The sequence below is a fragment of the Gracilibacillus sp. D59 genome (assembly GCF_052246695.1).
In the GTDB taxonomy this organism is placed as follows: domain Bacteria; phylum Bacillota; class Bacilli; order Bacillales; family Amphibacillaceae; genus Gracilibacillus.
This window is the reverse complement of the sequence record NZ_JBQQCK010000015.1, coordinates 57,672-105,542: the sequence shown is the minus strand read 5'-3', so window position 1 is coordinate 105,542 and position 47,871 is coordinate 57,672. Positions and strand designations below refer to the sequence as shown.

The window sequence follows — 47,871 nt, the reverse complement described above, 5'->3', positions numbered from 1 at the left end:
AATCTCTAGTCTACAGCACTATAGAAAGGTGCATGCCTAAATAAGTTGGAACCGCCGTATACGGATCCGTACGTACGGTGGTGTGAGAGGTCGGATAATCAATTAATGATTATCCTCCTACTCGATAGGTATATAAATGTTGGTATCACAGCTTATGCACTTTCATAACCCAAGTTGCTAGGTCTGACTCGAAAAAGTTAGCTGAAGGGCAACCCCCATGGAAAGGGGAGTGGGCAGCCGGAGTGTTGGTTCAAACTGTCGATATATATATCATAATGGCTTTTCTAATGTTCTTTCCATTCGCCTAAGAAAATATGATATTATGGAAGTGCATACATAATTTACTATCCAAATACTATCAACTTTCACAAACTTATTAATGACAAGTGTATAGGAGACCAGATACTAAAAACAGACGACTGATTCGTATAAATCAGTCGTTTTTTATCTCATCCTCAAAAAATTGCCGGTCATTTAGTTTTTTCTGCAACTGATGTATCGATGTCTCAAAAAAATAAAAATGTATTGCATAATACAATTGGGGGAGGAATTATGAAAATTAAAATCGATATTGACTCAAAATATGATGATTGTTACGTGACGATTCAGGCAAAGGAATGGACAAATGAAGTTGATGAGCTGGTTCAATTATTAAAAAAGAAGCAACCTAAGAGGATTGTGGCTGTTCAAGAAGATCGATCCATTTTATTAAAACCAGAAGAAATAGATTTTGTGTTTGCTAGGGATCGGAAAGTATTTGCTGCGATCAATGGAGAGTTTATGGAGTTAAAAATGAAATTGTATGAAGTAGAAGAAATGCTTAAGAAATGTGGATTTATCCGCTTTTCTAAATCTGTTGTAGGTAATGTCAATCAGATCGACCGCTTTGAACTATCTTTTAATGGAACTTTATGTGTCTATTTTATATCTGGAAGTAAGGAATATGTGAGCAGAAAATATGTTCATGATTTAAAGGCACAGATTATGGAAGGGGGCGAATCTCTTGATCGCTGAGGGATTTAAAAGAAGTTTGATAGGTATTGCTGTAGGTAGTCTAATAACCTTCGCAGTAGTATCTTTCATGATTATGCTATCCGTCGAATCCTCCATACAAGAAATTTGGAAGCATTGGGTTGCGAGCATGCTGATCGGTATTTATTATAGTTTTGCTTCTGGCATTTTTGAACTAGAACATTGGAGTTTATTGAAGCAAACAATTGTGCATTTAACACTAACATTGTTCATTCTGTTCCCGATTATCATTATCGTCGGGTGGCTTCCTTTTGATCCAATGTCGCTAACAATTGGTTTAGGGATTTTTATTGTTACCTATTCTATTATGTGGTTAAGTATGTATTTCTATTTTAAAAGATTGGAAAGATCGATGAATAACTGTATAGATAAAAAGAAGTAATCTAGAGGAGGCATTGTTATGATAGATGTGCAAGGTGTTAGTAAATCATATGGTTCCACTCAAGCATTAGCTGACTTGCATTTTAAAATTAATGAAGGTAATTGTTTTGGGCTTGTTGGCCCAAATGGTGCAGGTAAATCTACTTTTATGAAAATATTGGTCGGTGTGTTGCAACGCTTTGATGGAGATATAAAAGTTTTTGATCATTCGTTAACAAAAGATCGATCAGCGGTAAAGGACTTTATTGGATATGTTCCACAAGATATCTGTCTGGAAGAATTATTAACAGCTAAGGATAATTTAATGTATTTTGGAAAGTTGTACGGCTTATCTGGTGAACATTTGCGTAAAAGAATCCGAACAGTCTTGGACCAAATAGGGTTAAGTGAGAAGGCAAATCATAGATTAACAGAGTTCTCTGGAGGGATGAAACGTCGTTTGAATATTGGCTGTGCCATACTTCATGAGCCTTCATTGATTGTGTTAGATGAACCTACTGTGGGAATCGATCCCCAATCACGGCATTCCATTTTTTCGCTTATTGAGGAATTAAAAGAGTTAGGAAGTACAGTTGTGTACTCTAGTCACTATATGGAAGAAGTGGAGCAACTCTGCGATAGTGTTGGGTTTATCGATAAAGGAGAGCTCGTCGAACATGGAACAATGAAACAGGTATTGGATAAACATCGTAGTGCTTCTATTTTTGTCTCTGCCGATGGGATCAACGAAGAAGAACTGTCGTCACATGGGATGACAATCAAGAAGAAAACTGGATTTACGGTTAATTGTGATGATCCCCTTTTGACAATGGGCAAAATGATTGAGCAATTCCGTAACAATGGGATTCATCCAGAGCGGTTGGAATTAAGTCAGTCAAGACTGGAAGATATTTTCTTTAATTTAACAGGAACCCAATTAAGGGATAATGGATAGGAGTTGATTGGAAATGTGGGCGATTACTACGGTCGAATTAAAAAAGAAGCTTCAGGATAAAGGCCTTTGGTTTTGGACGTTTATATTACCGATTATTTTTATCATCGGTTTTATTACGATATTCTCTGGCGTAAACAATATGGAACCAAAGCAATTAGTTACACAGATTGTCCCAGGTTATACCGTTATGTTTTCATTCTTTATCATGATTTCGATGGTCATTACATTTATCAAAGATCGAGATAGCGGAATGGTTGCTCGGGTAGCAAGTACACCTTTACCATTAAATCAGTTTCTTATCGGTAAATGGCTACCATTTATGATCGTGGTTATTATTCAGATTACCGTGTTATTAACATTCGGTGTTGTCGTCTATGACTTACCTCTAGGCGATCCACTTGCTTTGGTTGTTTTATCTCTAACACTGGCATTTATATCTACCAGCTGGGGGTTAGCAATGTCGTTATTAGTGAATACGGAAAATATGGGAATCGCTTTGACACAAGTTATTGCTTTAGGTGGTGCAATGTTAGGTGGGTTATGGATGCCATTAGAACTCATGCCGGAATATATGCAAACGATAGCTAAGTTCTTTCCACAATATTGGGGATTGGAAGGCTATAAACTCATTTTAGTGGAAAACGGTCAAATCATTGATATTTGGTTACCAATATTGGTATTACTGTCGTTTGGTGTTGCTGGAGGTTTAATTGCTTTCTTTGCTTATCCTCGTTTTTTACGGCAATCGAGAAGTTAACTAGTGGCTTCACATATGTTCAACATTTTGTGATATTTTCTTGTATGGACTCATAAAACAAGTACCTGCTTATTGTAGAAATAGATAGTAAAAGATACAATAGATAGGAAAGGTAAGGTGTTGGATATATGACAAATGAAAACAGTATGCCATTACCACCGAAAACTTGCAGTATTGACCGTTTGGTTACAATTCCAGCTGATGTGGATAAAGTGTTAAAGGGTATTAAAAGCGCAACAAGACGTAATGGCCGCTATGCAGATATCGGTGAAATGATGGAACTAAAAGATAAAAAATTCCGAATTGATAATGTGTATAAGCAAAAACTAGGCGAATTAACGGATGAAGACGCCAATCGAGAAGGATACGAAAGTTTAGAGGCATATAAACAAGCCATACTGTCGATTCATCCGAACATGCCATGGCTGCCTGAAATGGAAGTATGGGTACATGAATTCAGTGCTTTAGAATAAGGGATTTCCTAAATTGTTCAGACTAAATCTTATTTTTAAAAAGACTTCAAATAATTGGAGTCTTTTTCTGTTTAATTTTTCATATAAATGGTTAGTGTCTCTATAGTGAATTTGTAGCGGAAAAATATGATCGAATATGATTAAATAAAAAGAAAAGGACATTATATAAAGGATCAAAAGAAAAGTGTTGAGGAGAGAATGTAATGGATTTTTATTTCTATCTATTTTTTACACTATCTTATCTTATTTTACTAATAGTGGGGTTTGTTAAAAGAAGAGAGAAAAATATTATGAGGCTTACTTTCTTTTTGTACTTAGTCATAGTTGGTTTAATCGTTGACAATGCTATTATCGCTTTTGGAAAATTTATCGGAACCGGCTCCCTTTTGGAAAATCTCCATCTGTTTCGTTATTGGACACATGCGGTTATAACACCGACACTTATTCTGTTCTGTTTAGGTGTGTTGCAAAAGTCTGGTAAAAATTATTTTTGTACAACTAGAGCAATTTGGATTACTTTTACTTGTACCTTTGTGTTAATACTTATCGAAATTATTACAGTGGTAACGGTAATAGAGTTAAAGCCAGTTTTGGAATATGGTATACTCCATTATGTTCCTATAAGAGAGATAGCTGGATCTGTACTAATGATTATCATTGTTAGTTTAATCCTTCTTGTTACAGGTTTGCTTCTTTATATCTTTACGAGCTGGAAATGGATGCTTGCAGGTGCTATCATAATGGGAATAGGTAGTGCTCTACCAATCAAGGTCGAAAGTACAGCTTTTACAAATGCATTGGAGTTGGTGCTGATGATTAGTTTAGTTGCAACCGATATTACGTTTTCTTATAAGGAACAATAAGCAAAAACGTCTTATCCACCTCTACATGTGAAGAAGACGTTCCTTATTAGTCTACAAAAACCTGTAAAACAATGCTGTTATTACTGAGTTACCTTAGAAGTCATCTAAGTGCAAGGTTTATAGCTTCCTTGAACTGCAAGACTTCATGATGTTTCTCCATAATTAAGCCCCAATTCATAGGCTTTTTTTAGCCACTGTTCCATATGTCCAGGTTGTTCTTTAATGGTCTCATACAATAATTCGAATTTGGACGAGCCTATCCCACAATAATCCGCTAACCCAACATTAAAATAGTGCGTCATCATCTGATCATATTTTCTTTTTGTAAATCTTTCTATAGGTGCTCCTGCCAGGCTTAGCCATAAAACATGTTGATGTGGTAATCTGCCTGGTCCATAGGCAAAGCTATAATTCCAGACTCTGTCAATATATCCTTTTAACAATGCAGGCATGCTCCACCACCACAATGGAAAGACAAACGCTAAACCGTCGTACTGTTTCAATCTTTTCATTTCTCGATGTACTCTTGCAGAGAATTGCTGTTGATCAGCTCCCCAGTCTGGTTCATCTGCTTCTTTTAAGACAGGATCAAAATCACTGCGGTATAAATCGAGAATATCTACATCATGGCCAGCATCCTGCAGACCTTTTATCATGCGATTAGCAATTGTAAAAGTTAACGAATCTTGGCGGGGGTGTGTCACTACCGTTAAAATTTTCATATGATCTCTCCTTTGTCTGTTGTTTTTATCTTCATTTCATTATATAGTGGTTTTAATAATCAGTAAAATTGAAGTTTTTGATTGAATTAATCAGTAAAAATGATAATAGGAGGGAGAAAGCGTGGAGCTTAGACATCTCATTACATTTAAAACGATCGTGGAGGTAGGTGGTTTTAAAAAAGCTGCAGACCAATTAGGCTATGCACAATCCTCTGTAACGGCACACATAAAGGAATTAGAAGAAGAATTAGAAAAACCCCTCTTTGATCGGCTGGGAAGAAGAACGATCTTAACGCAAGCAGGTCGTGACTTTTACCCGTATGCGATAGAAATTATTGAACTCTATGCGAAATCGATATCCGTCGTCAGTGAAGGAGAAGAACCATCAGGATCATTAACAATTGGTGCTAGTGAATCTTTAATGGTTCATTGGCTTCCGGAATTGATTATGGAATTTACGCAGATATATCCTAACGTTGAATTAACGTTAAAGTCTCTTCAGTATGAAAATCTAACTTCACAGTTAAAAAATGGAGACATCGACATTGCTATGCTTGTTGAGATGCCCCATTGGCAAGTAAGTGAACTGCAAATTAATCAAATAAGCGAAGAAAGGCTATGTTATATCAAGAGTAAACGGAAGGAAGATAAGAACGAGCGGATGCTAGTAACTGAATATCAATGCAGCTGGCGACCGATTATTGATGATTATATAAAAAAAACTGATCATGTTATTTCTAAACTAGAATTACCTAGTTTGGAGGCTATCAAAAAATCGGTAATGTGTGGTCTAGGTGTGTCGATACTACCTTATTTTGTAGTAAAAGATGAACTTATTAACCAAGAACTAGAGGAAATAAACCAGACGATCAGTCAGTTAGGAATCTATACAGCTATTCATAAAGATAAATGGTTATCGAAGAATATGAAAGCTATTCTTCATGTAATAAATAGCACTAGATAAGTGCTCGCACGTTTAAACCTGAGGCTGTTGGCAAGAGGTAGGTCTTGCCAACACCCCCACGAAAGATAAACAAAATTCTTCCAAATTGGGACTTTACAGTTCCATTTTTTCATGTTTAAATGTAAGTGAGTAATCACTCATTTTGTGGATGGGAGGAATTCATGGATGTCTAAAATACTTGAAATGAACGAGATAGCTGTTTCATTTGGTAAAGAAAGAATATTAAAGGATATTAATTTATCTGTAGAAAGTGGAGAGATATTCGGCTTGCTAGGTCCTTCAGGGGCAGGGAAAACGACATTAGTGAAAGTTGTTGCAGGTATAATTGAAGCTGAAAAGGGTTCAGTGTTGTTAGCGGGAAAAAAGATGCCAACACTGAATTTAATGAAATCAATTGGTTATATGGCGCAATCAGATGCTTTGTACCATGAGTTATCGGCAAAAGAGAATTTAGCTTTTTTTGCAACCTTATATGGTTTGAAAAAGAAAGAGCGAGAGAAAGTTATTAACAAAGTCGCTGATATTGTTAATCTGTCCGAAGAATTAAATAAAGAAGTACGTCATTATTCTGGCGGAATGAAAAGAAGGTTGTCTTTAGCTGCTGCCCTTATGCATTCTCCCGACTTGTTGATTTTGGATGAACCAACAGTAGGAATCGATCCATTACTGAGACAGTCGATTTGGGAGGAATTTCACAAATTAAAAGAAAGCGGAGTGACGATTATTGTTACGACACATGTAATGGATGAAGCAGACAAATGCGATCGGCTCGCAATGTTACGTGAAGGTTCAATCATTGCTTGTGACACTCCTGATAATCTAAAAAGGGAACAGAAAGCTACAACGATTGAAGAAGCCTTTTTAGCATATGGAGGTGGTGTACAATGAATGTCATGGCAGTAGTGAAACGAATTATGCAACAATTTATGCGCGATAAACGGTCATTAGCTCTATTGGTCATAGCACCTGTGTTAGTAATCACCCTTATTTGGCTTGTGCTGGATGGTAATGACTATGAGCCTGAAGTAGCAATTGATGATGTACCAGCACCTATGGAAGAGGTATTACAAGAGGAATTTGACAAGGATCTTAAGGAAATGTCTGAAGAAGAAGCTAAGGAACAGTTGCAGGAAAGTAGTATCGATGCATTTTTAACCATTAAGGAAAATCAGGTATTTATCCTGTTAGAAGGTAGTGATGCAACCGCCAATAGTGCTACATTAAGAACGATACAGGAAGCAATGCAGTCAATGAATGCTAGTTCAAATGCAGAGCCTGTCATCGAATACTATTACGGATCTGACCAGCTTAACCTATTTGATCAGGTTGGTTCTGTACTAATCGGCTTTTTCATCTTCTTTTTTGTATTTATTATCGGTGGTATTTCCTTTTTAAGAGAACGCACTCAAGGGACCCTGGAAAAATTACTATCTACGCCTATTAAACGGTGGGAAATTGTTTTAGGTTATCTAATTGGGTTTGGGATCTTTACGATTCTTCAGGCACTTATCATTGTCAGTTATTCTGTGTTTGTACTAGATATTTGGATGGCAGGAGACTTTTGGCAGCTTTTACTTGTCACCTTCTTATTAGCCATTACAGCGTTGAGTCTAGCGACATTACTATCGTCCTATGCAAATAATGAATTTCAAATGATGCAGTTTATTCCTTTAGTAATCATTCCACAAGTCTTCTTTTCAGGAATTTTTCCAATAGAGTCTTTGGCTGAGTGGTTACAGCTTCTCAGTAAATTAATGCCATTAACCTATGGAGCGAATGCAATGCAAGCAATTATGATCAAAGGATTGGACATTTGGGATGTATGGCAAGATGTACTAATCATTATTGGTTTTGCGACGGTATTTGTTGTTCTTAATATCTTTGCATTAAAGAAGCATCGTAGGTTATAACTGTAGTAGAAGAAAAAGGTAGAGGTGAGAACAATGGGACAGCTTGATAATGAACTACTACAAGAATTATTAGACGTATCAGAAAAAGAATTTACACCAAAACAGGCAAAAATCGTGCAAGCCGCCATTGAAATTTTTTCGGAAAAAGGTTTTTCTGCTGCTTCCACTAGCGAAATAGCTAAAAGAGCTGGTGTAGCTGAAGGGACGATTTTTCGCCATTATAAAACGAAAAAAGATTTGCTTATCTCGATTGTATTACCAGTTATTTCAAAATTTGCTGTTCCATTTTTGGCGGAGCAATTTCTTAATGAAATTTTTGATGAAGAAGAGTATGAAGAAATGGATCAGTTTCTTCGTAAATTGATTCATAATCGATATGAATTTGTCCGAAAAAATACAGCCTTACTGAAAATATTACTTCAAGAAATGTTTTATCATACCGAAATTCAAGAAACCTTTAAAGAAATATATGTGGAAAAGATTGCACCAAAGTATCGAAACTTAATGAAGCAATTTTTAACAAAGGACCAATTAGAATCTATTCCAATAGAAACAATCTTCCGTTTAACCATTAGTACGGTTTTAGGCTTTTTATTAACTCGTTTCATTATTGTACCGAATTATGATTGGGATGATGAAAAAGAAATAGAGTATACCATTCAATTTATCAGAAATGGGATTAAAGGGTTGTCTTAAACTTGGAATGAATAAGAAAAGAGAATGCAACTAATATTATTACAAGAACTACTTGTGTTATGATAGGTCTAGCATTTTTTGTCTCATGAAAGGAGATAGTATGACGGTAACAACGAATGAAGGTTGGAATTTAGATAATAGTTATCAACGTTTACCAGGCATCTTTTATTCTCGTGTCCAGCCGACACCAGTAGAAGATCCGGAAGTCGTGATGTTTAATCATGCTTTAGCAACAGAGCTTGGTTTGGATGCTTCGAACTTGGAAGATAGTGCAGATATTTTTTCTGGAAATCGACTACCTGAAGCTGGGCTTCCAATTGCACAAGCATATGCTGGCCATCAATTTGGTCATTTTACCATGCTTGGTGATGGTCGAGCGGTTTTACTTGGTGAACATATTACCCCTACTGGCCGAAGAGTTGATATTCAGTTAAAAGGTTCAGGAAAGACACCATATTCCCGTGGAGGAGATGGTCGAGCGGCTTTAGGACCGATGCTTCGTGAGTATTTGATAAGTGAGGCAATGTATGGATTGAAGATCCCGACAAACAGGAGCTTAGCGGTAGTAACAACGGGAGAGTCTGTCGAACGTGAAGTTGTCTTTCCTGGTGCTGTTTTAACGAGAGTAGCAAACAGCCACCTTCGTGTCGGGACATTTCAATATGCGCGACAATGGGGAGAGAAAGATGATCTTCAGAAGTTAGCTGATTACGCAATTGACCGTCACTACCCGGAACTCAAAACCGATGATAATAAATATATATCTTTTCTAAAAGAAGTGATCAGGAAGCAGGCTGCGTTGATTGCGAAATGGCAATTAGTCGGTTTTATTCATGGTGTGATGAATACGGACAATGTGACAATTAGTGGTGAAACGATCGATTATGGTCCATGTGCTTTTATGGATACGTATGATAAAAGAACGGTATTTAGTTCGATTGATGTTCGAGGACGTTATGCTTACGGAAACCAGCCGGATATTGGTGGTTGGGATTTATCTCGTTTTGCAGAAGCGATCTTATTATTAATTGATGATGATGAAGAAAAAGCATTGGAATCAGCTAAGGAAGCCATTCAAGAATACTTGCATTTATATGATCAATACTGGTTATCAGGAATGAGAAAGAAATTAGGTTTGTTTGGTGAGGAAGAGGAAGACGACGGTCTTGTTCATCGATTGTTAGATTTGATGGAACAACATCAGGCAGATTTTACGAATACATTCCGTTCGCTAACATTAGGCCAGTTTGATGAAAAGGTGAGACTTTTCCAAGCGAACGCATTTAAACAGTGGTACGAAAAATGGCAAGCGCGATTATCAAGACAAAGTGAAACGACTGATCAGGCACAACAATTAATGAAAACAAATAATCCATCTATTATCCCAAGAAATTACCTTGTCGAAGAAGCTTTAGAAAAAGCAGTTAGTGAAAATGATTACAGTGTAATGGAAAAATTATTAGCTGCTTTATCGAATCCTTATGCCTACTCGGAAGAACAAGAAGAATATGCTATTTTACCACCGAAACCGGATGAACCATACCAGACATTCTGTGGAACTTAATATGAGCAAATCAGGACTGTCCCATAACTATGGGCAGTCTTTCTTATGGAGCCAAATATTTAACTAACCGTTAGAGTCCACTTAATCGACGATTATAGCTTGAAATTCGGCTCCCTCTGTCGAATAAAACCATTCTAATCGACGTGCCGACACGAAAAAGACATCACCAGGTCGAATAGAGCTCATCTAATCGACGATCCGACATGAAAATTGCATCCGCCCGTCGAATAGAATCCATTTTATCATCAGATTTTCTCTTATCCTCGATATAGTGCTACTGTTACGAAAACGTAATCATCTTCCTATTTGATTAATGGAAGCATTTTTGAAATAATAAATTATCACGGTGTTAATCATCCATAAAACCCCCACTGTTTATATGAACGAGAGTACTTTAAATATTAAGTGTATGAGGAGGACAAAGTAATGAACAGTATAATTTTGAAGAATCCTATTTTTTGGTCTGATGTGCCCGATGTTGATGTGATCAGGGTTGGATCTGCTTTCTATATGGTAAGTACCAGTATGCATTCGATGCCGGGCTGTCCAATTATGAAATCGCATAACTTAAGAGATTGGGAGATTGTCTCCTATGTGTACGATACGTTAGAAAATAATCAGGCACATCAACTGCTAGATGGCGAAGGTATATATGGCCAAGGACAGTGGGCGACGAGTTTACGTTATCACAATCATACTTATTATCTTTGCTTTTCAAGTAATGATATGAATCAATTTTATGTTTATCAAACAAAAGATATTGAAAAAGGTCCATGGTCACGCTCAGTGATTGAAGGGATTTATCATGACCCTGCGTTACTGTTTGATGATGACAGGGTGTTTGTTATTTATGGCTGCGGTGACATTCGCATTACGGAATTAACAGCGGATGTAACGGCGGTAGAACCAGGCGGTATTGATCAATTATTATTGGAAACGCCAAAGAAAAATATTGGACTAAGATGTGAAGGTTGCCATGCTTATAAATTAAATGGCGACTATTATTTACTTTTTATTGAATGGCCAACTGATGGCAATCAAAGAAGAAGACAGGTTTGCTATCGCTCATCAGAATTATTGGGAGAGTATGAGCGCAAGGTTATTCTCGATGATGATATGGGTTATCGAAATAAAGGGATCGCCCAAGGTGCTATTTTTGATACACCGGATAACGAATGGTATGCGATGCTGTTTCAAGATCATGATGCTGTTGGGAGAATTCCATATATCCTGCCTGTCCAATGGGAAAATGGCTGGCCGATGGTTGGAATCGAAGGAAAAGCACCTGAACAACTTGAAATTAATCTTCCAGATGACGAAGCGAAGCCTTTAGTGATCAGTGACGATTTTGATTACGAAAAAAATAAATTAGCTTTAAATTGGCAATGGAATCACAATCCGGATCAGCCCTTATGGTCGGTCACGGAAAGACCAGGATATTTACGACTAACAACCGGACAACTGATAAAGAGTGTTTTGACAGCACCGAATACATTGACACAACGAACGGAAGGGCCAGTTTGCAGTGGTACGGTTTTACTAGATGGATCAAATATGAAAGCTGGAGATGTTGCAGGACTAATTGCGCTTCAAAGTAATTTCGGTACCGTTGGCATCAAACGAAAAGAAAATGGTGAATATGCGGTCGCAATGACAATAAACGATGGCAAGGGACAAGAAAAAGTAGTGGAGGAAAAAACTTTTTCCAATAAGCAGATTCACTTGAAGATTGTCTTTGATTTTGATGATAGTGTTGATGAGGCAACCTTCCATTATTCGGTTGACGGGCACTACTGGCATCCAATTGGTGAAACGCTCCAAATGAAATATACATTAGATCACTTTATGGGTTACAGAATTGGTCTATTTAATTATGCTACTAGAGATACAGGAGGATATGTTGATATTGATTATTTCCAATATGATAGAGGACGCCACTTGAGATGATTGAGTCCATTCCGATGGTGAATGCAGCTGAAGTCATAAAGAAAATTGAAAAAGGATTTTCCAGGGATCAAAAATATATTCTAGATTATAAATACCTTTTACGAATATTTCCTGTCGAAGAGATTGATAAAAGAAAAGTAGAATTTGAAACGTTAAAGGAGCTAGCAGAAATTTCTGATTTTGTACCTAAACCAATAGAATTCGGCAAGGAATATATGATACTTACTTACCTTCCAGGTGAAGATGGAGAAGCTGTACTGCAAAATCTAACAGAGCAGCAACAATATAACGCAGGTTTGTCAGCTGGGCACGAGCTAAGAAAATTACATCATTTAGATGCCGCCCAAGACTACCCGCCGTGGTATCAAGTAAAAAAAGAAAAAAATGATAACTATTTAAATAATTTAAAACATCTTGATTTGAACAAAGATTTATGTTCGTTATTACAACGATACATTAAACGTAATGAACATATTATGAAAAATCGGCCAAATAAGTTTCAGCATGATGACTTTCATCCATCCAATTTGTTAATTAATCAAAAGAAATTTTCGGGTATTATTGACTTTGAAAGAATGGACTGGGGAGATCCTGTCCATGATTTGCAAAAACTGGGTTTTTTCTCTGTGCAAGTAAGTATACCTTTTACAAATGGAATTATTGACGGATATTGCAGGGATCAGCCAACTCAAGAATCTTGGGAGTTGTACACCTTATATAGTGCTATGCATGTGGTATCTGCGCTTGTATGGGGAAAAAAGATAAGTTCAGCACAAACTGATTTGCTATATCATTATTCTTTGCGTGTCCTTGAAGACCATGATCATTTTACTAAAGTGATCCCAAGCTGGTATGGAAAATAACGGATGTACATGTTTCGTCTATTTTGTCAATAAAATGTTATACTAAAATAAAACAAATATTTTGGAGAATGGACGGATATGGTGGATCAACAATATCAAACAGCTGAAAAGAAAGCACACACTTATTTTCAAGAATTAGTGAACCAGTTAAATGAGCCGCAGTTTACTGCAAAACTAAAAGAAAATATCCAAGCATACCAGCGACTGAAAAAATCATCCTTTTTGAATTATGATCATATAGCATTAACGCAAGATCAGCAATTCCTACAACAGCTAGCTCAAAAAGGAATGCTAGACAATTATTTACATAGAAGTATTTCTTATATTTACATGCGTGATTTAGGTAGGGACATCGCTTCACCAATGATGCAGCAAAGAATCGCTTCTGTAACCGAGGATGTCAAAAACTATTTGCATCACAATTCAGGCCGGGAATTGTTCAGTTTGGTGAAACTCTATCGTCTGGCAGAGAAGGAATCTTTAGAATCGACCTTCTTTTGGTTAATGAAGAAATTAAAGCATGTGTCCTCGCTTATTCCTAAAGGGCTGGACAAAGTGAATGCGCAGCGTAAATTGATCAAAATAATAGCAGGCGTACTGATGCATGAAATAGAAGAATTACAAGAAGAGACGTCAAAGGAAGTGAGGTCCCAACGCTTGGACAAAGCGGTCCGGATTGGTTATTGTTATGGGCTTACTTACCCTTTTATAGACGATTTATTGGATGCCACAGTACTTTCTATTTTAGAAAAAAGTCAGTTTGCGGCACTTATTCGCCATACTTTACGGACTGGAGAGGTTACTCCTTTTTCAGGGTGGGATGGCGATAAACGGGAGATTGTGGAACCAATCTATCGGGAATTAACAGATGCTTTTATCTATTTGGAGGACAATCAACATCCAGACAATCTAGATAATTTTTACCAAAATGCCTATTTATTTTTTCATGCGCAGGAAATAGATCGGAATAAGAGCTTAGAAAACCCTAATTATACAAACGAGGAATTGTATATCCCTATTATTTTGAAATCATCTTCATCAAGAATGATCGTTCGGTCCTTTCGATCATTTTCAGCCAATGAACAGGTTGAGGAGCATATGTTTTATTATGGGATATACAATCAGTTAGCAGATGACTTGGCTGATTTGGAGCAGGACTTATTGACTGATAGTGTAACGCCATATACTTATTTTCTTAAATATCATGATCAGCGACCGGATTTGATTAATCCATTTGCGATGTATTGGTCTGTTATTTCTTATTTAATTGATAACGTATATAAAGGTGATGAGAAAACTCGCCAGATCATCTTAGACCGTGCTACAAACGGCTTGAAACGATTGCGGAAGCGGTTAGGTAAGCAGCAATACAAGAAATTGATGCAAACTTTTTCTGTAAGCCCTACTTTTGATCCGTTTGTACAAAAAGTAGTAGATCGAACAACGAATGTTGCTTTTTTTGACAAGCTACTTCGGGACAAAATGATTGAAACACTACAGCAACAGGAAGTAGAGAAGGTGAAATTCCGAAAAACAATAGAAGGTGCGCGATCTGCGATTAACCAAATGTTAATCATTAAAAAATCAGATCAGGACGATATTGGGAATTATGCTATTATCGATGCAGCTAATTATAGTTTAATGGGAGATGCCAAACGATTAAGACCAATTATGACTTGGATAATGGCGACAGAAGGATTTGGCTTGGCAGGTAAGGATGTTATTCCATTATTGAAGGCAATTGAGTATATGCATACAGCCTCATTAATTTTCGATGATCTGCCTTCACAGGATAATGCTTCAATTCGGAGGGGAAGACCTACTTTACATGAAAAGTATAATAGCGCTGTGGCGGAATTAACTGCCTTATGGATGACACAAAAAGCGGTTCAAGAACAGACAAAATTACGAAGATATGATGCGGACAAGATCTTAGACTTAATATCCTATTCGACACGTATAACACAGGATATGTGCACGGGACAGATTATGGATCTCGAAGCCAAAGGGAAAGAATTATCTGTTGAGGAACTAAACGAATTATGTCTCTACAAAACAGGAATTGGTTTTGAAGCAGCATTGATGATGCCAGCTATTGTTGCGGGTGCACGAGCAGAAGTAACAGAAGTGATCAGGCAGTTTACCTATCATGCCGGAATTGCTTTTCAAATAAAAGATGACTTGTTAGACCTTGAAGGGGATTCATCTGTATTAGGTAAACAAGCAGGCATCGATAGTGAAAATAACAGTTCTACTTTTGTAACAGTTTTAGGTGAAGAACAGGCAAGAAAAGAAATGTGGAAGCACTATTGTGATGCAGTAGAAGCATTAGAAAAACTGCCACACAACATCCCATTTTTCCAACAACTCATGGATTATATTATACAACGAGATAAATAAAAAACGGGACATTCCCCTGTTCCCTGACCAAAAATGGGAACAGGGTGAATGTCCTATTATTTTTCTTCTCGTTTTATTTTTAGGAATTTATTGGTTTCTGCCACAACAATGCCAGATAGCGCCAGCAGACCAATTAAGTTTGGAAAGGCCATTAAGCCGTTCATGACATCAGAGAAGTTGAATACTACATCTAGTGATACAACTGCACCGATAAAGACAAAGGCGATGAAAACGTAGCGATAGACTTTGACACCTTTGGCACCCAGCAGGTAATGGACAGATTTCTCACCGTAATAGGACCAACCGAGAATGGTCGAAAAGGTAAAGAATAATATACCAAAAGTGACGATATATGAGCCTGTTGACCCTAGAAATTGAGAAAAGGAAGCACTTGTTAATGCTGATCCATCCAATCCGCCATCCCATTGTCCTGCCATTACAATCGTAATACCGGTAATCGAACAAACAATAATAGTATCAAAGAAAACTTGTGTCATAGAAACCAATGCTTGTCTAGCAGGATAATCTGTTCGGGCAGCAGCTGCGGCAATTGGTGCAGAACCTAAACCAGCTTCATTGGAGAATACACCGCGTGCAACCCCATAGCGGATTACTGTACCAAGTAAACCACCGCTAATAGCATTACCAGTAAAAGCATCCTTGAAAATAAATGCAATCGCGCCAGGGACTAAATCAAAATTTAATACAATGAGAATAAGTCCGCCTAAAATATAAAATGCACCCATCACCGGAACAAAGAAGGCAGTTACTTTACCGATACTTTTAATTCCGCCAATGATAACTAAAGCGGCTAATACAGCAAAAACAATACCAGTAATAAATGGACTAATAGAAAAAGATTCCTCTAAAGAAGCAGCTGCCGTATTAGACTGCACCATATTACCAATACCGAATGCAGCAATTGAAGCAAATATCGCAAATAATACACCTAAAAATTTACCGATTGTTTTGTTTTTAAGCCCTCGTTCTAGATAGTACATCGGACCGCCGGACATTTCGCCGTTTTCATTTTCAACACGGAATTTGACGGCTAACAATGCTTCTGCATATTTGGTAGCCATCCCGACTAAAGCGGTAATCCACATCCAAAAGACAGCACCAGGACCACCCCAAACAACTGCTGTTGCCACACCAGCAATATTACCGGTACCAATGGTTGCTGCCATCGCTGTTGTTAATGCTTCATAATGACTAATATCCCCTTTGGATGTTTTATCCTGATTTTTACTGAAGGATAGCTTTAAGGCATAAGGCAACAGTTTAAATTGCAGGAAAAATAAACGGAAGGTTAAATATAAACCTGTTCCAACCAGTAGAATGAGAAGAGGAGGTCCCCATACCCAGCCACCAATTTCACCAAGTAGCTCGGCACCTTCATCGTTAATTACTTTTAACCACTCCAACAAAAAATCCATTACACTTCCCTCCTTTATTTTGTGAAAAGCTTATTATTAGAATTATTCCAATAATTACGAGAGAATGTCAATAGAATAGGGAAAGTTTTTCACAACAAATAATTTAACACAATAAAAAAAGTATACAAAACGCTCCATTTTAAATGAAACGTTTGTACACTTTCTTAAATTCCCAGTACTTTAATAATATTTTGAACTGAGATAAAAAATAAAAAGAATTAACCCTCCAAAACCAAAAATATATGTTAAAAAAATTGGATTGAAAAGTATTGGGTGTTTCGCTGTAGCTTTTGTATCTGTATCATGTTCCCCTTTTTGCTGATCAACAACTTTACCAACCTTTACTGTGTAGAGGAGCGAAATAAGCGCAATAATGAAACTGATAACCGCTAAGCCTATAATCATATAAACATCACCTGTCTTTTTTCTTAACTTTATCTATTTGTAACGGTATTATACACAGAAGAATCATTTTTATTTACATAGAAATATGTTATAGTAAAGATAAATTAGCAGTAGGTACTAACACCATATATCAAGTATCATTAGGAGGACGTTATGGAAGATTTACTAAAACTTAAAGGCAAAAATATCGTAGTGATGGGCGTAGCAAACCAGAGAAGCTTGGCGTGGGGGGTAGCACAATCATTACATCAAGCAGGTGCTAACTTGATTTTCACGTATCGTAAGGAGCGTTCTTTAGCAAAAATAACGAAATTGTTAGAAAAAACAGATCTAGATGCAAGGTTAGTGCTGGCGTGTGATGTCAACAATGATGATAGTATCAAGGAAGCCTTCAGCAAAATTGCTGATGAAGTCGGTACCATTCATGGTGTTGTGCACTCGATCGCATTTGCACATGGAGAAGATTTGAAAAACCGATTTGTTGAAACATCTCGCGACGGCTATGCATTTGCACAAGACACAAGTGCTTATTCGTTAATAGCAGTTGCTCGTGAAGCGCAGCCATTGATGACTGAAGGTGGTTCAATTATGGCAATGAGCTATCTAGGAGCAGAACGAGTAGTGCCAGGCTATAATGTCATGGGAGTTGCCAAAGCAGCATTAGAATCTGCTGTTAAATACTTAGCGATGGACCTAGGCGAAAACAATATTCGCGTAAATGCTATTTCTGCAGGTGCAATTAAAACCCTAGCAGCAAAAGGTGTTCCATCATTCAATGAAATTCTTCACAAAATAGAAGAACAATCACCATTAAAACGAAATGTGACACAAGAAGAAGTAGGGGACATGTCAGTAGCTATGTTGAGTCACTTATCCAGAGGGGTTACTGGAGAAATTGTTTATGTCGATTCTGGCTATAACATTTTAGGATAATCAAAAAGACAAACAGACCATTAAAGGTTTGTTTGTCTTTTTTTTATAATGTGGAAAGAAGGTATAAATTATAGAAAGTGTCTTCGAGAAGAACCCTCGAGGACAAAAGAACATTAAAATGAGTAAAAGTGTCTTCGAGAAGAGCTCTCGAGGGCAAAAAAACATTAAATTAGATCCTGGAGAGAAGAATGCTTAACTACGAGATATTCGAACACGTGGCAATTCCCTTAGAATCTGTGTAATTTGATCCGTTAGTAATAACTTTCTTATGATTACAAGGATAAAATCCATTCAACATTAGTGTTATAAACGTAGCGAAAAGTAAGCCCGAAATGATAACCGTTGCCATTTGGTAACCTAAGTCTAGAGGCTTAGTGATTATATGCTATACTGAAGAAAAAAACTTTTGGTGGTTTGAAGGATGAAACGATTATTACTAGTGATTTTATTAGTTGTAAGTGGATGTAATCAAACAGGTGATGAATCCACATTAATAATGAAAAAGGCTCCACAGACAGGGAAAATCAAAAAAGAATTAGTCTACCCAGATCGGGGATTGGACAGGTTTTGGAAGATTGACGAGATAGATCTAGATGCCAGTTCTGTTATGTTAATCAATGCTGATACAGCACACATTATTTATGAAAAAAATAGTGGTACACCGTTACCGACAGCCAGTATGTCAAAAATGATGACTGAATTGCTCGTTTTAGAAGCAATTGATAGTGGTGAATTGGATTGGAGTAGTAAAGTAGCAATTAGTGATTACGCGTATAATATCTCCCATCACCCTGGATATTCTTCCGTCGATTTATCCCAAGAACGTAATTATACGGTAGAAGAATTGTTTCAGGCGATGGCGATTCATTCCGCAAATGGCGCAGCGATTGCATTAGCGGAAGCTGTCAGTGGCAGTGAAGAATCTTTTGTACAGCAAATGAATGAACGAGCACAAGAATTACAGCTGGAAGCTACCCAATTTGTTAATTGCACTGGATTAAACAATCAGGATTTGGGCGATTATTATTCTGTCGGAAATATAAACGATACAAATACGATGTCGGCACAAGATTTGGCGATACTTGCACAATATTTGATTACTACATATCCAGAATTGTTGGAGACGATTAACCAGCCTGAATATGTATTAAATGACCGGAAATATCAAAACACTAATTGGATGCTTGAAGGTGACTTAGCTTACGATGGGGTAGACGGTTTAAAAACTGGATTTACTGATCTTGCAGGTTATTGTTTTACCGGAACTGTTCAAAGAGATGGTGTAAGACTAATTTCCGTCGTGATGGGAACATCCTCAAAAGTCGAACGTTTTATAGAAACAGAGACTTTATATGAAAGAGCATTTGAGAAGGTGGGTATAGTTTCTAAATAACAGAGGAGCTATCCTCATGACATAATAACAATTTAAATTTGTTCCACAAGTAGTAGTTGAGTATAATTGTTTTGTGGATTTTAAGAAAAAGAAGAAGGCGAATAAATTGAAAAACAGTTTGTATTTATACAAGACCGACTTGAAAAATATTGCAACAAATTGGGTTGCGGCGATTTTGATGGGAGGATTAATGATTCTCCCATCGTTGTATGCCTGGATGAATATTGAGGCATCTTGGGACCCATATAGTCAAACAGATCAAATAAAAGTCGGGGTAGTGAACAAGGATACAGGTGCTACAGTGCGTGAAGAGGACATCCATGTAGGGAATGAGTTAGTAAATACATTGAAAGAAAATGACTCGATGGATTGGCAATTTGTCAATGAAGATAAAGCGATGGAAAAATTGGAATATGGAGACTATTATGCAGTAATAGTAATTCCAGAAGATTTTTCGGAGAAACTGGCTACGGTTATCAGTGATCAACCAGAAAAAGCAGAAGTAGAGTACTATGTGAATGAAAAAATTAACGCAATTGCTCCTAAGATAACGGATAAAGGGGCTACTGTAATAGTAGAAGAAATAAGTTCAAGTTTTATTGCAACGGTCAATGGCGTTATCTTTGATATGTTTAATAAGATTGGTATTGAATTAGAACATTCACTCCCTGACATTATAAAATTTGAAGATTATATTTTTACAATCGAAGAAAAACTGCCAGAAATTAAAAAGATACTAGATGAGACATTAGCAGATGCTGAAAATGCTGAGGGTATGATAAGTGATGCAAATAGTCTTATTCCTAAAGTAAAAGAGGCAACCAACCAAGGCCTTTTAACTGTGAAAGAGACTTTAGATTTTATACATGAAGCAGAAGGACGTTTAAATGAAATTGCTCCACGGGTTAACGAAGATCTGACTACTATCCAGAAAGCAGTACAGGATACTAATAAGTTTTTAGAATCGGTAGATCTCTCTTCTCAGAACCTGCCGGATTTAAATCAGCAAATCGACAATTGGAATCAACAAATAGATAGTTCCATTGCTTCGATAGAGACAATCGAGGAAATTTTACATCAAGTTAAAAATCAACAAGAAACGGGTAACGCGGATGAGAATACTTCAGAAGAAGGTAATCAAGAATCTGGCAGTAATAGAGGAGAAGAACAGAATGATCAACCAACTAACCAAGAGCAAATTGACAATGCATTGGATCAACTAACATCAATGAAAGCAACATTACAAGACCTACAAGAACAATTGAATCAAGCTAATAAGATGATCCAAGAAAATAATCAAGCATTAGAAGAGATGATGGCTAACTTAAAGGAAACTGCTCAATTTACCAATGAGCGACTTGACGCATTTATTACGGAGTATAAAGAAACGATTGAACCGCGAGTAAAAGAAGAAATTCACCATGCAAAAAGCTCGTTAGAATCGGCTAAAAATATTTTAACAGAAATACAAAATACCATACCAGAAGCACAGGGAATATTAAATAGAACAGCAACAAACTTAGCTAATGGTGAAAACATGTTAGAAAGTGTTATAGCAGAATATCCTTACATTAATACAAAAATTAATGAACTTGCTGATAAAATCCGCAGTGTTAAAGGAGAGACGGATTTAGAGGAAATTATTGAATTGTTGCAAAATGATCCTGATGCAGAACGAAGCTTTTTTGAAGAACCTGTCATGTTAAAACACAATAAGTTATTTCCTATTGAAAATTACGGTACAGGAATGACACCTTTTTATACGATTTTAGCAATATGGGTTGGTGGATTGCTGTTAATTTCATTATTGGCAACAGATCCGCATCATATAGAATCATATACCGGAAGGCAGATTTATTTTGGTAGATTGTTTACTTTTATAACGATTGGATTCTTTCAAACCATCATCGTTACATTAGGTGATATGTGTCTTCTTGGTGTAGAAGTTAAGGAACCGATTTGGTTTATATTATTCGGTTTGTTATCAAGCATTGTATTTATTTTAATTGTATACACCTTAGTGTCGGTGTTTGGTGACATCGGCAAAGCTTTAGCGATCGTTTTTCTTGTATTACAGATCGCTGGTGCTGGAGGAACATATCCAGTGGACTTGTTACCAGAGTTTTTTCAAGTAATTAATCCTTTTCTTCCTTTCACATATGCGATTAGTTTAATGCGTGAGGCTGTTGGTGGGATTGTTTGGAGTAAAGTACAATATGATGTTATGGTTCTCTCGGCGTTTGGACTTGGTGCACTAATTGTAGGATCCCTTTTCAAAGCGCGGTTGAACAAGTATACACAACAATTAATGAAGAAATCGAGAGAAACTGGTTTGTTCCATTAATCAAGCAACCCTCCATGTATTTGGAGGGTTAACTTTTAGGGGAGGGAATGTGCAATGAGTAAAAAAGGATGGATTATTTATAATGGCAATTTATATACAAAGAAATTTGCCGAACAAATCGAATGGTTGCGAAAAACAGCGGAGACGTTTGATTTTGACATAGATGTGATCGCTAATAATCAACTGTTGGTTACCATTGAAGGTGGAGAGGCACGAATACTTACAGAAAAGAAAGAGCCTGACTTTGTATTCTTTTGGGATAAAGATTTATTTTTGGCAAGACAACTGGAGCACCAGGGGTTACGATTGTTTAACTCGGCAAAAACAATTGAGATTTGCGATGACAAAGCATTAACCTATCAACAATTAGCGAATCATGGTATTCGTATGCCAAAAACAATAATTGCCCCAAAAGTCTTTGTTTCGCTAGAAGATGATAGTCATCTTACACAAGTAATCGAAACACTTGGCTTTCCCTTGGTCATCAAGGAAACTTTCGGCTCCTTTGGTGAACAGGTATATTTGATTGAAGATGAGCAGCAATTACGGCAAAAAGTGAAAGAGTTACAGCATAAACCACACCTTTTTCAAGAGTATATTGCGTCAAGCTATGGTCGTGATGTACGCTTAAATGTCGTAGGAGACCGTGTAGTGGCCGCGATGTTAAGAAAATCAGATCAAGACTTCCGTGCAAATGTAACAGCTGGTGGCAAAATGTATCGCTATCAGCCAACAGAAGAGGAGAAGGAATTAGCGGTTCGTTGTAGTCAATTAGTCGGTGCAGATTTTGCAGGAGTTGATCTACTTTTTGGAGCAAATGATGAACCGATTTTATGTGAAATTAATTCAAACGCACATTTTAAAAACATTTATGATTGTACAGGGGTTGATATAACAAGAGATATGATGACTTATATAAACGAAATTATTTCATGAATGGAGCTGGACAAAATTTTGTCCAGTTTTTTTGTATCTATTCTACCTTTCTACAAATAATAGAAGTATATAATGTCAAAAAAGGATGAGGGTAGGAAAATGAGGAGACTTCGAAAAAGAAATAAAAATAAAGGATCCCAACCATCTCAGCAATCGGTTAGAAAAGTAAAACAGCAGTTAGAAGATAATCGGTCAACATTAAAGAGGATCTTTAAAAACAGTATCGATATTCAGTTCAGAGATCTGCAGTTACAGGACCAACAGAACATTCGTGCATTTATTTGTTATACAGAAGGACTAGTTAGAGAAAAGTATATTCATAATAATGTCATGGAACCGTTACAAGGGATAAATTTTAATGAGATAGAGATGAATGCCAATTCATTTATTTCCTATATGGAATCCAACCTTATCAGGGCTTCTTCTGTAGATAAGACCTCTAATTTAGACGAAGCAATAGAAAAAATACTGCGAGGACAAACGGCGATTTTTATTGATGGGTTTGACAGTGCTTTACTGGTTAGTACAAAAGGATTTGAAGCAAGAGCGGTAGAAGAACCTGACACGGAATCCTCGGTTAGGGGATCAAGAGAAGGCTTTAACGAAGTCATTCAAACGAATACATCCATGCTCCGCCGTAAAATAAATAATCCTCATTTAGTTTTTGAGGAATTCATCATAGGCGGAAACACCAAAACAAAAGTGCGGATTGGCTATATCGATGGAATTGCAAGAGAAGAGATTGTGAAAGAAGTAAGAAAGCGTCTTAACTCGATAGAGACAGATGTTGTACTGGAGACAGGTTATTTAGAGCAATATATAGAAGATCATCCTAAGTCTATTGTTCAAACGATTGGTAATAGTGAAAAGCCTGACAAAGTAGCCGGAAAATTACTGGAAGGCCGAGTAGCTATATTGTGTGATGGTACGCCATTTGTATTAACAGTCCCTTTTTTATTTATTGAAACATTACAAGTTCCGGAAGACTATTACTCAAAGCCTCAAGCTAAATCATTAATTCGTTTATTTCGTGTTATTGCTTTATTTCTAACTGTTTTTACTCCAGCAGTTTTTGTGGCGGTCGGCACTTTTCATCATGAAATGGTGCCATCCTTATTATTAACAACTATGGCTGCAGCTGAAGAAAGAGTACCTTTTCCGATTTTATTAGAAGCTTTAATCATGAGTGTTATCTTTGAGTTACTTCGTGAGGCAGGGGTACGAATGCCTCGACCTATTGGTTCAGCTGTAAGTATTGTTGGTGCATTAGTAATTGGAGAATCTGCAGTGCAGGCCGGGCTAGTAGGGGCACCAATGGTTATTGTAGTGGCCTTAACAGCTATTAGTGGTTTTGTCGTTACAGCGATCAATAATACTGTTCTTCTGATTCGTTTTTTTCTGCTAATTTTAGCTGGAATCCTTGGCTTCTATGGTTTGCTGATGGGAACGCTGTTCATCGTTGCCCATGTATGTTCATTGAGATCCTTTGGTGTTCCTTATCTAACACCGTTCGCACCAGTAATATTAAAGGAATGGCGAGATTCATTTGTTCGATTACCAATGAAGAAATTACAAAAAAAACCAGGTTCTGTACTTCGAAGGAAATTTTAAATGCATCCTAGGAGTGATAACTTATGAAAAAATTAATACCTTTTATAATGGTAATTTTATTAACAGGGTGCTGGGATGTTCAGGAATTGACAGAGATTGGGATAGTAGTAGCGATGGCAATTGATATGGATGAAGAATCAGGAGAATATCAACTTACAGCACAATATTTAAGACCATCTGCTGAGAGTACATTTGTTTCTTCGCAAGACAAACCTTTTTTAATGGTCACAGTAAAAGGAAGGACTATAGCTGAATTAATGCGAAAAACAAATCATAAAATAGACCGAAAAGGCTTCTACGCCCACAACAAAGTGGTAGTTGTTAGTGAGGAAGTTGCCAAAGGTGGGTTGCTACCAATATTCGAAACATTCCAACGAGAGCAGCAAGTGAGAAGTTATGTTTGGCTGGGAGTGACAAGAGGTACAAGTGCTGCTTCTGTACTTGAGAAGCAAGACAATAGTATCTCTAAGGTTTCCGCCAATTACCTGAGTAGCTTATTTGACAATGCTGAGAATGAAGCTGTTTCTTTTAATTTGTTGAAATTTTATAAGCAATCCTTGAAGCCAGGGAAAAATCCCGTATTAGGAGTCATGACATTTGATGAAAGTAAACAGGAAGAAGGTTCGGTCCATTTGTCTGGAGCGGCAGTTTTTAATAAAGACAAACTTATTGGGTTTTTAAATAATGATGAAACGATGGCATATAATTGGATTACCCTTCATGGGAGAAGTAGTAAGCAAGGTGCACTAACTTTTCCTTATAAAGAAGATAAATATGTTACGCTTGAATTAATTGATATCGACTCAAACGTTAAGCCAAAGGTAACGAATGAAACAGATATATCCTATACAATTGAAATAAAAAAGCAAGTGGAAATTGCTGAACAGCAGGAATTAAAGAAAACAGAAACAAGAAAAGAGCTTGCAAAATTAGTAGCAGAGCTAGAGAAAAAAACAGAGAAAGAAGTAGAAGCTAAGGTAGCAGAAGTAATTACAAAAGTACAAGAAGAGTTCCAATCGGATATTTTCGGATTTGGTGCCTCATTACGCGATAGTTATCCAAAAGTATGGGATAAAGTAAAAGATAATTGGGGGGAAGAGTTTGCCAATGTTCAATATGAAATAAAGGTTGAGGTTAAAATTTTAAATTCAGGATTATTACAGGGATCTTTACATCCTCACGAATAACTTAGCGAAAATATCCCTTGAAAAAGTGATATATAAGCACCAGTATTAATAGTACAGCATAAGCTAATCCGCCAAATAGTAAGAAGCCTAAGAAAGGATCAGCTTTTAGTACTTCCATTTTTATGGGCATGGGAATCCTCCTTTCACTAAGGTGACTTTTATCAGATAGGATGATGAAAGTCACCGATTTACTGATTATGTTTTTTCTTCACTTTGATAATAAGCAGAATTAATATTGGAAGGAGTGCATACAAAAGTATACTATAAATACCTCCCTCCATTCCTTTCCATCTTTGATCATCTAAGCTCTCAAAACGTAGTACGGATAGAAATGGAAGCGCTAAACCAAAAATTATTATGACCCATTTAGAATTTGATTTATTCATTAACCAGGTAAACAATAACGTAAACCCATAAAAATGTATAGCAGTTTTATAATATCCTCCGATAAACATGATAAACACACCGATAATATCTAGATTGGTGAAAATCATGGCAATATGAATTGAGAGCGTTGTCTCTAGCAAAGGTATTTCTGAGCTTGCAGTCAGTTCTGGACCCAGGACAGCAATAAAGACAATCTGAGCTATTAATAATAAAAATGTGGAAACCGTAACAGCAATAAATGTTATTTTACGAATATATTCTTTTTTTTTCAGATAGTGATAAATGGTGAGAAAGACGACCATTTCACCGAAAGGAAAGGCAACAACTTTCGGTAATTCTTTAAGGATTGGTTGGTATCCATTTCCTAAAATCGGTAATAAATTGACTAACTGAAATTCACCGGAAATCATATTTAGAAAATAAGCGGCAAGTAATAAAAAGAAAAGGTATGGTAGGAATATTTCAATTGATCTAGCAATGACTTCAATTCCTTTATGCAACATATAAACCATCACCATAATGAATACGTAAAGTATAACGAGAAGTGGTGTCTCAGGTAGAGCGGTCATTTTAATCAAAACACCAAATTCATAGAAATTATGTGTCGCTTGACTTAAAAAATACATACAGTATAGAAATAATAACGGTTTTGCCAGGATGACGCCCAGACAGTCATTTAAAATCTCCGCAAAATTCTGATTGGGGTAATATTTAGGTATTTGGGTATACACCCACAATAAAAAAAAGCTGAGAATAAAAGACACTAATACGACTATCCATGCATCTTGTTTAGCTCCAATGCCTAAGGCAAACAATGTCGTACTTCCAATCTCAAATGCTACTATGAGTGAGAAAAGCTGAATATTTGATATTTGTCTCATGTCTCATTACTCCCATGTATAGAGGTTACGTCTATGCTTTTTTTATATGACAAGAATAAGTCATCATCGGATCGCAAGTTCGCCGTGATTCCTTTATCTCAGTCGTTGTTCGCACCAGTACCAGTCGATACGTTTATAAGCGGGCGCTCCGCGCTTTTCTTAGTATAGTTTTTAACATGTTTGCCAATATAATCGGAAAATATAATGGTAAGCTAAAAGTATCTGTAATTAAGGGAATATCTGTACTTGTGGATAACGAAGAAAAGCACCTCTATTACTGATGGAAGTTATCCGTTATTGTTATGTTTTTTCTTCACTTTGATAATAAGTAGAATTAATAATGGAAGTAGTGCATACACCAATATATTGTAAACACCTCCTCCCATTCCTTTCCATCTCTGATCGTCTAAGTTTTCAAAACGTAGTATGGATAGAAAAGGAAGCGCTAATCCAAAAATTATTATAATCCATTTAGCATTGGCTTTATTTAATAACCAGCTAAACACTAAAGTAAACCCATAAAAATGTAAAGCTGTTTTATAAAATCCCCCGATAAACATGATAAACACAACGATAATATCTAGATTAGTGAAAATCATGCCAACCTTAACCGAAAGTAGTGCTTCTAGTAAGGGTACCTCTGAGGTTGCAGTCAGTTCTGGACCTAGGACTGCAATAAAAACAATCTGAGCTATTAATAATAAAAATGTGGAAACCGTAACAGCAATAAATGTTGTTTTACGGATATATTCTTGTTTTTTGACATAGTGATAAATGGTGAGAAAGACGACCATTTCACCGAAGGGAAAGGCTACAACTTTTGGTATTTCTTTAAGGACTGGTTGGTATCCATCTCCTAAGATGGGCAATAAATTGACTAACTGAAATTCACCGGAAATCATATTCAGAAAATAAGAGGCAAGCAATAAAAAGAAAAGATATGGTAGAAATATTTCAACCGATCTAGCAATGACTTCAATTCCTTTATGCAACATATAAACCATCACCATAATGAATATGTAAAGAATAACGAGAAGTGGTGTCTGAGGTAGTGCTGTCATTTTAATCAAGACACCAAATTCATAGAAATTAAATGTTGCTTGACCTAGAAAATACATGCTGTATAGAAATAATAGCGGTTTTGCCAGAATAACACCCAGGCAGTCATTTAAAATCTCCGCAAAATTCTGATTGGTGTAATATTTAGGTATTTGAGTGTACAACCATAATAAAAAGAAACTGAGAATAAAAGACACTAACACGACTATCCATGCATCCTGTTTAGCTCCAATGCCTAAGGCAAACAATGTCGTACTTCCAATCTCAAATGCTACTATGAGTGCGAAAAGCTGAATATTTGATATTTGTCTCATGTCTCATTACTCCCATGTTATGTCTATGCTTTTTTTAGTAAGGATATGGCTTTAGCATTTTTGCCATAATAACAAGGGAATATAACGGAAGGCTACAAGTACCTGTAATTAAAGGAACATGCTATACTTGAGGGAAAAGACAAGGAGGCCATCGCATGAATGGCTGGCTGATTTATCGCAAAGAAGACGCCGAAAAGAATAGTGCATTTATTGACTGGATGCAAACAGAAGCTGAACTGCTTGGAATGAAGATCGAGCTTGTTATCTATCATAAGCTGACATATGGAATTCGGGATGGTCACCTTTTTATAGAATGTAAAGATAAGGAAAGACCTGATTTTGTCATCATGAGGGCGATAGATCCACTCTTATCACAGCAATTCGAATTAAAAGGTATCCGAGTCTATAATGATTCAAGAGTTGCGACGATTGCCAATGATAAATCCCAAACACACCAGTTATTCGCTACTAACGGAATTTCAATGGTAGATACTCAATTTATAAACAAAGATGAAATAGATAAGCTTTCTTTCCGTTTTCCAGTTATATTGAAAGCAGTAAACGGACGAAGCGGTAGTGAGGTATATTTGCTTCATTCAATCGAAGACATGCCACTATTAATGAGTGAGAGGTACATTGTACAAGCATTGGCAGCACCAGGAAAGGATCTACGTGTTTTTGTAATGGGAGGTAAAGTGATTGGCAGTGTGCTTCGAGAATCTGATGCTGATTTCCGTGCCAATTACACACTTGGTGGGAAGGCAACATTGTATCGATTATCTCCGTCAGAGCGTGAACTGGTAGATAAAATCATCACTATCCTACCTGCAGATTTTGCAGGTATTGATTTTGTTTTTGATGATAACGGAGGTCTCTTGTTAAATGAAATAGAAGATATTGTTGGGAGCAGGACACTCACGAGTCTAACTGATATAAATGTGGCTAAACTGTATTTGGAGCATATTTTAAAAAGTGCCCGATAAATCATTGAAAGTGCCCGTTATCGATTAAAAAGCGCCCGAAAAATCTTCGGAAATGCCCGATATCTCTCAGTAAATGCCCGATATCCATCCGAAAGTGCCCGATACCAAAGCAGACAGATATCAAGATGTGTCTGCTTTGTGGGAACTTATTTTCTTATGCTATAATAATGTTAACTACAATTTTTTCCTCCATATTTCCGTTCAATTAAATTAATTACCATAGAGAAAAATAAACAACTGATGAAGAGAGGAATGTATCTGATTTGAATATTTTACTATCCAAATTACTGGAAGTTGTACTAGCTGTTCTTCCCATAACTATTATTGTTGTCATTTTAAATTTTACCCTGACTTCACTTGACGTTTCCTTAATTATCCGGTTTTTAATCGGTGCTGTCTTTATTATTATCGGTTTATCGATATTTTTATTAGGTGTTGATTTAGGTATCACCCCAATTGGTAAACAACTCGGAAAGGCAATTACGAAGTCAAACCGTTTATGGATTGTTATCGTATCCGGATTATGTTTAGGATTTATCATTTCCATTGCTGAACCGGATTTGCATATTTTGGCTGGACAAGTGGAGATGGTAACAGGAGGGGCGATTGGAAAGTATATATTAGTTGTGGTTGTATCACTTGGTATTGCAGTCTTACTTTCACTAGGTCTCGTAAGAATAGTGCACAACATTCCATTATTTAAAATACTTACGTTACTGTATGGAATTGTACTTGTAATTGCTTTCTTTACCTCACCACAGCTTTTAGCGATTTCCTTTGATGCTTCTGGTGCGACAACAGGTGCGATGACGGTGCCGTTTATCCTAGCATTATCAATCGGTATTTCTATTTTGAAAAAGGACAGTAAAGCATCGGAGAAAGACAGTTTTGGACTTGTAGCGATTGCGTCAGTAGGTGCGATTATTGCAGTGATGTTGATGAGTATCATCACGGATCAAAAGGAACTGACAGGAACGATAGAGCAAGAAAATAGTGTTTCACAATCGATATTGGGGCCGTTTCTTCATGAATTCGGTCATATTGCACAAGAAGTAATTCTCGCCTTATCACCAATTATTGTGATATTTTTAATATTTCAAAAGCTAACTTTTAAACTGTCGAAAACAACTTTTCGTAAAATTATAACTGGTCTTGTCTTTACTTTTGTCGGATTAGTGCTGTTTCTAGTTGGAGTAAATGCAGGATTTATGGAATTAGGAACGGAACTAGGACATAGTATTGCCTCCTTGGATAATAAAGCGTATATTGTTATTATCGGTTTAATCTTAGGGATTGTCACCATATTGGCAGAGCCTGCTGTATATGTATTAACGAATCAAATTGAAGATGTTACAAGTGGTTATGTCAAACGGAAAGTGGTACTGTTTACACTAGCGATCGGTGTCGGAATTGCCGTTGCTTTATCGATGCTGCGAATTTTAATTCCAGAATTGCAATTGTGGCATTATCTATTGCCAGGTTATCTAATAGCTGTTGCGTTGATGTATGTGACACCGAAATTGTTTGTTGGTATCGGATTTGATTCTGGTGGTGTAGCGTCAGGCCCGATGACTGCAACTTTTATCTTAGCGTTTACACATGGAGCAGCAGATGCGATAGAAGGTGCAGATGTAATTGTTGACGGCTTTGGTATGATCGCAATGGTTGCATTAACACCACTTATTACATTGCAATTATTAGGTTTGATCTTTAAGATGAAGTCGAGAAAAGGAGGCATGGAGTAATGTTGCCTAATGATAAAACACCTCATTTTGAAATCATATTTGTAATCGTCAAATTTGGTTTAGGGAGTAAAATTTTGAAAGAAGCCAAAAAATGTGGTGTGACAGGTGGAACACTTTTTATTGGTAGAGGAACGATCAGTAACAAATTATTAAAATTGCTTGCGATTACAGATATGCGTAAAGAAATTGTGATGATGATCTCCAATCGCAGAACAACCAAAAAAGCATTAGAACATTTAAATAAAGTGTTTCGTTTTGATAAGCCAAACCATGGGATCATTTTTACCACATCTTTAACAAGTCTGATGGGAACAAGAAGCTGTCAAATTGACGATGATGATGAAAGAGGTGACGGAGAGATCATGTATCAAAATATTATGGTTATAGTCGATAAAGGCAAAGCAGAAGAGGTTATCGAAGCGGCACAAAAAGGTGGTTCTAAAGGCGGAACAATCATTAATGCACGAGGATCAGGCGTTCATGAGACGAGTAAGCTGTTCTCGATGGATATTGAACCTGAAAAAGAAGTCGTCATGATTCTGTCAGACGATAATTATACCGATGCCATTTGTGAAAAAATAAGTGAAGACCTGAAAATTAACAAACCCGGAAATGGAATCATCTTCGTACAAGATGTAAATCGAACATATGGAATTTACGAGTAACTCCAGAGAATAACTATGACTGCGAAGTGTTTTTTTGAAAGGGAGAGTATAGATGCGTAGCGAGAAAGAAATGATGAATGCAGTTATTGATTTTGCCGAAGCAGATGAAAGAATACGTATCGTGGGAATGAATGGATCACGTACCAATCCTAAAATAAAGAAAGATCGCTTCCAGGATTATGACATCGTTTACTTAGTGACTGACATGGAGCCTTTTCTGGAAAACAGGAAATGGCTTGATTATTTTGGAAAGCGAATGATCATGCAAACGCCTGAGGAATCAGCCTTATTTCCTGCTACATTAGGTAACTGGTTCTCCTTTTTAATTCAATTTGCAGATGGAAACAGAATTGATTTAATGCTTATACCGTTGGAAGAATTGGACCTATATCTGAAAAATGACAGCTTAACCAAAATATTATTAGATAAGGATAACTTGATAGAAGTCCCGCCAATACCAGATGAGAGCAGTCATTATATAAAAAGACCATCCCCACAACAATTCACGGATTCTTGTAATGAATTTTGGTGGGTAACTCCTTATGTAGCCAAAGGATTGTGCCGAGGGGAATTTTTATATGCTACCTATCATCTAGACAAAGTATTACGGGAGGAATTGTTACGAATGATAGCATGGAACGTCGGAGCCGAGCATGATTTCAAAGTAAATCTCGGTGCCGCTAATAAATTTCTACATCATTATTTGGAGAGCAACCAATGGGAACCCTTACAACAAACATACCGATTGGATTCATTGGACAAATGCTGGGATGGATTATTTTTGATGGGAAAATTATTTCAACAACAAGCAAAAAAACTAGCAAACAGCCTAGAATTCACCTATCCTGATCATTTTGAAAAAGTCATACCATACATAGAAAAGCTCCATCAGGAATTTTATTACGGAGACAAGTGATGATTCAAGCTAATTATTGGATAAAAAAAGATACACGCAATTCGGTTAAAGGTGAAAAGCATGTATCTCTTATAGCTTGCCTATTGTTTGAGATTGGTTGGAAAACGAAGGATAATAGTCCAGCTGTTTGAACAGAGAGATTATTCTTTCTCAAACCTATAAAGCCATGCTTCCAATGCCTTTGGTTCTAATGGCTTGCTAAAATAATATCCCTGCAATACATCACATTGGTGCTTTTGCAAGTACCTCATATGTGCTTCTGTTTCTACGCCCTCCGCAATCGTACGCATCATTAGATTATGTGCCAGCATGATAATCGCGGAGACAATATCATCATCGGCATCATCGGAAATATCTTGGATAAATGACTGATCGATTTTTAAATGGTCGATCGGAAATTTCTTCAAGTAGCTTAAAGAACTGTAGCCCGTTCCAAAGTCATCAATGGCAATTTTAACCCCTATCATCTTAAGCTCATGCAGTATGACAGATGCGGTGTCAGCGTCCATTGCCATCGATTCTGTTATCTCCAACTCTAGATATTCTGGTTCTATACCAACTTCCTCAATAATACTTTTTACAGTAGGAATTAAATCTGTTTGATAAAATTGACGAATTGATAGATTTACTGATACAGGGAAAGGAGTATAACCTGCTTTTTGCCAATGTTTCACCTGCTGACAGGCTTCTCTTATTACCCATTCACCAATTGGAACGATCAACCCACTTTCCTCAGCTAGCGGAATAAATTCAACAGGAGAAATCAATCCTAATTCTTTATTATGCCATCTTATTAAGGCTTCTGCTCCATAAATTTTATTGGTGCCAGCATCGATTTGTGGTTGATAGACGAGTAAAAATTCTTCACGATCAATTGCTTTTCGTAGCAAGGACTCCATCTCAACATTCCCCGAGATTTTACTTAACATGGAATCATGATAAAATTGAAAATTACTTTTTCCAGTTCGCTTCGCATGGTACATTGCATTATCTGCTTTTTTTATTAATGTTTTTGCATCAGTAGCATCATTTGGATATAAACTGATCCCGATACTGGGAGAAACAACGATATCGATTCCTTCTAAATCATAAGGAAATGTCAGAGCATTAAGAATAACAGTTGCTACCTGTTCTGTTTCTTCAATCGTAGTATTTTCTAATAAAACAATAAATTCATCTCCACCATATCGGAATACTGTTCCATTAGTAGGAACTTTTTTTTGAAGGCGTTCCGCTACTTTCTTCAAAAGAATATCTCCATATTCGTGACCAAGCGAATCATTAATCGTTTTAAAACGGTCTAAATCCAGGAAAAAAACGGCGAAATCTGATGTACTCTTTGAATTATTAAGCATGTCCTTTAATTGAGAATGAAATAAATGTTGAGCGTTGTTAAATAGTCATGATAAGCTAAATAATTTAATTTTTCTTCTAATTGTTTCTTTTCTGTAATATTTTTAGCTAAACAATGTACACCTGATAAATTCCCGTCTACAATAATCGGTATAACAGTAATATGGAGATCAACACGTTCTCTTTGCTTATTAATTAAACAAGTTTCATATTGTACTGCATTTCCTTCTAGAACTTTTGCATATTCATTTTTAGTATATTCGCGAAGTTCTGGCGCAATATGTGGTAAAAAGGAAGTGCCTATTACCTCTTCTCCCTTGAATCCCATCAAATCCTCCGTAGCCTTATTCATATAGACAAAATGACCTTGTAGATCTAGAGTAAGAACAGGGTCTATATTATTGTCAAATAAGGACCGATAACGTTGTTCACTTTCTTGTAGCTGTTGGGATATCGCTTTTTCTGACGTGATATCTCTTGCAACACCGATAACACCAGTAACTTGTTCGCGATAAATAGTTGGGACTGCCGTTACATATACTGTTAATATATTACCTGATTTGTCATGAACTCGTACATTTACTTGAACGGTTTGATTATTCAATACCTGTTGGAAAGATTGGTTGAAAAGAGATAAGTCTTGTTCATGGACAATATCAGTAAATGTTTTGGACAATAATTCTGCCTTTGTATATTTAAGAATGCGTTCACTTGCAGGGTTAATGTTGGTGAAGTAACCTTGCTTATTTAACATAAAAATCAAGTCTGGATTATCAACAAATAATGACTCTAGTTGTTGATGGGTTTTTTCTAATAATACTTCGGTGTTTCGTTTATCCGTAATATCCTGAAATTGTGATATAAAATATTTTGCACCATTTTCTAATTGCATCAATTTTACTTTTATTAATACAGGTATTTTAGTTTCATCTTTAGTTAACAATATCGATTCCATTTGTAAAGGCTTAAATTGTAGTAAAGCTGACTGATCAAATGTAACCTTTCGCAATAAATCTTTATCTATCAAATCTAATGGAGACATGTTCAATAAATCTTGTCTCGTGTATCCCGACTGGATAATGAGAGCTTGATTGGCCTCTCTGATAATAAAACTATCGTCATCAGCTAATTCAGAAATGACGATAGGGTCTGGCATTTGTTGAATAATAGATATTAAATCTTGATACGAGAATGGCGACTGATGCGACAATGTCATCGAAGCTCCTCCTTGCTGAAAACGTTACTCTCTTTTACCCATCATACCATAGAAGAACAATTTAATGATATCTTCTGTTAAAGGTAAAATATAGTCGCGGACATCCTCATTTTTCATATAGTCCTTGAACATATGAATGTAGACCATCATTGCTTCCGTTGAAATGTCACGATGGATATAGCCTGTCTTTTTTCCTTCAGCAATCAGCTGTTCGAATAATGGAATCGATTTTTCCTGATACACTTTTTCTATAAATGAACCTTCATTGGAAAAGTCCTGCATCAAATAGTGATACAATTCTTCATTGATTTTTTCTGCATCGTCTTTTTTGTTGAAAATAATTTGTTCGATTTTTTCGGGAAAACTGACGTCGCTGTCAATAATGTTTTGGAATTTTTGATATTCTATTTCAACGAAATAAACCATTGTTTCATAAAGCAAGTTTTCTTTACTTTCAAAATAATTGTATATCGTAACCTGGGAAACATTCGCTTCACTTGCAATTTTTGCTATCGGGACATTTTTTATTCCATCATTAGTAAAAAGGCGAAGAGATGTTTCCAGAATTTTATTTTTTTTCCGTTGTGTTCGTTTTTTAAAACCGTCCATTGTTGTCACCTCATGTATTATTTTAAGTTAAATTATGAAATATAACAACAAATTGATTTCAAAAAATACTTGATATCAGTCATATACTTCTATATTATGAAATATATAAGTTAATATATTTCAAAACTTAGGAGGTTTTGATATGAACATGATTGAAGTAAAGGGAGTAACAAAGAAATTCGGTAGGTTCACCGCTCTTAATGAAATTGATCTGGAAGTAAAAAAAGGGGAAGTATATGGATTTATTGGACCGAATGGCGCTGGAAAATCGACAACCATTCGTGTTTTATTAGGTATTATTCAGGCAACTTCAGGTACTGCGAAGATATTTGGCAAAGATACTTGGAAAGACGCAGTAGAGATTCATCGTAAAGTGGCATATGTACCGGGAGACGTTCATCTTTGGGAAAATTTAACCGGAGGAGAAATCATTGATACTTTTTTAAAGTTGCGTGGGAGAATTAATAAGAAGAAGCGCGATGCTTTAATTGAGCGATTTCAGCTAGATCCACGCAAAAAAGCTGGTACGTATTCGAAAGGGAATAGACAAAAGGTAGCATTAATTGCCGCTTTTGCATCTGATGCCGATTTATTTATATTAGATGAACCGACGTCCGGATTGGATCCTTTAATGGAACATATATTTCAACAATGTGTGGAAGAAGTGAAATATGAGGGGAAAAGTGTCCTATTATCCAGTCATATCTTATCGGAAGTTGAAAAGCTTTGTGACCGTGTCGGCATTATTAGACAAGGAGAAATGATTGAAAGTGGTACGTTGGATGAATTGCGCCATCTAACGAGAACAAACATATTAGTTGAAACCGAAAAATCTGCAGCTGTATTAAGCGATCAGCAAGGGATCCATCAATTTACAGAGGAAGATGGCATATATACATTCCAAGTTGATGCAGAAAAGCTATCAGAAGTAATGCAGAAGGTTAGCGAGTTTGGTGTGAAGCGTATTGAAAGTACACCACCAACATTAGAGGATTTATTTATGCGTCATTACCAAACTGATAGTGCTGCGGAAAAGGGGTGATCCTATGCTTTTTTATCAATTAAAATCGTTACTCACCTTTAATGCTCGTCAAAATTGGCTTGCAAGTATTATTTGGACGTTATCGATTGTTGCAATGACGATTGTGGTAGCCGGCGCATTTGCGAATCTATATGGTTCTGGAGAAGAGCGAGATACGATGGCTCAAACTCTTGAAAATCCAGCTATGGTTGCGATGATTGGACCGGCATATGGTATTGAAAATTATACGCTTGGTGCGATGATGGCAAATCAAATGCTATTGTTTACTGCTATTGCCCTCGGTATTATGAGTATATTAATGATAACAAAGATGACACGGAAACAGGAGGAAGAGGGAAAGTTTGAATTAATTCGCTCCATGCCGGTCGGTCGGTTATCGAGTTTAAGCAGTTCTTTAATTTTAGTTGGATTGGTTAATCTGATTATCGGATTGGCAACAGCGGTTGGGTTAATTATGATTCAGGTAGAAGGAATCGATGTAGAAGGTTCCATCATGTATGGAACAGTTTTAACAGTAACCGGATTAATATTTACTGGAATTACAGCAGTTATTACCCAACTGACTGAAACATCCCGTGGTGTCTTAGGTTTATCGATTGCAGTACTTCTTGTAGCATATTTTGTTCGTGCTATTGGAGATGTGAGTAATGAAGCGTTGAGCCTTGTGTCACCTTTAGGTTTAATTTTGCGAGCAGAAGTGTATGTGGAAAATTATTGGTGGCCAATTATCATTTCGGTGGTGATTGCACTTGTGTTTACGATGCTTGCCTTTTACTTGCATAACCGTCGAGACCTTGGGTCTGGTTTACTGCCATCCAAACCTGGTAAAAAAGAAGCGTCTAAGCTGTTATTATCACCACTAGGTTTAATATTACGATTACAACGTACACAAATTATTTCCTGGTTAGTCGCTATGCTTTTTTTAGGTGCTTCTTATGGTTCGGTATTAGGTGACTTAGAATCGTTTTTTGCAGACAATGAAGTGCTGCAGCAAATGATTGGTAAGAATCCAAACTATACGTTGACAGAACAATTTATTACAATGTTAATGGTGGTTTTATCGATATTTGCGACTATTCCAATGATTATTTTGTTTTTAAAAATACGAGCAGAAGAAAAGAAAGAACGTAATGAACATCTGTTAACTACAGGTATTTCAAGATATAAATTATTAAGCCACTACCTTGGTGTATCGGCGATAATGGGTGTTATTTCGTTATTTATTGCACTTTATGGATTATGGGCAGCTGGAGCAGCGGCAATGGATGACCCAATTCCATTTGTAAATATTTTAAAAGCAGGAATGTCGTATTTACCCGCTATGTTAATCATTTTAGCAATTGCAAATTTATTGTTTGCATTTTTGCCAAAGTGGACACCACTAGTATGGGCATACTTGGTATTCTCCTTCTTCACCGTATATTTAGGTGGAATGATAGACATACCAGAAAAGATATCAAATATTTCAAGCTTCAACCACATCCCGCAAATCCCGGTTGAAGAATTTTCGTGGACGCCACTACTCATACTACTGGCTATTGGCATTATCAGCCTTGTTATCAGCCAATTTGGCTACCGAAACCGAGATGCAGAAGGGTAGGGTTAGTGCCCCATTGCCAATGAAAATGAGGCATTCCCCTCGTTACCTTTACCAATGTCTGGGAAGATAAAGGTCCAGGGCATGGTTGTTTTGGCTGGCAGGTGGAGCCTTCTTTCTTGTACTTGCTGGCTTGCTATTAAGTTATTTTCTTGAAAAAGTTGGATGTTGATGTTGGTCAGGTCTGCTTTTTCTGATTGGAAGTTATGGATTAATGTTGTAATGAGTAAATCATTGCGATGATTTACCGCACTTCTAATCGGAACAAAAGAGGCACCATCGTCAGCATCTTTTTTTGTTTGTTCAAAAACCTCTTCTATTTTCTTACGATCTTGTGGACTGATCGTTTTGTTCCACGCCTCTTCAAAATATAGCTTTTGCATGTATACAGCTCCTTTAATAAAATCTGCCAAAATTTATTTATAATTAATAATGAGTCGATTTTTGTCGATATAATGAAAAAGGAGATGATAAAGATGAAAAAATTTTTCGAAAATCAGAAACTATCGACAAAACTGTATGCGATTGTAACTTTAGCAGTTGTAGTAATTGTAGCTAGTAGTGCCTTATTTATTAATACTATTCTATCAGTAAGTGATAACTTAGAACAACAACTTTACGATGATCTGTATCAACCTACATTTTATTTGTTGAATGCTGACCGGGATTTATATCAGGCAGACCAGGCTCTTGTTACTTCGATTTTGAATGAAGCAAGTCAAGAGGAACAAAGAGCAACTTTTGAAGAAAATGTTCAGCAAGTAGAAGAAAGAATGCAAGTGGCAGAAGAAATTCTGCGGAACGATGACCAGATTGACCAATCGTTTGTAGATGAGCATCTGGAAAACTTCCATAGTGGATTCAATAAATGGAAGGATATGACGGAATCTGTTTTGCAAGAAAGTGATACTACTATGCTCAACAACCTTTTGGATAATATGAGATCAGAATTTGATAATACACGTAACCAAATAGATTTGCTACAACAGGAAATAGATGAAACCTCAAAGGAAATATTGGAAGAAATTGAAACAACAACCCACTATATTGTTATTTTTTCTGTGGTAATCATGGTTATATTTATTATTATATTATTTGTGTTAAGCTTTTTCCTTATCCGTCAAATTACGAAGCCAATTTCTCAGCTCGTTGATGCCAATGAGCAAGTGGCCGGTGGTAACTTGGATATCGATTTACTTGACGATAATCGCAAAGATGAAATCGGTAGTCTGGCAAAAAGTACGAACCAAATGATTAATGAATTAAAAAGTATGGTACGTTATATTCAGGAGATATCAGTAGAAGTAAACGGACAGAGCAAAAAATTATCGCAAGCATCTGATGAAGTGAATGTGGGGTCCCAACAAATTGCAACAACAATGGAGGAGATGTCAACTGGGGCTGAACAACAGGCAAGTGCTTCTAGCGATATTTCAGCATCCATGGAAGCGCTCCACGGAAAAATTGAGACATCTTCAGAGGAAGGAAATGCCTTGCAAATAGCTTCCAATGAAGTATTGGAATTGTCAACAGAGAGCGGTACAAAGTTAAATGACTCTGTAGTACAAATGCAAGAGATTACAACAATGATGCAAACGTCAGTTTCTAAAGTGAAAAGTCTGGAACAACAATCTAATAAAATCTCTACGTTAATTGATGTTATCCAAGATATTGCAGAACAAACGAACTTATTAGCATTAAATGCAGCAATTGAAGCAGCTCGTGCGGGTGATTCTGGAAAAGGATTTGCTGTAGTAGCGGATGAAGTAAGAAAGTTAGCAGAACAAGTAAGTAGCTCTGTTACAGAAATAACAGATATAATCGGTGGATTGCAGTCAGAAACAAAGGATGTTGCGGGTGTGTTAGAAGGAGGTTATTCCACTGTTGAATCGGGAAATCAACAGATTCAGGAAAGTCAACAAAGTTTCCAGACGATTCAAACACAGATGACAGATATGATAGATAGAATCAATAACATTAGTACGAATCTTAAGGATATCCAATCATCAAGTGAAAAAGTTAGTAATGCAAGTACAGATATTGCTTCAACATCTGAAGAAGTAGCGGCTGGTATTGAGGAAAGCTCCGCAACCGCAGAAGAACAATCGGCATCGATGCAGGAAATTACCAACAACGCCAATCAACTCGAAAAATTGTCACAAGATTTAAATCAGCTTATTGGTAGGTTTAAAATATAAATAGGAAAGTGAAGAGGAAGATACAAAAAAGCACCTGGTTAGCCAGGTGCTTTCCGCTTTGCTTATTCAGATACAGGTACTACTGCACCTTCATATTCCTCTTCAATAAATGTTTGGATTTCTTCAGAACGTAATACTTCTACTAATGTGTGAAGAGCTTCGTTATCTTTATCTTCAGCACGTGCTGCAATCACGTTCACGTATGGTGATTTAGAATCTTCTAATATTAATGCATCTTCAGTTGGTACTAGACCTGCTTCGATTGCATAGTTAGTATTGATTGCAACTAATGCATCTGTTTCACGCTCATAGAATTCAGGAAGGAAGCCTGCGTCGATATCAGTATCAAATTCTAGGTTTAATGGGTTTTCCACTATGTCTTTGACAGTTGCATCAACGGCTTCAACATCTTCAGCAATTTTAATAAGTCCTTCTCTTTCAAGCAGTGAAAGAACACGACCATGGTCAGCAACAGAGTTACTCATGATGACAACTGTTCCTTCTTTGATATCATCAATACTTTTAATATTTTGAGAATAGATTCCCATCGGTTCGATGTGAATACCACCGATGTTTACAAAATCAAAACCTTTTTCTGCCATCTGTGACTCTAAATAAGGAATGTGTTGGAAATAGTTTGCATCAAGAGTTCCGCTTGCCAAGTCTTCATTTGGGAATACATACTCTTGGTATATTTCAATTTTAAGTTCAATTCCTTTTTCTTTTAAAATCGGTTTTGCTTTTTCAAGTACTTCAGCGTGTGGTGTACTTGTAGCTCCAACAACAAGTTCTGTTACTTCCTTTTCCTCATTACCTTGTTCAGTTTCCTCTGTTTCTCCAGCGTTGTTACTGTCAGCAGCTTTATCCTCCTCATTTGCTGTTCCACAAGCAGCTAACGCGAATAAAAGTAATGTAGCAAATAATAATGTAAGTAATTTTTTCACAATAGATCATCCCTTCTTAATTTTTTATATTTAGCACGGTGCTAATCGTCCGTAAAACCCCACAAGTAAATCAAAGAAGCTAAGTGGGGATAACGGATGCTAACACCCTGATAAGTCTCACTTTATCTTTTATCTATCGATTTGGATAGTAAATCCCCAATAATTTGAAAAATAAACACAATAATAATAATTAAAATCGTACAAGCTAACACGACATCAAAATTCCAGCGTTGGAAACCTTGTAAGTATGCTAAGTTTCCAAGCCCACCTGCACCAATAACACCAGCCATTGCCGTATAACCTATTAAAGCAATTGCTGTTACTGTTAAACCAGAAATAAGAGCGGGCATCGACTCGGGTAACAATACTTTCAAAATAATCGTATGTGTTTTGGCACCCATTGATTTGGCTGCTTCGATAACCCCTTTATCAACTTCCTTCAAGCCAATTTCAACCAGACGGGCATAGAATGGTGCAGCTCCGACTATTAATGCTGGTAATGCAGCTTTCCATCCTCTGATCGTTCCGATTAAGAAATCGGTAAAAGGAAAGAGTAATAGAATCAATATGATAAAAGGAATGGCACGAAATACGTTTACGATCGTTGCTGTAATGAAATTAATAAAGCGATTTTGCCATAAGTTCCCTGAATCTGTTAGAAATAATAATAATCCAAGTAAAATACCAAAAATTAAAGTACCGAGTATCGCAATGCTCGTCATATAAAATGTTTCTTGCGTGGCTAACCACAAATCCTCCAGTATTACATTAGGGAATAATTCCTTAAGCATGCTTTAACACCTCAACTTCTACACCGGTGTTTTTCATAAATTCGATAGTTTCCTTTAAGATTTCTTTTTCACCGTTAATTTCAATAAATAACGTACCGTAAGCACCTTCCTGTGTAGGTGCAATAGAACCTTGCAGTATATTAACCTCTACATTAAATGTTTTGGCTACCTCACTGATAAGCGCTCGCTTAGCACTGTTTCCAATAAAGTGCAGTTTTATTACTTCACTGTCTTCCCGATCATTAATAAACTCTGTCAATTTTTCCTTATCATGTTCTAAAGGATTAAGCTGCTGTACAAAGCGCTTGGTTGTCTTGGATTGTGGTTTGACGAAAACATTCAGAACATCGCCTGTTTCTACCACTTTTCCATTTTCCATCACGGCAACGCGATGACAAATCTTCTGGATGACATGCATTTCATGTGTAATCAAAATGATGGTCAGCCCTAATTTGTTATTAATAGAAACCAGCAAATCTAAAATATCATCAGTTGTTTCGGGATCAAGTGCAGAAGTTGCTTCATCGCACAATAATACTTCAGGGTCATTCGCCAATGCTCTCGCTATTCCGACACGCTGCTTTTGACCACCACTTAATTGTGAAGGATAAGCATTTTCTTTACCAGAAAGGCCAACGAGATTGATTAATTCCAACACTTTTTCTTTTCGTTTTGTCTTTGATACACCAGCAATTTCCAATGGGAAAGCGATATTTTCAAAAACAGTTCTAGACCATAATAAGTTAAAATGTTGAAAAATCATGCCAATTTTTTGACGCTTTTTTCGTAACTGATGCCCAGCCATTTTCGTGATGTCTTTATCATGGATAACCACAGAACCATCTGTTGGTTCCTCTAATCTGTTGATCAAACGGACAAATGTACTTTTACCAGCACCACTATATCCAATTACACCGAAAATTTCGCCTTTTTCTATATTAAGTGAGACATTATCGACAGCTTGAACTTCTTGCTTTTTTGTTTGATACAGTTTCGACAAATTTTGAATTCGAATCATTCTTTCACACTCCTTCCTTTATTGTGCCGCAAACACAACAAAAAATCCTTTCTGTATTAAGAGGACAGAAAGGATGGTTATTAAATGTCCTCTCATCTTTCAAAGCATAAAAGCTTTGATGGATTTAGCACCTATCAGCTTTAACTGACGGTTGCCGGGTTTCATAGGGCCATTCCCTCCACCACTCTTGATAAGAGCTACCGTATTTAATTGATAAACATCATAATAGCATCACGTGGAAGAATCGTCAATTCTTTTTGAAAAAGTAAAACTATTCAGAAAATTAAAGAACAAAACTTTAATAGATTTACAAAATCTGTCCCGAATGTTTCCTGATCAAAAATTGTAAACCGATTGAACAGAACAAGAGGTAGGTGCGGAACCCATAATTTCCGCATCGTATGTTTAATTACTGCGTTTTTTGCCAAAAAAATATAAAAATATTAATAAAACCCTTGTGTTCTTTATATATTTATTATATGTTCTTTATAACAAACGTTTTAGGAGGGAGAGTAAAATGATTAAGCGATCAAACGGGCAAATGTGTAGTAAAATCATTTTTCTAGGTATCATTATTATTTTGTTGTCAAACCCACTATATGTACAAAGTTCAACTGCAGATAATATAAATGTACTGGTCATTTACTCTTCAGAAGATGGAGAAGTTGATGAGCATCAACGGTTACTAGATCTTCTCATCGGACATTTCACATCATCTATAACTTTTCTCTCTAGCACTGAAGTAGAGGCAAACGATTTGTCAGGAGTAACCCATCTTATATATTACGGTCAAGTGTCTGAAAAATTATCGTCTACTTTAATTGATTCATTACATTCATATAAAGGTCCAATATTGGGGATTGGTCATAATGTCGAACAAATTACTAGCCATTTCTCATATATTGACACAACAGAAAGCAAAATAGTAAATGATGTAGTAATCAAACGAGATACAACGAACACGGTCAAGTTAGATTCACATCCAATAATGGAAATTTCAACAGATAATGATGATGTAGAATCCTTAGTTGAATCAGTCCATGAAGATGTTCATTACCCGTTACTTATAAAGAATAAGGATACGTATTACTATGCCACACCTAACCTATTTCCACCCGTATCCAATTTCTTGGCAGATGAATTACATACATTTTTTGATAGCTTGCATAAGCCATCAACATCTGCACTACTGAGATTAGAGGATGTTCATCCGAGAACAGATCACGAGGAACTAGAGGCGATCGCTAACTTTTTAACTGATAAAAATATTCCTTATATGGTATCTGTTACTCCGGTATATGTGAATCAACAGACGGAAGAAGAATATCATTTGTGGGAAGCACCAAACTTGGTGGAAACATTGAAAGACATGCAGAAGAGTGGAGCGAGTATTGTGCTACACGGTTATACAGATCAATATCAAGATGGCCAAACAGGGGATGGATTTGAGTTTTGGGATGTGGATAAAAATATGCCGGTGATGGAGGAACCGGGAAGCAGAGAATTAATAGAAATAGAAAAACAATCCCTATCAGAGGTAGAAAATAGAAATGAATCAGCCTATATTGAGGAACGTATTAAAAAAGGAATAAAAGAACTCGTGGAATATGATATTTATCCAATTGCATTTGAAGCACCACATTATGCAGTGAGTCAAAATGGCTATCAGGTGATTTCGAAATTTTTCTCTACTTATGTAGGGCAAGTACAGTTAACGGATGAAGATTGGAGGATAATGACTGAATCACCCTATATTACTACCCCGGACTTTTTAAATGGAATGAAGCTTGTACCCGAAACAATTCGCTATATACGTTATGATGACCCAACTTCCATACAAGATATAAAAAAACGTATTGACGAATTTACGATTGTTCGTGATGGGATAATTGGTGGTTTTTATCATCCATTTTTAGGATTAGAAGGTCTAAAGGATTTAGTGCGCGAGATGGAGGAGATTCCTAATCTTGAGTGGATTGACCTTAGTGAAATGGAGCATAAAGTAAAAGTCGATCAAGAGATGTATACTATTAAAAATGGAAATGTAATTACTCCAGATATAGAAGAAAAGACTAAAAAAGAGAAAAGTAGTTTGTTTGAGAATTATCTAAATCAAGTATCAAGTACAAATATATTGTGGGTTTCAATTGGGGCAGGCTTCATACTAATTCTAGTCCTTATAAATTATCTTTTGTTAGGAAGAACCGAAAAAAATCTTTAAGAAGTATATATTTTTTTGTTTTTCCGTTCTTTAATAAGAACGAAAATACCGAAAGGAGGTAATAATCATTCGTTATATGTTATGGATGCTACCCATTATGATTCTAAGCTTTTTTATTATAATAGCCCCTCAGCAAATAAGTGCTGAAAATAAAGATGAACTAGCAGTCTTGGTTGTTTACAGTTCTGTAAGTGGAACGGTAGACGAACATCAGAGGTTACTTGATATGCTACTAGGTCATTTTACATCCACTATTGAATTTAAACATACTTCAGAGGTTACCACAGCAGATTTTGAGAATGTCACCCATGTATTTTATTATGGGCGAACGAAAGAACGTTTATCAACAGATTTTAAACGTATGATCAATCAATTTAACGGAACATTGGTTGTTTTAGGGAATAATGCTGATCAGCTTGGAGAACAGCTTTCATTTGTTGAATTTGAGTCAGAGCAGTTAATTACCAAAATAACGCTTACAAGTAATGAAGAGAAGTCCATTAGTATTTTTCCAGATACTATATTAAACACGAATGCTACAGCTAGTTCTACAGTTTTAGTAAAAGGTAGTCACGGGAAGGGTGTCGATTATCCATTATTTATTAAAAACAACAATACTTATTATTATGCAACAACAAAGATTGAACCGCCATTTTCTATTTTTTTAGGAGAAGTATTACATGAAGTATTTGCGCTGGATCATCCTCATGAACACCCAGCCTATCTCCGATTAGAGGATGTTGATCCGCTAGCTGATCCTAAGAAATTGATGGAGATAGCAAAAGAACTTAAGAGACGTGACATTCCATATATGGTTGCATTAATACCTGTCCATACCGATCCAATGACAAAGGAGAAATATTTATTAGAAGATTTCCCTCAATTAATAAACACACTAAAGTATATGCAGGATAATGGTGGAAATATCGTTTTGCACGGTTATACGCATCAATTTAGAGACGAAACGGGGGAGGGGTTTGAGTTTTGGGATGTAGAAAATAATATGCCTATATACCATGGTCCCGATGATGAGGTAATAAAAAAGACAAAAAATGATTTTGATACAGCTTTAGCATATGAGAATTATCTAGCTGACTCACTTAAGTTTGAGGATGAATATATAAAAAGTAAATTAACACGAGGAGTCCAGGAACTAGCTAATTACGGGATATATCCACTAGCATTTGAAGCACCTCACTATACGATGTCACAAAATGGATATGCGCAAACATCTCGGTATTTTTCTACTTATGTTGGGCAAATTCAACTAAGTGACGAGAACTGGGAAGTAATGGACACCGCCCCATACATCACATCACCTACATTTTTAAAAGGGATGCGATTACTTCCTGAGACAATTGGATATGTAGATATTAATGACCCTAGAGCAGTTCAAAAAATGATACAAAATGCACACGAATATTCCATTGTAAGAGACGGAATAATATCAGGCTTTTATCATCCCTCTCTTGACGATAAAAACTTAGAAAAGTTTAACAAAATATTGGATGAACTAGAACAGATAAAAGGATTACAATGGATTGATCTAAAGCAAATGAATAATAATGTTCAGGCTGAATATGTACACATCCAATCTGAAGGCGGAAAGATAATGCGAGATATAAACCGTAAATTGTTATTTACATCTTTTCATTATTTGGGATATCACTTAAAAACATTTGCGGTCAATGCAACCTGGTGCATGGTAGGTGTTGGGACAGTAGCAGTTATTCTATTCATTTCTTATACAGCTTTGACAAGGAGAAGATACCAAAAATCGAAAGTTTACAAGAGGAGGGGACTCATTGGCTGACTTTTTTGTTTATTTTTCTTGGTTTTTAATATGGACAATGCTTGTGTATCATATGTTTCTCATGCAAGGTGGTTATTTACATTCGATGCGATATCGAAAAGAAGAAAAAGAGTTACAGAAGATGAAATTACCTTTTCCTCGCGTAAGTATTCTTATCCCTGCTCATAATGAGGAAGTGGTTATCGGGAATACTTTGGAAGCAATGAGTAACCTGACTTATCCTGCTGAATGCTTAGAGGTTATCGTTATTAATGATAACTCAAATGATCAAACTGGTGAAATTGCTGAGAGGTATGCTCAAAAATATGCGTTTATAAAGGTGATTAATACGAAACCTCCTAATGGGGGTAAAGGGAAATCCGGGGCGT

Annotated in this window: 43 protein-coding genes and 1 riboswitch (1 of these 44 cut by a window edge); of the genes, 30 read left to right on the top strand and 13 right to left on the bottom strand. The window is 36.4% G+C overall.

The window, feature by feature from the left end; all coding sequences use genetic code 11:
- Positions 1–552 precede the first annotated feature (552 nt).
- The 6 genes from ACTWP4_RS20010 (at position 553) to ACTWP4_RS19985 (ending at position 4,440) form a co-directional block, all read left to right on the top strand.
- A complete protein-coding gene (locus ACTWP4_RS20010) occupies positions 553–1,014 on the top strand; it encodes a LytTR family DNA-binding domain-containing protein (protein ID WP_443130562.1) in 462 nt (153 codons plus the stop codon).
- Positions 1,004–1,414 (top strand): DUF3021 domain-containing protein, encoded by a 411-nt coding sequence (locus ACTWP4_RS20005; protein ID WP_443130561.1) that lies wholly within the window; start codon positions 1,004–1,006, stop codon positions 1,412–1,414. The genes ACTWP4_RS20010 and ACTWP4_RS20005 overlap by 11 nt, the downstream gene beginning before the upstream one ends.
- Before the next feature lie 18 nt (positions 1,415–1,432).
- A complete protein-coding gene (locus tag ACTWP4_RS20000; RefSeq protein ID WP_443130560.1) occupies positions 1,433–2,347 on the top strand; it encodes an ABC transporter ATP-binding protein in 915 nt (304 codons plus the stop codon).
- A 13-nt stretch (positions 2,348–2,360) separates the two neighbouring features.
- The gene (locus ACTWP4_RS19995) at positions 2,361–3,104 is read left to right on the top strand and encodes an ABC transporter permease (RefSeq protein WP_443130559.1); all 744 of its coding nucleotides are present in this window, start codon (positions 2,361–2,363) and stop codon (positions 3,102–3,104) included.
- Between the two features lie 128 nt (positions 3,105–3,232).
- Positions 3,233–3,577, top strand: coding sequence for an ASCH domain-containing protein (locus tag ACTWP4_RS19990; RefSeq protein ID WP_443130558.1), 345 nt, complete (start codon positions 3,233–3,235; stop codon positions 3,575–3,577).
- Positions 3,578–3,780: 203 nt separating this feature from the next.
- The gene (locus ACTWP4_RS19985) at positions 3,781–4,440 is read left to right on the top strand and encodes a hypothetical protein (protein ID WP_443130557.1); all 660 of its coding nucleotides are present in this window, start codon (positions 3,781–3,783) and stop codon (positions 4,438–4,440) included.
- A gap of 143 nt (positions 4,441–4,583) precedes the next feature.
- On the opposite strand, the gene ACTWP4_RS19980 is transcribed toward ACTWP4_RS19985, so the two are convergent.
- Positions 4,584–5,162, bottom strand: a complete 579-nt coding sequence (locus tag ACTWP4_RS19980) for an NAD(P)H oxidoreductase (protein ID WP_443130556.1) — start codon at positions 5,160–5,162, stop codon at positions 4,584–4,586.
- 121 nt (positions 5,163–5,283) lie between these two features.
- Between ACTWP4_RS19980 and ACTWP4_RS19975 the strand changes: the two genes are divergently transcribed.
- The 8 genes from ACTWP4_RS19975 (at position 5,284) to ACTWP4_RS19940 (ending at position 15,506) form a co-directional block, all read left to right on the top strand.
- Entirely contained in the window at positions 5,284–6,126 is an 843-nt protein-coding gene (locus tag ACTWP4_RS19975) for a LysR family transcriptional regulator (RefSeq protein ID WP_443130555.1), read from the top strand.
- A gap of 165 nt (positions 6,127–6,291) precedes the next feature.
- A complete protein-coding gene (locus ACTWP4_RS19970; RefSeq protein WP_443130554.1) occupies positions 6,292–7,014 on the top strand; it encodes an ABC transporter ATP-binding protein in 723 nt (240 codons plus the stop codon).
- The gene (locus ACTWP4_RS19965) at positions 7,011–8,036 is read left to right on the top strand and encodes an ABC transporter permease (RefSeq protein WP_443130553.1); all 1,026 of its coding nucleotides are present in this window, start codon (positions 7,011–7,013) and stop codon (positions 8,034–8,036) included. The genes ACTWP4_RS19970 and ACTWP4_RS19965 overlap by 4 nt, the downstream gene beginning before the upstream one ends.
- Before the next feature lie 33 nt (positions 8,037–8,069).
- Positions 8,070–8,732, top strand: a complete 663-nt coding sequence (locus ACTWP4_RS19960) for a TetR/AcrR family transcriptional regulator (RefSeq protein WP_443130552.1) — start codon at positions 8,070–8,072, stop codon at positions 8,730–8,732.
- A gap of 100 nt (positions 8,733–8,832) precedes the next feature.
- Entirely contained in the window at positions 8,833–10,296 is a 1,464-nt protein-coding gene (locus tag ACTWP4_RS19955) for a protein adenylyltransferase SelO (protein WP_443130551.1), read from the top strand.
- 426 nt (positions 10,297–10,722) lie between these two features.
- Positions 10,723–12,243, top strand: a complete 1,521-nt coding sequence (locus tag ACTWP4_RS19950) for a glycoside hydrolase family 43 protein (protein ID WP_443130550.1) — start codon at positions 10,723–10,725, stop codon at positions 12,241–12,243.
- Positions 12,240–13,106: a phosphotransferase family protein gene (locus tag ACTWP4_RS19945; protein WP_443130549.1), complete on the top strand. Its 867-nt coding sequence runs from the start codon at positions 12,240–12,242 to the stop codon at positions 13,104–13,106. The genes ACTWP4_RS19950 and ACTWP4_RS19945 overlap by 4 nt, the downstream gene beginning before the upstream one ends.
- A gap of 78 nt (positions 13,107–13,184) precedes the next feature.
- Positions 13,185–15,506 carry a polyprenyl synthetase family protein gene (locus tag ACTWP4_RS19940; RefSeq protein WP_443130548.1) on the top strand — a complete coding sequence of 774 codons (2,322 nt, stop codon included), beginning with the start codon at positions 13,185–13,187 and terminating at the stop codon, positions 15,504–15,506.
- 56 nt (positions 15,507–15,562) lie between these two features.
- Here the strand turns inward: ACTWP4_RS19940 and ACTWP4_RS19935 are convergent, their stop codons facing one another.
- Together ACTWP4_RS19935 and ACTWP4_RS19930 are read right to left on the bottom strand one after the other, a co-directional pair.
- Positions 15,563–16,942, bottom strand: a complete 1,380-nt coding sequence (locus tag ACTWP4_RS19935) for an alanine/glycine:cation symporter family protein (protein WP_443130547.1) — start codon at positions 16,940–16,942, stop codon at positions 15,563–15,565.
- Between the two features lie 180 nt (positions 16,943–17,122).
- On the bottom strand, positions 17,123–17,347 hold the full coding sequence (locus ACTWP4_RS19930) for a hypothetical protein (RefSeq protein WP_443130546.1): 225 nt from the start codon (positions 17,345–17,347) through the stop codon (positions 17,123–17,125).
- Between the two features lie 153 nt (positions 17,348–17,500).
- Here ACTWP4_RS19930 and fabI point away from each other — a divergent pair, with 153 nt between their 5' ends.
- The 6 genes from fabI to ACTWP4_RS19900 all read left to right on the top strand — a co-directional run bounded on the left by fabI (position 17,501) and on the right by ACTWP4_RS19900 (position 25,751).
- Positions 17,501–18,280 carry an enoyl-ACP reductase FabI gene (fabI, locus tag ACTWP4_RS19925; protein WP_443130545.1) on the top strand — a complete coding sequence of 260 codons (780 nt, stop codon included), beginning with the start codon at positions 17,501–17,503 and terminating at the stop codon, positions 18,278–18,280.
- A gap of 421 nt (positions 18,281–18,701) precedes the next feature.
- Positions 18,702–19,673, top strand: a complete 972-nt coding sequence (locus ACTWP4_RS19920; RefSeq protein WP_443130544.1) for a D-alanyl-D-alanine carboxypeptidase family protein — start codon at positions 18,702–18,704, stop codon at positions 19,671–19,673.
- Positions 19,674–19,779: 106 nt separating this feature from the next.
- Positions 19,780–22,017: a YhgE/Pip family protein gene (locus tag ACTWP4_RS19915; RefSeq protein WP_443130543.1), complete on the top strand. Its 2,238-nt coding sequence runs from the start codon at positions 19,780–19,782 to the stop codon at positions 22,015–22,017.
- Between the two features lie 54 nt (positions 22,018–22,071).
- Entirely contained in the window at positions 22,072–22,953 is an 882-nt protein-coding gene (locus ACTWP4_RS19910) for a RimK family alpha-L-glutamate ligase (RefSeq protein WP_443130542.1), read from the top strand.
- A gap of 99 nt (positions 22,954–23,052) precedes the next feature.
- Entirely contained in the window at positions 23,053–24,564 is a 1,512-nt protein-coding gene (locus ACTWP4_RS19905) for a spore germination protein (protein WP_443130541.1), read from the top strand.
- 23 nt (positions 24,565–24,587) lie between these two features.
- On the top strand, positions 24,588–25,751 hold the full coding sequence (locus tag ACTWP4_RS19900) for a Ger(x)C family spore germination protein (RefSeq protein WP_443130540.1): 1,164 nt from the start codon (positions 24,588–24,590) through the stop codon (positions 25,749–25,751).
- A 1-nt stretch (position 25,752) separates the two neighbouring features.
- Here ACTWP4_RS19900 and ACTWP4_RS19895 read toward each other — a convergent pair whose 3' ends face one another.
- The 3 genes from ACTWP4_RS19895 to ACTWP4_RS19885 all read right to left on the bottom strand — a co-directional run bounded on the left by ACTWP4_RS19895 (position 25,753) and on the right by ACTWP4_RS19885 (position 28,392).
- On the bottom strand, positions 25,753–25,881 hold the full coding sequence (locus ACTWP4_RS19895; protein ID WP_443130539.1) for a hypothetical protein: 129 nt from the start codon (positions 25,879–25,881) through the stop codon (positions 25,753–25,755).
- A gap of 58 nt (positions 25,882–25,939) precedes the next feature.
- Entirely contained in the window at positions 25,940–27,019 is a 1,080-nt protein-coding gene (locus ACTWP4_RS19890) for a GerAB/ArcD/ProY family transporter (protein ID WP_443130538.1), read from the bottom strand.
- Positions 27,020–27,306: 287 nt separating this feature from the next.
- Entirely contained in the window at positions 27,307–28,392 is a 1,086-nt protein-coding gene (locus ACTWP4_RS19885) for a GerAB/ArcD/ProY family transporter (protein ID WP_443130537.1), read from the bottom strand.
- A 155-nt stretch (positions 28,393–28,547) separates the two neighbouring features.
- Here ACTWP4_RS19885 and ACTWP4_RS19880 point away from each other — a divergent pair, with 155 nt between their 5' ends.
- The 4 genes from ACTWP4_RS19880 to ACTWP4_RS19865 all read left to right on the top strand — a co-directional run bounded on the left by ACTWP4_RS19880 (position 28,548) and on the right by ACTWP4_RS19865 (position 32,701).
- Positions 28,548–29,375, top strand: a complete 828-nt coding sequence (locus tag ACTWP4_RS19880; protein ID WP_443130536.1) for an ATP-grasp domain-containing protein — start codon at positions 28,548–28,550, stop codon at positions 29,373–29,375.
- 263 nt (positions 29,376–29,638) lie between these two features.
- Positions 29,639–31,120, top strand: coding sequence for a DUF1538 domain-containing protein (locus ACTWP4_RS19875; RefSeq protein WP_443130535.1), 1,482 nt, complete (start codon positions 29,639–29,641; stop codon positions 31,118–31,120).
- The gene (locus ACTWP4_RS19870; protein ID WP_443130534.1) at positions 31,120–31,785 is read left to right on the top strand and encodes a P-II family nitrogen regulator; all 666 of its coding nucleotides are present in this window, start codon (positions 31,120–31,122) and stop codon (positions 31,783–31,785) included. The genes ACTWP4_RS19875 and ACTWP4_RS19870 overlap by 1 nt, the downstream gene beginning before the upstream one ends.
- Positions 31,786–31,837: 52 nt before the next feature.
- Positions 31,838–32,701 carry an aminoglycoside 6-adenylyltransferase gene (locus ACTWP4_RS19865; protein WP_443130533.1) on the top strand — a complete coding sequence of 288 codons (864 nt, stop codon included), beginning with the start codon at positions 31,838–31,840 and terminating at the stop codon, positions 32,699–32,701.
- 140 nt (positions 32,702–32,841) lie between these two features.
- Here the strand turns inward: ACTWP4_RS19865 and ACTWP4_RS19860 are convergent, their stop codons facing one another.
- The 3 genes from ACTWP4_RS19860 to ACTWP4_RS19850 are packed head-to-tail and all read right to left on the bottom strand — an operon-like array spanning position 32,842 to position 35,879.
- Positions 32,842–34,056 (bottom strand): putative bifunctional diguanylate cyclase/phosphodiesterase, encoded by a 1,215-nt coding sequence (locus ACTWP4_RS19860; RefSeq protein ID WP_443130532.1) that lies wholly within the window; start codon positions 34,054–34,056, stop codon positions 32,842–32,844.
- Positions 34,057–34,061: 5 nt separating this feature from the next.
- Complete coding sequence (locus ACTWP4_RS19855; protein ID WP_443130531.1) at positions 34,062–35,270, bottom strand: PAS domain-containing protein; 1,209 nt, start codon at positions 35,268–35,270, stop codon at positions 34,062–34,064.
- 24 nt (positions 35,271–35,294) lie between these two features.
- Positions 35,295–35,879, bottom strand: a complete 585-nt coding sequence (locus ACTWP4_RS19850) for a TetR/AcrR family transcriptional regulator (protein ID WP_443130530.1) — start codon at positions 35,877–35,879, stop codon at positions 35,295–35,297.
- 142 nt (positions 35,880–36,021) lie between these two features.
- Between ACTWP4_RS19850 and ACTWP4_RS19845 the strand changes: the two genes are divergently transcribed.
- Together ACTWP4_RS19845 and ACTWP4_RS19840 are read left to right on the top strand one after the other, a co-directional pair.
- Positions 36,022–36,921 carry an ABC transporter ATP-binding protein gene (locus tag ACTWP4_RS19845; protein ID WP_443130529.1) on the top strand — a complete coding sequence of 300 codons (900 nt, stop codon included), beginning with the start codon at positions 36,022–36,024 and terminating at the stop codon, positions 36,919–36,921.
- A 4-nt stretch (positions 36,922–36,925) separates the two neighbouring features.
- Positions 36,926–38,521, top strand: a complete 1,596-nt coding sequence (locus ACTWP4_RS19840) for an ABC transporter permease (RefSeq protein ID WP_443130528.1) — start codon at positions 36,926–36,928, stop codon at positions 38,519–38,521.
- Positions 38,522–38,523: 2 nt separating this feature from the next.
- Here the strand turns inward: ACTWP4_RS19840 and ACTWP4_RS19835 are convergent, their stop codons facing one another.
- The gene (locus ACTWP4_RS19835) at positions 38,524–38,901 is read right to left on the bottom strand and encodes an SLAP domain-containing protein (RefSeq protein ID WP_443130527.1); all 378 of its coding nucleotides are present in this window, start codon (positions 38,899–38,901) and stop codon (positions 38,524–38,526) included.
- A 93-nt stretch (positions 38,902–38,994) separates the two neighbouring features.
- On the opposite strand from ACTWP4_RS19835, the gene ACTWP4_RS19830 reads away from it, so the two are divergent.
- Positions 38,995–40,716 carry a methyl-accepting chemotaxis protein gene (locus ACTWP4_RS19830; protein ID WP_443130526.1) on the top strand — a complete coding sequence of 574 codons (1,722 nt, stop codon included), beginning with the start codon at positions 38,995–38,997 and terminating at the stop codon, positions 40,714–40,716.
- A gap of 62 nt (positions 40,717–40,778) precedes the next feature.
- On the opposite strand, the gene ACTWP4_RS19825 is transcribed toward ACTWP4_RS19830, so the two are convergent.
- The 3 genes from ACTWP4_RS19825 to ACTWP4_RS19815 form a co-directional block, all read right to left on the bottom strand.
- Positions 40,779–41,660, bottom strand: coding sequence for a MetQ/NlpA family ABC transporter substrate-binding protein (locus ACTWP4_RS19825; protein ID WP_443130525.1), 882 nt, complete (start codon positions 41,658–41,660; stop codon positions 40,779–40,781).
- A 122-nt stretch (positions 41,661–41,782) separates the two neighbouring features.
- Positions 41,783–42,451 carry a methionine ABC transporter permease gene (locus ACTWP4_RS19820; RefSeq protein WP_443130524.1) on the bottom strand — a complete coding sequence of 223 codons (669 nt, stop codon included), beginning with the start codon at positions 42,449–42,451 and terminating at the stop codon, positions 41,783–41,785.
- Positions 42,444–43,469 carry a methionine ABC transporter ATP-binding protein gene (locus ACTWP4_RS19815; RefSeq protein ID WP_443130523.1) on the bottom strand — a complete coding sequence of 342 codons (1,026 nt, stop codon included), beginning with the start codon at positions 43,467–43,469 and terminating at the stop codon, positions 42,444–42,446. Before ACTWP4_RS19815 ends, ACTWP4_RS19820 begins: the two co-directional genes overlap by 8 nt.
- Positions 43,470–43,558: 89 nt before the next feature.
- A riboswitch (SAM riboswitch) is annotated at positions 43,559–43,666 on the bottom strand.
- A 320-nt stretch (positions 43,667–43,986) separates the two neighbouring features.
- Here ACTWP4_RS19815 and ACTWP4_RS19810 point away from each other — a divergent pair.
- From ACTWP4_RS19810 to ACTWP4_RS19800, 3 genes are all read left to right on the top strand, one after another.
- On the top strand, positions 43,987–45,690 hold the full coding sequence (locus ACTWP4_RS19810; RefSeq protein WP_443130522.1) for a DUF2334 domain-containing protein: 1,704 nt from the start codon (positions 43,987–43,989) through the stop codon (positions 45,688–45,690).
- Positions 45,691–45,787: 97 nt separating this feature from the next.
- Positions 45,788–47,503, top strand: a complete 1,716-nt coding sequence (locus tag ACTWP4_RS19805) for a DUF2334 domain-containing protein (protein WP_443130521.1) — start codon at positions 45,788–45,790, stop codon at positions 47,501–47,503.
- Positions 47,496–47,871, top strand: the beginning of a protein-coding gene (locus ACTWP4_RS19800; protein WP_443130520.1) for a glycosyltransferase family 2 protein. Its footprint extends 902 nt past the window's final position; 376 of the gene's 1,278 nt are visible here — the first part of the coding sequence; its start codon is at positions 47,496–47,498; its stop codon lies beyond the right edge, outside the window. The genes ACTWP4_RS19805 and ACTWP4_RS19800 overlap by 8 nt, the downstream gene beginning before the upstream one ends.

Bases quoted from the DNA above. Each gene is read 5' to 3' on its own strand.
- ACTWP4_RS19815 (WP_443130523.1), bottom strand. From the start codon at position 43,469: ATGATTCGAATTCAAAATTTGTCGAAACTGTATCAAACAAAAAAGCAA.
- ACTWP4_RS19935 (WP_443130547.1), bottom strand. From the start codon at position 16,942: ATGGATTTTTTGTTGGAGTGGTTAAAAGTAATTAACGATGAAGGTGCC.
- ACTWP4_RS19965 (WP_443130553.1), top strand. From the start codon at position 7,011: ATGAATGTCATGGCAGTAGTGAAACGAATTATGCAACAATTTATGCGC.
- ACTWP4_RS19995 (WP_443130559.1), top strand. From the start codon at position 2,361: ATGTGGGCGATTACTACGGTCGAATTAAAAAAGAAGCTTCAGGATAAA.
- ACTWP4_RS19850 (WP_443130530.1), bottom strand. From the start codon at position 35,879: ATGGACGGTTTTAAAAAACGAACACAACGGAAAAAAAATAAAATTCTG.
- ACTWP4_RS19930 (WP_443130546.1), bottom strand. From the start codon at position 17,347: ATGATTATAGGCTTAGCGGTTATCAGTTTCATTATTGCGCTTATTTCG.
- ACTWP4_RS19860 (WP_443130532.1), bottom strand. From the start codon at position 34,056: ATGCTTAATAATTCAAAGAGTACATCAGATTTCGCCGTTTTTTTCCTG.
- ACTWP4_RS19890 (WP_443130538.1), bottom strand. From the start codon at position 27,019: ATGAGACAAATATCAAATATTCAGCTTTTCTCACTCATAGTAGCATTT.
- ACTWP4_RS19845 (WP_443130529.1), top strand. From the start codon at position 36,022: ATGAACATGATTGAAGTAAAGGGAGTAACAAAGAAATTCGGTAGGTTC.
- ACTWP4_RS19865 (WP_443130533.1), top strand. From the start codon at position 31,838: ATGCGTAGCGAGAAAGAAATGATGAATGCAGTTATTGATTTTGCCGAA.
- ACTWP4_RS20010 (WP_443130562.1), top strand. From the start codon at position 553: ATGAAAATTAAAATCGATATTGACTCAAAATATGATGATTGTTACGTG.
- ACTWP4_RS19900 (WP_443130540.1), top strand. From the start codon at position 24,588: ATGAAAAAATTAATACCTTTTATAATGGTAATTTTATTAACAGGGTGC.
- ACTWP4_RS19820 (WP_443130524.1), bottom strand. From the start codon at position 42,451: ATGCTTAAGGAATTATTCCCTAATGTAATACTGGAGGATTTGTGGTTA.
- ACTWP4_RS19870 (WP_443130534.1), top strand. From the start codon at position 31,120: ATGTTGCCTAATGATAAAACACCTCATTTTGAAATCATATTTGTAATC.
- ACTWP4_RS19805 (WP_443130521.1), top strand. From the start codon at position 45,788: ATGATTCTAAGCTTTTTTATTATAATAGCCCCTCAGCAAATAAGTGCT.
- ACTWP4_RS19910 (WP_443130542.1), top strand. From the start codon at position 22,072: ATGAGTAAAAAAGGATGGATTATTTATAATGGCAATTTATATACAAAG.
- fabI (WP_443130545.1), top strand. From the start codon at position 17,501: ATGGAAGATTTACTAAAACTTAAAGGCAAAAATATCGTAGTGATGGGC.
- ACTWP4_RS19855 (WP_443130531.1), bottom strand. From the start codon at position 35,270: ATGACATTGTCGCATCAGTCGCCATTCTCGTATCAAGATTTAATATCT.
- ACTWP4_RS19835 (WP_443130527.1), bottom strand. From the start codon at position 38,901: ATGCAAAAGCTATATTTTGAAGAGGCGTGGAACAAAACGATCAGTCCA.
- ACTWP4_RS20000 (WP_443130560.1), top strand. From the start codon at position 1,433: ATGATAGATGTGCAAGGTGTTAGTAAATCATATGGTTCCACTCAAGCA.
- ACTWP4_RS19840 (WP_443130528.1), top strand. From the start codon at position 36,926: ATGCTTTTTTATCAATTAAAATCGTTACTCACCTTTAATGCTCGTCAA.
- ACTWP4_RS19955 (WP_443130551.1), top strand. From the start codon at position 8,833: ATGACGGTAACAACGAATGAAGGTTGGAATTTAGATAATAGTTATCAA.
- ACTWP4_RS19880 (WP_443130536.1), top strand. From the start codon at position 28,548: ATGAATGGCTGGCTGATTTATCGCAAAGAAGACGCCGAAAAGAATAGT.
- ACTWP4_RS19970 (WP_443130554.1), top strand. From the start codon at position 6,292: ATGTCTAAAATACTTGAAATGAACGAGATAGCTGTTTCATTTGGTAAA.
- ACTWP4_RS19905 (WP_443130541.1), top strand. From the start codon at position 23,053: ATGAGGAGACTTCGAAAAAGAAATAAAAATAAAGGATCCCAACCATCT.
- ACTWP4_RS19990 (WP_443130558.1), top strand. From the start codon at position 3,233: ATGACAAATGAAAACAGTATGCCATTACCACCGAAAACTTGCAGTATT.
- ACTWP4_RS19920 (WP_443130544.1), top strand. From the start codon at position 18,702: ATGAAACGATTATTACTAGTGATTTTATTAGTTGTAAGTGGATGTAAT.
- ACTWP4_RS19895 (WP_443130539.1), bottom strand. From the start codon at position 25,881: ATGCCCATAAAAATGGAAGTACTAAAAGCTGATCCTTTCTTAGGCTTC.
- ACTWP4_RS19830 (WP_443130526.1), top strand. From the start codon at position 38,995: ATGAAAAAATTTTTCGAAAATCAGAAACTATCGACAAAACTGTATGCG.
- ACTWP4_RS19960 (WP_443130552.1), top strand. From the start codon at position 8,070: ATGGGACAGCTTGATAATGAACTACTACAAGAATTATTAGACGTATCA.
- ACTWP4_RS19980 (WP_443130556.1), bottom strand. From the start codon at position 5,162: ATGAAAATTTTAACGGTAGTGACACACCCCCGCCAAGATTCGTTAACT.
- ACTWP4_RS19985 (WP_443130557.1), top strand. From the start codon at position 3,781: ATGGATTTTTATTTCTATCTATTTTTTACACTATCTTATCTTATTTTA.
- ACTWP4_RS19885 (WP_443130537.1), bottom strand. From the start codon at position 28,392: ATGAGACAAATATCAAATATTCAGCTTTTCGCACTCATAGTAGCATTT.
- ACTWP4_RS19950 (WP_443130550.1), top strand. From the start codon at position 10,723: ATGAACAGTATAATTTTGAAGAATCCTATTTTTTGGTCTGATGTGCCC.
- ACTWP4_RS19945 (WP_443130549.1), top strand. From the start codon at position 12,240: ATGATTGAGTCCATTCCGATGGTGAATGCAGCTGAAGTCATAAAGAAA.
- ACTWP4_RS19810 (WP_443130522.1), top strand. From the start codon at position 43,987: ATGATTAAGCGATCAAACGGGCAAATGTGTAGTAAAATCATTTTTCTA.
- ACTWP4_RS19940 (WP_443130548.1), top strand. From the start codon at position 13,185: ATGGTGGATCAACAATATCAAACAGCTGAAAAGAAAGCACACACTTAT.